This window comes from Maribacter algicola, from assembly GCF_003933245.1.
GTDB lineage: Bacteria > Bacteroidota > Bacteroidia > Flavobacteriales > Flavobacteriaceae > Maribacter > Maribacter algicola.
The window spans coordinates 1,268,774-1,323,127 of record NZ_QUSX01000002.1; the positions used below are offsets into that span (position 1 = coordinate 1,268,774).

Consider the following 54,354-nt stretch of genomic DNA (forward strand, 5'->3'; position numbering starts at 1 on the left):
ACCAGTATTTTCCGGTCTATTATTCCCGACAAAAAATTGATTCCGTGGCGGTGGAAAGAATGAATTTATTACCCAAAGGGTAATAATATATCATAAATGGTAAACATACACTATATAGCAGTAATGAGCCCTAGTGGATCTTTAAGGAAGTCATGGAAAGTGACCCTCCTAAAGGCGCATCATTAAAAAAGGAGACATCTTCGTTTTTCTCTTTAAGCGCGATTGCATAAAGTAAAGGAAGGTAGTGTTCAGGTGTAGGTATGGCCAAATCGAATGCCTTTCCTTGTGACCTGAAGTCTATTAAAGATGAATGGTTATTTTCCAAAATAAAGGCTTTCATCTTTTCATTGGCTTCAATGGCCCAATCGTAACCATATGGTTCTCCATTTACTTTGTCCCAAGCCACCATTCTCAAGTTGTGGACCATATTACCGCTGCCCACTATTAAAATCCCTTTGTTTCTTAAAGCAGCCAATTCCAGCGCAAGTTCATAATGGTACAAAGGAGGTTTGGTATAGTCTAAACTCATTTGAATAATAGGGACATCGGCAATGGGATAAAGATGTTTTACGACGCTCCATGAACCATGGTCCAAGCCCCATTGATAATCCAAACCCACTTCCGTTTTGGTAATTAGGTCCTTGGTAGTTTTTGCCAATTCCGGACTTCCGGGAGCAGGATATTGTACATCGTACAGCGCCTGGGGAAAACCCCCAAAGTCGTGAATAGTTTGTGGATGATCCATAGCGGTAACATAAGTTCCTTTGGTCTCCCAATGTGCTGAAACGCAAAGAATGGCATGGGGTCTTTCCAACTCTTCTCCTAGATTCCTGAAACCTTTGACAAATTCATTGTCCTCAATGGCGTTCATTGGACTGCCATGGCCTAAGAACAACACGGGCATTTTACCTGTATTGCCTAAATGGGTGGTCATTTTGTGGAAATCTCTTAAATTCATACTTACACGTTATCGGATGGGAATAAACCTAACTACTTCTTCTACCATATATGCCAATTCCCTTGGCTCCAAACAAATAAAACCATCGGCGCGGGACAAACTTGTTAAATCGCCGGAGCCATTCTCAACAACAGGGGTTACATGCAAGCAACCCTCTTTAGAATGGGTGCTTACTTGAATAAATCTGGTCAAGGGTGGTGTAATGTCCTGTTCAACGGTCAATTTGGCAAATTGAGTTTCCATTTTGATTCCCCAAGACCTAAACAACCATGGCAAAAAATACAGATGATAGTTGGCAAAGGTCGAAACCGGATTTCCAGGAAAGGAAAAAATAACGGTTTTCGATTCCTTATGAACCCCAAACCAAAAGGGCTTTCCAGGGCGTTGTGCCACCCTATGAAATATTTTCTCAACGCCCAAAGAATCCATAATTTCGGGAATAAAGTCGAACTTACCTTTAGAAACGCCGCCGCTCAATAGTAATACATCGTTTTCGCGTAAGGCCGATGAAAGTCCTTCCTCAATACTTTTTTTATCGTCCAAAAGATGTAATGAACTTCCCTTAATCCCCAAATGGGACAAGGCCGATAACATAGTCAAACTATTTGATTTTCTTATCTGATGGGGTTCTGGAGTCACATCAACATCCACCAATTCATTGCCTGTAGCTATACAGCAAACTTTGGGAACTTTCTTGACCAGTATCATTGGCTTTCCCACGGAGGCCATGACACCTATTTCCGCGGGGGTTATTCTGGTTCCTACCGACAAAATTTGGGCTCCCTTGCTTTCGTCGCTTCCTTTGTAATGGATATTCTGACCTTTGGTTACCGATTCATTAATGGTTACTAAGCCATCTTCAATGGTCAGATGCTCATACATAATAACCGTATCCGTATTTTTTGGCAACACGGCACCCGTCATTACCTCGATACAGCAGGCATTATCCTCTAAGCTAAGTTGGGCCATCCCGGCGCTGGCAACATCCTCAATCCGAATCTTTTGCACTTTTCCTATGACGGCATCGAACTGTATGGCAATACCATCTTTGGTCACGCGGTGAAACGGAGGAAAATCCCTATCGGCATACATAGGTTCGTCCAAATACCGCCCCATGCTATCCAAAAGCGGTACCTGTTCATTACCCAAATCCAACGGATGTTCTAAAACCTTTTGTAATGCTTCCTTAAATGTAATCACAGTATTATCGTTGTTGGTTGTTGGTTGTTGGTTGTTGGTTGTTGGTTGTTGGTTGTTGGTTGTTGGTTGTTGGTTGTTGGTTGTTGGTTGTTGGTTAAAGAAAAAACTTTTCATTTATAACTTTTAATTTTTAGTCCTAAACTCTCAATAGACCCCCAATCCATTCACCAACAAAACCCTTACGCCCACGATGAGCACCAAAAGTGCCGTAACCCGTTTAATTCCATTGGCAGAAAGTCGTTTTAAACTAATACGGATTCCTAACTGACCTCCCATTAGCACTGCAATACCCAGACATAGAGTCTCCAACCATGGAAGGGACAAGGAATCACTTGTTACCAATCCCAAGAGCCCCGATACAGAATTGACCAAAATAAAGAAACTAGCTAAGGCCGCTATCTTTATAGCCTTGTCCCATCGTAGATGATTTAATATTGGAGCCAAAAAAATTCCACCACCAATACCTACCAAACCGGATAAGAAACCAATTCCCGCTCCTAAAAAATAACTTAAATAATTCGGATATTTTTTGGTCTCCGGTATCGACGTTGCCAAGTTGAAGGTTTGCATTGCCAAAAATATAGCCGATAAAATCAGGGAAATACCTAGGATAACAAAAAATATTTCCTCCTTTAATCGGAAAGAGGCCCCCAGAAAAGCCAGCGGTATACTGGAAATTATAAAAGGGAGAAAATCCTTCAATTTCGCATGTCCATTCTTAAAATAGAGATAGGTACTTCCCGAAACAACGACCAAGTTACAAATAAGGGCTATGGAGCGAATGGCGAGAAAACTACCTAAAAAAAGGGTCAACAAGGCTAGATAACTGGAACCTCCCCCAAAACCCACGGAAGAATACAACGTAGCTACTATAAAAAAACCCAAACATAGGAGAATAAGCTGCTCAATAGGAATTTGCATAGGAGTTCAATTGGTTCATACCGCCAGCAACGTTGATAAATTTTCTGTCTGGTAAAAGTTCTTGCAGCATCAAAACCGCTTTTTTACTTCGGATACCTGATTGGCAAATAACGTACATTGGATTTTCCCGTGATAGTTCCCCCACTCTATTTTCCAGCGCGTCCAAAGGAATATTTTTGGCACCTTTAATGTGGTTTCTTTGGAATTCTTGCTTGGACCGCACATCTAAAAGCAACACTTTTTTATCCCTTAACAAGTTTTGAATTCCGATGGCCTCAATGGATTCCATTACTACCTCGCAATCAAAATCATAGGAATCCTGAATCCCATTTATTTTCAGATTTTCAGGATTCGGTTTAAATTTCATACGTTGCATACGCTGCGACAGCGCATCATATAGTAACAATACACCTGATAGCACACCGTCCAATCCGCAGACGACCTTTACAACTTCCAAGGCTTGTAGGTTTCCCATGATACCGGGCAGAATACCCAATACCCCATGTTCGTTGCAATTGGGAACCTCATCGGCTTTGGGCATATTAGGAAACAAACAACGATATGTGGGTCCGTCTTTATAGTTAAATACGCTCACCTGCCCCTCAAACCCATGCAAAGCACCGTATACAAAAGGTTTTCTTTGAAGGACACAGACATCGTTAATGAGATATCGCGTAGGAAAATTGTCGGTAGCATCTACTACTATATCATACTTTTGTATAATTCCTAAAGCATTTCCAGGGTTCAGATAGGTCTTATAGGTGTGAATTGTCGTATTGGGATTCTGTGCCAACAATTGAGCCTTGGCCACCTCCACTTTTGCTTGGCCAACCATGGCCTGGGTATAAAGCACCTGTCTGTGCAAATTGGATATCGAAACAACATCGGCATCCACAATGCCCAAAGTACCTATACCCATTGCGTTTAGATACGTCAGTACGGGAACCCCCAGTCCACCGGCCCCTACCACCAGGACTTTCGCCTTGCCCAAGGCGCTTTGACCCTTTTGACCAAAACCGGGCAAAATAGTCTGCCTATGGTACCTATCTTCCATCAGGCTTCCAGTTTTTGCAGGGCTTCCTTATATTCCTCTTGGGAATTGGCATTCAATAAAACTTGCGGGGTTTTAGGAAATACCAGGGAAACGTCATTATTAATAAGGAACTTACGGGGACAGGTACCATTACCCGCCTCAAGGTATGCGATTGAAGTTTTTAAGGCCTCGGGCTCCCATATGGCACATAAAGGCTCAGGAAGCGGATTGTCTCTGTTTGCAAAGGCAGTAGCCAATTTTTGGGTATCGCGCTGTGAGATCAATTCTTTCAAGGAGGCCTCGTCTATTAAGGGAAGGTCACAGGCCAATACTAGCCAGGCAACATCTGGATATTCCCTATGTGCCGATAATAACCCATTGTAAGGACCTCGAAATTCATTCCTGTCCAAAATGGTTTTGAAGTTAGATGCTATTTCTTCATCTTGGTCTTGGCGAACACTCAAAAAGGTTTTATCGCACAGGGTATCCAAAAGATGGTATAAATGTTCCCTTTGTGGAACACCATGATATGAAATCAGACCCTTATCTTGACCCATTCGTGTGCTTTTGCCTCCTGAAAGCACCAATCCATACAATCTATCTTTGGTAGTCATTTTTTCCTCCAGATTTTCTTTCCAACTGTACCGTGGAAATCACAATGTCCTGGGAAAGCGCCTTGCACATATCGTAAATGGTGAGTGCCGCTACGGAAACGCCGGTAAGCGCCTCCATCTCCACACCAGTCATTCCGTTACATTTTACCGTACAGGTGATATGAAATTGGTTTTCACCGGGAACGATGTCCACATCTATTTTTGTCAGGTTGATTTGATGGCACAACGGAATCAGTTCCGATGTTCTTTTCACACCTTGTATCCCTGCAATTATCGCCGTTTGCACGATACTTCCCTTTTTACCTAGGAAATCCTTATCGGACAATGCTTGAAACACATCCGAAGGAAATAGTACCCGCCCGGACGCAACGGCAATTCTGGAAGTCTCCTTTTTTTCAGAAACATCCACCATGACCGCATTGCCAGATTCATTGATATGTGATAATTTTTTCTCCATTTTTTTATCCTCCTATAGATGTCATGGAATTTGAAAAAACGTTGGCATATTTTTCTTGTGCCTCGAAGCCGGTTTTGGCCCTGCTCCCAACTGCCTTTAAAACTTCTTCCTTAACTTTATTTTTTGAATCTGCCCCTCGCATAATATTCCTTAAGTTTGCACTGGGTTTTCCATACAAACAGGTAATTACGTCGCCCGTGGCCGATACCCTTAACCTATTACAGGTTCCGCAAAAAGTTCTGCTAAAGGAGGGTATGACTCCAAAGGTTCCCAGGTGACCCGGAATTTTATAATTTATGGAGGTAGATGTCTTTGGTGACTCCAGTTTGTAATAATCAGGATGTTCAGACTTGATATGGTCGAGAATGCGCTTGTAGTCCCATGCAATTTTTTGAAACGTTTTCGATCCACCATTAAAAGGCATTTCCTCTAAAAACCGAACGGATACCGGATAATGCTTGGCCAATTCCAAAATGGGTAGAATGTCCTGCGTGTTCTGTCCGTCCAAAGCAATAAAATTGATACGTACGTTGAACCCCTCACTGATTAATCGAATCAGGTTGTTATGCACAGTATCGTATTGGTTCCTTCGGGTTATTCGTTCAAAAGTTTCCCTATGTATCGCATCCAGACTTACGTTAATATTCTTTATTCCCATTGATTTTAGCTCATCAATGTAAGGTCCAATCAAGGTGGCGTTGGTGGTTACTGATATATCCTTCAAACCATCAAGTTTTGCCAAGTGCCTTAGAAGTTCCATCAAATCCTTCCTAACGAAGGGCTCTCCACCGGTAATCCTTATTTTATCGATTCCCTGCCCTACCAATATTTCGCTCAACGTTTTAAGCTCCTCCATGGTGAGCAATTTATCGTTTTTGGCAAAGTTGATACCTTCGGCGGGCATACAGTAATTACATCGAAGATTACATCGATCCGTAACAGCAAGTCTTAGGTAATTAATTTTTCTATTATGATTGTCTATCAACATATTCCTTCAATATAATCTTTAGTGTTGGCAACTCAAAACGTCATCTAAATCCATCTACTTCCCCAAAAACTCTTTTTAAGGATGTGCCGAAACCCAGACCGATTTATTTTTGAACATCTCCTTTTTCCAAATAGGTACTGTTTCCTTTAAGGTATCTATTAAAAACCGACATGCTTCGAAGGATTCTGACCTATGGGCCGAAGAGGCCCCCACAATTACCACGGCATCCTGTACCTCTTTCCTACCAACGGCATGTTTTATCACCACTTTGTTCAATTTCCATTTCTCCAAAGCTGCATCCGCTAATTTATCCATCTCCTTTAGAGCCATGGATTCATAGGTCTCAAATTCCAGGGCCACTACCTGTTCATTATTGGTAAACTCCCGCACAGAACCAACAAAAACACAAATGCCACCGCTGTTGGGGTGGGATAATTCCTGATACACACTATGGGTATCCAGCTCCTGTACTATTTCTATGATCTTATTCATTAGCCTCCACTTACTGGCGGAATTATCGCCACCTCATCATTTGATTTAAGCTGAACATCATCATCCGCATATTCACTGTTTACGGCAATTGCCAAAGAGGACAGCTTGGAAAATTCGGGATATCTTTTTTTTAAGGCTTGTTTTAGGTCCGCCACTGAATTAGGGGAATCTTCCCCAAAATCCATGATCATTTGGGATTTCCCAACAATATCCTTTGCAATACCAAAAAAAAGTAGGTCCATTTTACTCCAATTTACCCTAAGCGCTAGCCCAAAATACCTGAACCCCTAAATTACTTATTATTCTGGAAGTAACGCATTAGTTACCTCGCTATTTAACCTTTCATTAGGTTTGAATTATACATGTGATCAGGTTTGGCTCCTACCTTCGACAAAACTAGCTCCTTCGGGCTTTTCGTAAAATTGCTTGTGTTTGGATTCTTTACTAAGTTCCACATTTTCAAATTTGACGGTATTGTTTCTATCCCCTATGACCCTACCTTCATAATTATACCAAGAAATGGATTTTGGCAATAACAGGCCTTCCACTTTTTGCCAATCGTCATATCGAATCCATTTTATATTATCTGAATCCTCCCCGGTGCGGTAGGTTACCGTATATCCCAGCCAGGCCATTTGAAATGTCTCCGGGTCGTAGTGAATGTAGTATTCATCCTTTGGTGATGTTCCCACTCCAGCATTGTAGGTTATGCTAATTCCCGGATAGGATTTTCCATCAAACTCCAGGCTTTCCGTATCGCCATATTGTATGCCTGAATCTCCAAGGACAAAAGGCATTGCATAAAAATAAAACATCAAATTATGATAGAATACCGGGTCTCCTTGGTAGGATTTTGATGTATCCTGAATCCAAACTTGGTTCCCGTCAAAGCCCATTTCGATCCCGTCCATGGTAATCCTGTCCCGTCTTTTGTACAAATCGATAACATGCACTTCCTTGGAATTCCCTTTATCAATATCATAGGATAACGTAGTGTACTTTTTCCAGTTTTCATGTCCTCCATGGGCATCAAAAACCAGCTTCAAACTAGCAGGATATTTGTTTTCTGTAGTACTTGTTTCGGGTGTATCCGTTTTGGTTTCGTTTACTTGCTCGTCTTTTGGCGATTCCTTACAACCAAAGGCAAAAAGTAGTAGTAAAAAGGTAATTAGTTGCTTTGTCATGGTATTTGGTTTTATTTTTTAATAGGTCGAAACATTTATCAATAGTTAACATATTCCGTTAAATTTGCTCTAAATGAGTGAAATTAAGCATATCAGCAGTCTACAAAACCCCTTGATAAAAAAAGTGCTTTTGCTCAAGGAAAAATCCAGGGAACGAAAGAAAACCGGGCTTTTTGTTTTGGAGGGAAGAAAGGAAATCGAACTGGCGATATCTAGCGATTATTTGCTGGACACGCTCTTATTTTGTCCGGAACTTATCTCAAAAGAAATTTTGGAGACTTCCTTTGAGTTAAGGAAGACTTCTTTGATATCGGTAAGCCCGGAGATTTATGGAAAATTGGCGCATAGAAACACGACGGAAGGTGTTATCGCCATAGCCGAAACCAAAAGCCACAACTTGAAAGGCTTTTCCTTTCAAACCAAAAACCCCTTGGTCCTTGTGGCCGAAGCCCCGGAAAAACCAGGAAATATCGGAGCTCTCTTAAGAACGGCAGACGCCGCAAACCTGGATGCCGTATTCATAGCAAACCCTAAAACCGATCTATATAACCCAAACATTGTTCGGTCAAGTGTAGGATGTGTTTTTTCGAGAAAGGTCATTCTGGCCGATACGGCTACCATCATTTCATTTTTAAAGGAAAATGGCATTGCCATATATTGTGCAGCACTATCCGCTTCCAAACCCTACACCAATGTTGATTTTAAGGGGCCTACCGCTATTGTGGTAGGTACGGAGCATAGTGGTCTTAGTGATGACTGGCTTTCAAATTCCAACCAAAATATCCTAATTCCCATGGAGGGGGCTATCGATTCCATGAATGTTTCCGTATCCGCGGCAATACTTATCTTTGAGGCGAAACGGCAGCGGTTAGGATAACAAAAACAACAATCGTTCGTTAATCTCAAAAGCCTATATGGATCACACCCTTGTTTTTTATTGTATTTTAATCATTCTTCTAGGGGATTTTGTACTTACCACAATATTAAACCATCTCAACGCGAAGAAATATAAGGATGCCATCCCTCCGGATATACGCGACGTCTACAATACTGAGGAATATAAAAAATCACAGGAATACAAATTGGTCAACTATAGGTTTGGTATCGTGACTTCCGTTTTTTCATTGACCCTTATTGTCGGGTTTTTGATTTTTGGCGGTTTTGGCTTTGTAGATACCGTAGTTCGAGGCATTACAGACAACCAAATCCTTCAGGCGCTGTTATTTTTTGGAATCATTTTGATCGGAAGCGATTTTCTGGGTACGCCCTTTTCCTATTATCAGACCTTTGTCATCGAAGAGAAATTCGGTTTCAACAAAACCACAAAAAAAACATTCCTATTGGACAAGGTAAAAAGTTGGCTGATGACCATCGTAGTCGGCGGAATACTATTGTCCTTGGTTATCTGGTTTTTTCAGTTTGCCGGGAAAAGCTTTTGGCTGTACACGTGGGCGTTAATTGCTCTATTCACCTTGTTCATGAATTTGTTTTACAGTAAATTAATTGTTCCACTGTTCAACAAACAGGAACCGCTTGAGGCAGGTACATTGAAGCAAAAAATAGAGGCTTACGCGAGCAAGGTAGGCTTTGAATTAAACAATATTTTCGTCATCAACGGATCCAAAAGATCCACTAAGGCGAATGCCTATTTTTCGGGATTTGGAAAGGAAAAAAGGGTTACCCTCTATGACACATTGATCAATGATTTGGAAGAGGATGAGATCGTTGCCGTTCTGGCCCATGAAATTGGTCATTACAAGAAAAACCATATCATCTTCAATTTGGTTACTTCGGTATTGCTAATGGGCTTTATGTTGTTCATCCTTTCCTTGTTCATAAACAATCCCAGTATTTCCTTGGCCGTTGGTGTTGACCAACCTAGTTTCCATGCAGCATTGATAGGTTTTGGAATTCTATATAGCCCCATTTCTGAACTTACGGGTCTTTTAATGAATTACTTTTCAAGAAAATTCGAATATCAAGCAGATGATTTTGCAAAAAACACCTTCGCCGCACCTCCCTTGATATCATCCCTAAAGAAACTTTCAAAAAATAGCCTGAGCAACCTGACACCCCACCCTACCTACGTTTTTGTCCATTATTCACATCCACCTTTGGTGGAAAGAATTAGAAACTTAAAGGCATAATTTTTGTTGTCTAACAGCTAGGATTGTGCTAATTTTAATCAAGTATGACACAGGCTGCAATAGAACAAGAGAACAAACTGATTGCCCAAGAGTATAAGGAGCTTTTACGCATTAGTTACCAAACTTTATCGGACGATGATAAAAAACTAATACGAAGTGCCTTTGAGGTTGCCGTGGACGCCCATAAAGACCAACGCAGAAAATCTGGGGAGGCATATGTATTCCACCCAATTGCCGTGGCTAAAATTGTAGCCTCGGAAATTGGCTTGGATGCGGTAAGTATTGCTTCCGCCCTTTTACATGATGTTGTGGAGGATACGGTATACACTTTGGACGATATCGATCGTATGTTTGGCGAAACCGTGGCCCGTATCGTAGATGGCCTTACTAAAATATCCCATTTAAAAAAGGATATGAACATCTCGCAACAGGCGGAGAACTTTAGGAAGATGCTTTTGACCCTGAACGATGATGTAAGGGTCATTATAATCAAGATCGCCGATCGTTACCACAATATGCTTACCATGGATTCCATGCCGGAGCACAAGCAAGTGAAGATTGCCTCTGAAACTTTGTATATCTATGCTCCGCTGGCCCATAGAATTGGACTATATAATATAAAAACGGAACTTGAGGATTTAAGCTTAAAATATACCGAACCGGAAGTCTACAATGACATCAAAAGTAAGATCGAGGAGAGCAAGGAAGAACAGCAAGCCTACATAGATGCCTTTTCCAATACAATAGATAACTCGCTGAAACAGGAGGGCTTAAATTATTATATCAAAGGCCGGATGAAGTCCATTTTCTCCATGCGGCGAAAAATGAAGGCCCAAAATGTGGGCTTTGATGAAATCTATGATAAGTTCGCTATCCGGATAATCTATAAATCCGATGCCAAGAACGAAAAGTTTCTGGCCTGGAAAATATACTCCATTGTAACCGATCACTTTACCCCCAACCCTGTACGCCTTAGGGACTGGATATCCTCACCAAAATCGACCGGATACGAAGCCCTGCACATCACGGTGATGGGACCCAAAGGAAAATGGGTAGAAGTACAGATCAGAAGCGAACGGATGCACGAAATTGCCGAAAAGGGTTATGCGGCACATTTCAAATACAAGCACGGTGAGCAAAAGGAACAGGGCATTGAGGTGTGGCTGAACAAGCTTCAAGAGGCCTTAGAAAATTCGAATGCGAATGCAGTCGATTTCGTGGAGGAGTTCAAATTGAACCTTTACTCAAAAGAAATCTTTGTATTCACACCAAAAGGGGAATTAAAATCACTTCCAAAAGGAGCCACACCGCTCGACTTTTCCTTCAACATCCACACAGAAGTGGGAATGCGTACCCGTGGCGCCAAGGTGAATGGCAAACTGGTACCCCTGAATACGACCCTGCACAGTGGAGACCAGGTGGAAATCATAACATCTGAACAGGCAAAGCCCAACCAAAACTGGTTGGACTATGCCACAACGGCAAGGGCCAGGGCCAAAATTAAGTCGGTTTTAAGGGAAGAAAAAAAATCAGTTGCAGAGGAAGGCAAGGAAATTCTCAGAAGGAAATTAAAATCCCAAAAAATTACCTTGAACGAAGATTCTATCAATAAAATGGTGACCTTTTTCAAGCTAAAGACCAGTTTGGACCTTTTCTTTAGGGTAGGTATTGGGTCTATAGACAACCAGATGATTCGGGATTTTGCCTCTTCCTATAGCAATGCCTTTATAAGCTTTTTTAAGAACAGGATAAGAAGGAGCCCAGCTCCAGAGGATATTGACCGGGAAGAAATTACCTCTAAATACGATCTCTTGGTCTTTGGCAAGGAGGAAGAAAAATTGGATTATAAACTTTCGCAATGCTGTAACCCCATTCCAGGCGATGAAGTGTTTGGCTTTGTGAGCGTATCCGAAGGAATCAAGGTCCATAAAAAGAATTGTCCCAACGCCATTTCGCTCCAGTCGAATTACGCATACCGAATTATCAGCGCGAAATGGGTGGATTCCTCACAGGAAGAATTCAAGGCGGATATCCAGCTTACGGGTATAGACAACCTAGGCCTTGTAAGTGAGATTACCGAAGTAATCTCCGATAATATGCACGTGAACATGCGCAATCTTAACTTTAGTACGGATGGCGGCACCTTTACGGGAAAAATTACCGTTGTGGTCAAGAACAAGGGAATCTTGAACAAACTTACGGAGAACCTGCAGCAAATAAACGGTATTGACAAAGTGACCCGTCTGTAGTCCATGATTTAGGATTTGTGTTCCACCGGCTCAATGGCCATTTATTAAAAATCATGGGACAAAATTTTTGAGCATCATGGCGCATCGGTTTAAAATGATTAGGAGATAAGGGACTTTGGAAAACTATTGACAAATTCTTGAACGGGCCCTTGGAAAGGAATAAAAATTTAACTGTACCTTTGTACATTAACATAAATTGTATGGCTTCCGAGAAGAATCAGGAAATAGTTAAAAATGTCTTTACCACCTTTTTGGAGGAAAACGGACATAGAAAAACACCTGAGCGCTACGCAATACTTCAAGAAATTTATGATAGCGAAGATCACTTCGATATTGAGTCGCTCTACATAAAAATGAAGAATAAAAACTACCGTGTAAGTAGGGCCACCCTATACAATACCATTGAACTGTTGTTGGACTGTAAGTTGGTACGCAAACACCAATTCGGAAAAAACCAGGCGCAATATGAGAAGTCTTACTTTGACCGTCAGCACGATCATGTAATTCTTACGGATACGGGAGAGGTTATGGAGTTTTGCGATCCTAGGATCCAGTCCATCAAAAAAACGATAGAGGAAGTGTTCGACATTAAAATCAATACACATTCCCTTTATTTTTACGGAGTAAAAAACAATTCAGATAATACGAATAACTAACCAAGCAAGCTTTTTTTAAATGGCAGTAGATTTATTGTTGGGCCTACAATGGGGGGACGAAGGAAAAGGAAAAATCGTTGATGTACTCACAAAAAATTATGACATAATAGCACGTTTTCAAGGGGGGCCCAATGCAGGGCATACCTTGGAATTCGATGGCATAAAACATGTCCTACATACCATTCCCTCAGGTATTTTCCATAAAAATGCCATTAATGTTGTGGGGAACGGTGTGGTCATAGACCCGGTTATCTTTAAAAAGGAAATAGACAACCTAAAAAAGTTTAACCTGGATATTAAGTCCATCCTTTTGATTTCAAGAAAAGCCCATTTAATCCTACCTACCCATCGCTTGTTGGACGCAGCTTCGGAAGCTGCAAAAGGTAAGGCCAAAATTGGATCTACGTTAAAAGGAATAGGTCCTACCTATATGGATAAAACGGGTAGGAACGGTATGCGCGTTGGGGATTTGGAACTGGACGATTGGAAAGAAAAGTATCGAAGTCTGGCCAATAAGCACGAGGCTATGATCAATTTCTACGATGTGGACATACAATATGATTTGGCAGAGCTGGAAGCGGATTTCTTTATGGCGGTAAAGGAACTCAAGGAATTGACCTTTATTGATAGTGAGGAATATTTGTACCAGGCCCAAAAGGCTGGCAAAAAAATATTAGCGGAAGGTGCCCAAGGATCCTTATTGGACATTGACTTTGGAACCTATCCTTTTGTGACATCCTCCAATACGACGGCCGCAGGTGCCTGTACGGGATTAGGAATAGCCCCCAACCAGATTGGGGGGGTCAAAGGTATTTTTAAAGCCTATACCACTAGGGTGGGCAGTGGACCCTTTCCCACGGAACTTTTCGACGAGATTGGGGAGACCATGGGACGCGTAGGTAATGAATTTGGGGCAACTACGGGAAGGCCAAGAAGATGCGGCTGGTTGGATTTGGTAGCGCTAAAATATGCCGTTAGGATCAACGGTGTTACTGAGTTGATGATGATGAAAGGCGACGTACTCAGCGGATTTAAAAAACTAAAGATTTGTACTGCCTATAATTATAAAGGAAAAAAAATTGAACACCTACCTTTCAATATTGAGGCCGAAAACGTGACGCCCATATATACAGAAATGGACGGTTGGGCAGAGGACTTGACCAAAATGGAGACGGAAGCGCAGTTCCCAAAGGCTTTGAAAGAGTATATAGCCTTTTTGGAAAAGGAATTGGAAGTACCTATAAAGATTGTTTCCGTGGGACCGGATAGAACCCAAACAATTCATAGGTAGCACATAGAATTCATAAATTTTAGGATAGCGGTATTGACAAAAGTCGGTATCGCTATCCTTTTTTTATTAAATTACCATTCAAATCCAAGAAATAACGAAACCCAAAAATGAAAAAACTAAAGTTTCTCCCTATTCTTTTCATAATAGTACTGTCCTGCAAATCCGAAAAAAAAGAGGACCATCCAACCGAAACTAGCGAAAAAGAAGCCCCTGAGGAATGGATTATGTTGTTCGATGGTAAAAGTACCGAAGGATGGCGTGCGTACAATGGTGATGAACTTCCTCCCGGATGGATTGCCAAGGATGGCGCCCTCACCTTTGATACGGAATTGGGATTGGAACAGGATTATACCGGTGGCAAGGACATTATCTACGGTGCCGAAGAATTTGAAAACTTTGAACTCTATTTGGAATGGAAATTACCGGAAGGTGGCAACAGTGGTATTTTTTACCATTTAAAGGAAGGCTATGGCGGTCCGCCCGAAGTGGCTCCGGAATATCAACTAATAGACGATGAAAACTATGCCAAGATCCATGATCTTACCGCGTACAATAAAAGTTTGGGCTACACGGAGAAGCCGGAAGAACTAAAACCGCTACAGCAAACCGCTTCCGATTATGCTATGCACCCTGCCGACCAAAGTAAAAAAATATTGAATCCGGTCGGGGAATGGAATTCAACTAGAATTGTTTTTACACCGGAAAAAGTAGAACATTGGTTGAACGGCCAAATGGTACTATCCTTTGTTCCTTGGTCCGAAGATTGGTATGAACGAAAGAATTCAGATAAATGGAAAAATAGCGAGGACTATGGTAAGTTCAAAACAGGCTACATCGGACTCCAAGACCATTCCAGTCCCATCTGGTTCAGAAATATCAAAATCAAAAAACTATAAAACATACCCCAAAAGGGAAAGTACATTTTCAATAATTTTCAGGAGTACCTTTATAGGATAACTCCTGGCCCATAACTAAAACTAACAACCAACTCATGAAAAAAAGGGAATTTTTAAAAAAATCGGCCATACTTGCCTCCTCAACGGCCATTATGCCTTCGATATTTTTAGCTTGCAAAGAAGCGGAAAGAGAAGTAGTAAAAGCACCGTTGACCCGATTAAGAACGGCACATATTGGCGTTGGGAATATGGGAGGGGCAGATTTGACGGATATCTCGTCGCATGCAAAAGTGGATGTTACGGCGTTATGCGATGTGGATGCCAACAACCTTGCCGCCGCAAAAAAATTACATCCCAATGCAAAAACCTATACCGATTATAGGGTAATGCTGGAAGAACTAGGAGATGAAATCGATGCGGTAATTGTGAGTACCCCTGATCACACCCATGCACCGGCTTCCATGATGGCCATGAACATGAACAAACCTGTGTACTGCCAAAAACCCCTGACCCATTATGTTTCGGAAGCTAGGGCGATGAAAAAGCTGGCGGAAGAAAAAGGCCTGGTTACCCAAATGGGGATTCAAGTGCATTCCTTTTATGACTATAAATTGGCCACATTGTTGATACAATCCGGCATCATTGGTAAAGTACATACGGTACATGCGTGGTCGCCCAAAAATTGGGGCTATGATGGTCCAGAACCTGAAGGAGCAGATCCTGTTCCAGAAAGCTTGGATTGGAATCTTTGGTTGGGAACTTCGGCCAAGAGACCTTACAAAGAAGGGGTGTATCACCCTGGAAATTGGAGGAAATTGGTGGATTACGGCTGTGGGACTTTAGGGGACATGGGAGTTCATATTTTCGACACCCCATATAACGCCTTGGAACTGGACGTGCCCAGAACCATTAAGAATGAATGTAGGGAACCAAATGGATTCGGTTTCCCGGAAAAAAATATAGTGACCTACGATTTCCCTGGTACCAAACATACCGCAGAATCCTTAAAATGGATATGGTACGATGGGCCAGGCGCTCCGGAAATGCACGAGGACCTAAAATTACCAAATAGTGCTGCCACCAAGGAAGCAGGTTCCAATTCAGATAGCAAGGAATCCATGGAAGATAAAATATCCTTGGACGCGGGCATTGCTGAAGCAGGGCAGCTTCCTGAGCAAGGTGCTATGTTCGTTGGGGATAAGGGAAGGCTTTTGTTACCACATTTTATGCAATTACCACAAAAAATTGTGGATGGTGAATATGTGGACATTTCAGAAGAGATCGCACAGGTAGAGCAAGCCAATAATATGGGAAAACCCATAAGGGATTACGCTTCGGAGGGACCTAAACATTATCATCAATTTGTGGACGCCTGTTTAGGGGAAGCTGAAACAAGTGCTCCTTTTTCATATGCTTCCAGACTGACCGAAACTATTTTACTGGGTGTGATAGCAGGAAGGTTTCCCAACCAAACGCTTCATTGGGACGCCCAAAATGCAAAATTTGCCGAAGAGGAGGCCAATCAATATTTGGAAGGGGATTATAGGGATTTCTAAGCAAGGAATCAGATCAAAACTAAAAAAGGCCACTTACCAGTGGCTTTTTTATATTTATATTTAATGGCACTTATATTCAACCAATGAAATTCAAAGGCATCAACGGGTACGTTCTAACATTAGTTTTACTATTGACCTTACATAATTCATGTGAAAAAAGAAAAGCCCCACTTATTGAAATCAATCCTAAAAACAGCATTGTCCTAATTGGCAACAATCTAGGGTCGAGAATGCTGAACTTTGGATTTTTTGAAACCGAAATGCACTTGAGATTTCCAAATGATTCTTTATTGATACGTAATATGTGTGATGGTGGGAATACCCCGGGATTTAGACCACATTCGTCCAGAAACTCCCCTTGGGCATTTCCAGGAGCGGAAAGGTTTCAAACGGAACTTGCCCAAAACTCGGGAAGTGAAGGATTTTTTCCTACTCCGGATGAATGGTTGACCCAATTAAAAGCGGATATAATCATCGGGTTTTTTGGTTACAATGAATCTTTCGAAGGTCTGGAGGGTCTGGAAAATTTTAAGGGAGAGTTGGAGGCTTTTATTCAACATACTAAAAATCAGAGATATAATCTAAAAAGTAGCCCAATATTAGTACTGGTATCCCCTATAGCCTTTGAAGACCTTTCCAATAAAATGGACCTACCCAATGGCAAAAAGGAGAATGAAAATTTAAAACTGTACACCCAGGCGATAAGGGAAATCAGTTTTAACAACCAAGTACCCTTTATAGATGTTTTTACTCCTACCCAGGAGTGGTTTGAGGATGATGAAGACCATACCTTAGATGGTTCCCAATTGAATAAAAAAGGATATGAAAAATTCGCAGCATATTTGGCAGAAAAAATAACTGGAATCCCAAATATAGATGGTGGATCCAAACGTATGGCCATTAACAAAATGGTAAACGAAAAAAATTTCTACTGGCACAACGATTATAAAATCCCCAATGGGGTGCATGCCTACGGGAGACGTTACGATCCCTTTGGACCGGACAATTATCCCTATGAAAAAATAAAGGTGAGGGAAATGACAGCGATCAGGGATACCGCCATTTGGTCTCGGTTACAAAATGAAGACTATGACATTGCGAAAGCGGATGCCAATACCACAGTGCTCCCCGAAGTTGAGACCAACTATAATCTTGCTGACGAAGGCGAAATTATTACGTATAAATACGGTGAAGATGCTTTGGAAACCCTAACGGTACCCAATGGTTATAAAGTAGAAATGTTTGCTTCGGAAAAAGAATTTCCGGATCTGGCAAATCCCGCGCAGATATCCTTTGATAACAAAGGAAGGCTTTGGGTAGCCACACTCCCCTCCTATCCCCACTATCGTGTTGGGGATTCCAAACCGAATGATAAATTAATCATTTTGGAAGACACGGACAATGATGGCAAAGCAGATAAGCAAACCGTTTTTGCAGACAGCCTAAACCTTCCCATAGGATTCGAGTTTGCCCCAGAAGGTGTATATCTCAGTCAGGGCACGAACCTAAAACTTTTAACCGATACCGATGGCGATGACAAGGCCGATAAAATCGAAATCCTGCTCAGTGGTTTTGATGACCATGACACCCATCACGCCATTTCCGCTTTTTGTGCGGACCCTTCCGGAGCTTTCTACATGGCAGAAGGCGTGTTCCTGCATACCAACGTGGAGACTTCCTATGGCACAGTGCGAGGCACCAACGGAGGCTTTTATCGGTACAACCCTCAACGGAAAAAATTGAATCGCGCCGTTCAAGTAAGTATACCTAACCCATGGGGAATCGCTTTTGATGATTGGGGACAGGATTTTTTCCTTCATACTTCCGGTCCTACGGCTAATTGGATGATGCCAAGCACCTTAAAATCGATTTATGGCGTAGCATCTCCGTTGACAGAGGACCTTATCGAGGAGGCGCACCGAGTTAGACCAACCTCGGGGTTGGAATTCATCTCCAGCAGACATTTTCCGGATGAAGTCCAGGGTGATATGCTCCTGGCCAATTCCATCGGATTTTTGGGAATGAAGCAGCATCAGGTCATGGAAGATGGTACGGGATATAAAACAAAACATCGGCTGGACCTCATCAGCAGTACGGACAAAAACTTTAGGCCCGTAGAAATGGAATTCGCCCCAGATGGTTCCCTGTATGTTGTAGACTGGCACAATGTACTCATAGGCCATATGCAACACAATGCACGGGACCCTTTGAGGGACCATGTCCACGGAAGGATTTACCGAATCACCTATCCCTCCAGACCCTTGGTGGAACCTGCCAAAATCGATGGCGCATCCATAGAGACCTTATTGGAAAACCTAAAACTACCAGAATATAGGACCCGATACAGAACCCGACGGGAACTTAGGGCCAGAAATACGGATGAAGTTTTGGAGAAACTACAAACGTGGGTTTCCAAATTGGATAAAAGTGATGAAAATTATGAACATCACAGATTGGAAGCGCTATGGGTTACATGGGGTTTAAACAAGGTGAACAAGAAACTTTTGGAGGAACTTCTCCTATCCCAAGACCATCGGGTTCGGGCCGCTTCTGTGAGAGTGTTGAGGTATATGGGGCATCAACTGGAAAATTCCCAAGAACTTTTAAAAATTGCCGCTGCCGATTCTCACGGGAGAGTCCGCCTAGAGGCCATTACAGCGGCTTCGTGGCTACCGGAAAAAGAGGGAATGGAAATTTTGGAGGTTGCCCGCCAACATCCTTTGGATAGGTGGATGGAAGATTCCTATAAATTCGCCGAAACAAGGCTTACAGGAAACTTTTTGAACAGAGACGAAGAAGAAAACCTCATCACTACCCTTGAGGGAGATGCTTTAAAAGTATTCGCCAAAGGAAAGAAAATTTACGAGACCGAAGGATACTGTATAACCTGTCACCAAGAAAGTGGGACAGGTCTTCAACAGGCCGGTTATCCCACTTTGGTAAACCAACAATGGGTCACAGGGGATGAGGAGAGGCTCATAAAATTGGTTTTACATGGACTGTACGGACCCATGGACGTGATGGGCAATCATTATGAAGGACAAGTTCCCATGATGCCTTTTAAGGGGCTATTGAACGATGAAGAGGTGGCCGCGGTATTGACCTATGTACGAAATGCCTTTGGCAACAAAGCCTCCGTTATAGAACCCGAGTCAGTAAAAAAAATCAGGGACGCCACTAAGGACCGAAAAGGATTTTATACCCCGGAGGAATTATTGAAGGAACACCCAATGAAATAATATATAAAAAAGACTGGTATGATCAAAATATTCAAGTTGAAACACGTTTTGCTATCCACATTTCTTATACTTCTTTTTTCCTGCAAAGAAGAAAAAAAGCAACCCGAAACCAAAGAAGCAAAAACTGAAAATCCCCTCCATATCGTTTTTGTTACTGGGGATGAGGAATATCGTTCCGAGGAGTCCATGCCCATGCTCGCCTCTATTGCCAAAAGGGAGTTGAACGCCAAGGTAACCGTTTGCTATGCCTTGGATTCCACAGGTACGATAGACCCCAATAGAACGGACCATATTTCCAACTTGAATGCGCTTGAGGATGCTGACTTAATGGTCATTTTCACTCGGTTTCGCCAATTGCCGGAGGATGAACGGAATTACATCTCCAATTACGTGGAATCTGGAAAACCAATTGTAGGGTTTAGAACGGCCACACATGCCTTCAATTATGAAGACCCTGCCTTGGAATATTGGAACAACGAGTGGCCCACCAAAGTATTCGGCCAACAATGGATTACCCACCATGGTCATTTCGATGATGGAAAATTCCCAGTAACCGAAATTACGGCCTTGGACTCCACCAATCAAATCCTAAACGGGTTCAAACCTTTTCAAGCATATTCTTGGCTCTATCATGTGGATGGGGGGGATTGGAGCCTCTATGGGGATTCACAGCCTATTCTCCAAGGACATTCCTTAAAATCCCAACATGAAATCGATGGTAACTTGGATAAGTTCCCGCTGACAAACCCAGTAGCCTGGACCAAAAGCTATACCGGAAATAGCGGTAAAAAGGCAAGGGTATTTTTTACTACACTGGGGCACCCCTATGATTTTAAAATGCCGGAGGTACGGAAAATTGCCATGAACGGAATTTTCTGGGCTTTGGGCAAGGAAAATCAAATTCCTGAAAATGGGGTGAACGTGACCTTATCAACACCGTTTGAACCCAACAACTCCGGGTTCGGTAAAAAATACAAATTGAACCGAAAGCCACAACCGATTCAATAATAGCGTAGTGTAAGTATATAATATTAGCGGCCTTGTGGGATGGAGGTCTACCTTGATTCTTATCTCACTGATAACCTAAATTGTAAGTAGGGATTCCTAAAAGTATGCTAAGGTGGTGTGGACCTATACTAAAAATCCTATTTTTGAAAAAAAATTCGTGTTGCGTTATATCCTATTGGGAACCTTGTCCCTGCTCTTAACCTTTTCCGGTTTCTCTCAAGAAACCGCTGAAGAGCCTAAACAAATCAATATTGTTTATGGGGCCAATTTCACAAAAAACGAAACTGAATATCCCGGAGCTTCTATTTTCAGTAAAGATGAAAGACAGGTCCAGTTTGAACACCAAGGTGCCGACCTTTGGTGTGACGTGGCCATCTATTTTCAAAGAGAAAACCGTCTCGAGGCCATTGGCAATGTGCTTTTAAAACAAGGGGATTCCATAGAGATGACCGCGAAAAAAATAAACTACCAGGGTGACGAAAAACTAGCAAAGGCGTGGGGGGATGTAGTTCTAAAGAACGCACAAATGACCCTACGAACAGACACCTTACGCTTGGACAGAATCAAACAAGAGGCCTACTATCAGGACAATGGTACCGTAATAGATTCCGCCAATACCTTGACCAGCAAAATAGGTAGGTATTTTATGGAGTTAAAGAAATATCAGTTTTTGGACAGTGTCCATATCGATAATCCGGAGTACATATTGGATTCGGAGCAACTGGATTATTATACAACCTCCAAAAATGCCTACATGTACGGTCCTTCGACCATAGTTGGGGAAACCTATAAAATCTATTGCGAAAGAGGGTTTTACGACACCAAGGTGGAGAGTGGCTACGGCATAAAAAATACGAAAATCAATTATAACAATCGCATCGTAGAGGGGGATAGCGTTTATTTTAACAAGGCCAGGGAATTTGCATCGGCAACCAATAATATCACCGTTACGGACACCATAAACAATGGAGTAATAAGAGCCCATTATGCCGAAGTCCATAAAGCAAAAGATTCGGTTTTCGCCACGAAAAGGGCCGTATCCATACTTGTGCAAGAACTCGATTCGCTTTATGTACATGGCGATACCCTGATGGTCACTGGAAAACCGGAAGAACGGATTACAAGGGCCTTTAGAAATGCCAAGTTCTTTAAAAAAGACCTTAGCGGCAAGTGTGATTCCATCCATTCCGAGGAAAAAACAGGTATCACGCAACTCATAAAAAACCCCATTTTATGGAACGGGGCCAACCAAATGACAGGCGACAGTATACACTTAATTTCAAACTTGGAAACGGAAAAACTCGATTCACTCAAAGTTCTTGAAAACGCCTTTATCATCTCCTTGGATAGTATCAGTAAAAAAGGATATAACCAAGCCAAGGGTATTAATTTGTACGGTCAATTTATAGAAAACGAGTTAAAGATCATTGACCTTGTCCAAAATACTGAAGTTATCTATTACATGTATAACGATGACGATGAACTCATTGGAATAGATAAAACAGTCTGTAGTGCCATTAGAATAACCATGGCCAATAACGATGTGGAAGACCTTACTTTTTTTACCAATCCAGACGGGACTATTTACACGGAAGCAGAACTTCCGGAAAATAGTAGGATCCTTAAGGGTTTTATTTGGCGTGGGGATGAACGTATCCTTACCAAGGATGATATTTTTGATGAAGATGACAACAACATTGAATTGGTGACCATTAGGGGTATCGATAATCCCATAGATATTGATGCGGAGGAAGAGGAACGGAGTCAAAATAACAGTGATCCGGTCAACAATATTACCAATTCCAAAGCAACGAACCCAAGGAAAAAGAATTCCACAAAAAAATAAGCAAATAGCGTTGGGATGAAAGAGGACTTCCTCAAATATCAGGCACAGACTTCCCTATATCCATTGGCAATGGAAATCTCACATGCCAAGGGCAGCTATATTTATGATGTTCAAGGAAATACCCATTTGGATTTTGTTGCAGGAGTATCGGCCTGCAGCTTAGGACATTGTCATCCAAAAGTAGTTGAGGCCATTAAAAAACAGGCCGATGAATATATGCATGTGATGGTGTATGGCGAATATGCACAATCCCCTGCCATCGAATATGCAAAACTGTTGCAACAAAACCTCCCCCCCAATCTTGAAGTTACCTATTTGGTCAATTCGGGAACGGAGGCCATGGAAGGGGCCCTAAAACTGGCTCGACGATATACGGGCAGATCGCAAATTATTGCAGCCCATAACGCCTATCACGGTAACACGATGGGCAGTTTGAGCCTCATGGACTATGAGGAAAGAAAAGCGCCATTTAGACCCTTAATCCCGGATGTACACCACATACGATTTAATCAAGATGAGGATATCAATTTGATTACCGAAAAAACCGCCTGTGTAGTGCTTGAAACCATACAGGGTGGCGCCGGATTTATAGTGCCCGAAAACGACTATTTAAAAAAAATAAGTAAAAAGTGCAAAGAGGTAGGTGCCCTATTGATTTTGGATGAAATACAACCTGGTTTTGGAAGAACGGGAAAACTATTTGCCTTTGAACATTTTAACTGTGCCCCGGATATACTGGTAATTGGCAAAGGAATGGCCTCAGGAATGCCCGTAGGTGCCTTTATTGCGGGTCGCACCATTATGGACACTTTAAGCGATGGCCCAAAAATGGGGCATATCACCACGTTTGGGGGCAACCCCGTCATTGCCGCCGCTAGCCTTGCAACACTTCAAGTACTCCTGGATACACCCTTGATTGCGGAAACCCTTGAAAAGGAAAAATTGTTCAGGGAAACCCTGACCCATCCCAAAATCAAGGAAATTAGGGGAAAAGGGCTAATGCTGGCCTTAATCATGGAAACTCCGGAAATAGCGGATAGATTGGTTTTGACAGCCAAGGAAAACAACCTCATTCTATTTTGGCTACTTTTTGAAAAAAGGGCCGTTCGCATTTCCCCGCCTTTAACCATTTCTAAGGAAGAAATTTTAGTAGGATGTAAGGTTATTCTTGATATTCTTGACGGAATCTGACAATAACATGTTAACTAATTTGTTAATAATATAGATGGAATAGATTGAGCTTCGCACCTAAAAAGTTTAATTTTAAATCCATAGTTAAACCAAAACGTTCCTATGGCGTTAGAATCTAACGAAAGACCTGACAAGCCCATTACCAAGTTTGAATCGATGCTCAAGACCGATGATGTCTATTTTTTTGACGCTGAGGACTTTGAGGACATAATACATTACTATCTCAACAATGGTAAGATTTCTTTGGCTAAAAAGGGGATTAAAATAGGTTTACAACAACACCCGGGTTCCATAGAACTTAAACTTTTACAGGTGGAGGTGTTGGTATTTGAAAACCATTTGGAGAATGCGGAGAAGTTATTGGATGAATTGGAGTTGTTAGATATGAACAACGAAGAAATTTACATCCAAAGGGCCAATATATTTTCCAAAAAGGACAATCACGAAGCGGCAGTTTCCCTACTTCAAAAGGCACTGGAGTTTACTTCGGATTCTTTTGACATCTATTCCTTGCTGGGCATGGAATATTTGTTCATGGACGACTTTAAATTGGCCAAGGAAAGTTTTATGAAATGTGTGGAGTTCGATAATGAGGATTACTCTTCGCTTTATAACGTCATCTACTGTTTTGAATTTTTGGAGGACTATGACGGGGCCATATATTACCTGAACGAATACTTGGACAAAAACCCCTATTGCCAAGTAGCTTGGCACCAATTGGGTAAACAGTACTATGAGAAACATATGTATCAAGAAGCCCTCACCTCATTTGACTTTGCCATTATTTCAGATGATTCCTTCATTGGCGCCTATTTTGAAAAAGGCAAAGTGTTGGAGAAACTCGGGAATTATGCGGAGGCCATTGAAAATTATGAGACCACCATCACTATAGAGGACCCTACTTCACATGCCTTTCTTCGCATAGGGAAATGCTACGAAAAGTTGAAAAACAAGGAAATGGCAAAGTACTATTTTTACCAAACCGTTCATGAAGATCCCTTGCTGGACAAAGGTTGGTTGGCCATTACGAACTTTTACTACAACAACAAAAACTACGAAAAGGCACTTTATTATATAAACAAGGCATTGAACATTGATGGGGAAAACCCACTGTATTGGAAAAAATGTGCCAACATCAATTTTGCCTTAGAGAATTATGACCAAGCCGATTTCGCCTACAAACAAGTGGTGGATTTAGGAAACTATGAATTGGAAACATGGTTAAAGTGGGCCGATGTTGCCCATTTTAATGGCGACACCTTGTCCGCCTTACAAATTCTCTCACAAGGGCGGGAATTTTATCCAAAAAATCTTAAGATAATCTATAAATCTGTTGGGTTCAATTTGATTCAAAAGGATTTCATCAACGCCAGAATCTGCCTTTTGGATGCCTTAAAACTGGATAAAAAACGCAAACAACTTCATCTTTTTAACAAACAATTTCCCCAATACAGCAATTCCGAATGGATTAATACTATTTTAGCAAACTACAAAAAAGCTTCTTGAAGTTTCACTCCAAAGATGTATGGGAAATAGAAATTTTTTAGAGTATGTATTTATCACACTCAAAGGAATGGCCATGGGTGCCGCTGATGTTGTGCCCGGCGTTTCAGGAGGTACGATCGCGTTTATATCAGGAATTTACGAAGAACTGATCACAGCTATCAACAACATCAATCTTGGACTATTGAAAACCTGGAGAACCAATGGTTTTAAATCTGTTTGGAAGATTGTCAATGGAAATTTTCTACTCGCACTTTTTACCGGTATTTTTATAAGCCTCTTTTCTTTGGCCACTTTGGTAAGTTGGTTGTTGGATAACCAGCCGGTGTTGCTTTGGTCCTTCTTTTTTGGGTTGGTGTTGGCCAGTGTCTTTTTTGTAGGCAAGGAAATCAAACAATGGAATTTGGGAATCGTCTTTTCTTTGATTATGGGAGCCTTGGTGGCCTTTTACATTACCACTCTTCCACCCAGCGACAATATTGAAAGCCTTCCGTATCTCTTTATTTCTGGGGCATTGGCCGTTTGCGCCATGATATTGCCCGGAATCTCCGGGGCCTTTATTCTGGTGCTTTTAGGATCGTACAAAACCATATTGGATGCGGTCCACAGCAGGGATTTTGCGGTAATTATAACGGTTGCTCTAGGCGCTGTTTTTGGACTTTTAAGTTTCGCCCGATTGTTAAAATGGATGTTCACCCACTATAAGAACATTACGTTGGCCATACTTACCGGTTTTATTCTGGGATCGCTCAATAAAATATGGCCTTGGAAACGCATCTTGGAAACCAAGGTATTTGGAAATAAAACGGTTGTAATAGATACGAATACATCTCCCTTGAATTATGATGGAGACCCTCAAATATTATATGCCATCATTGCAGCCCTCATAGGTTTTTCCCTTATTTTTATCTTGGAAAGAACAGCTTCCAAAAAGTAAGTGAGGTCCCAAATGAACGATACTAGAACTTTACTGGATAAACTATTTTTAGTGGTCAAAGGGCTATGTATGGGCGCTGCCAACAAGGTACCTGGAGTTTCAGGTGGCATTGTGGCCTTTGTAGCCGGTTTTTACGAAGAATTCATATACTCACTTCAAAAAGTAAACATAAAGGCCTTTAAACTATTGATAAGTGGCCGTTTCAAAAGCTTTTATAGATATATCAACGGCCCATTTCTCACTTTATTGATTTTTGGGATGTTGGTAAGCTACTTCAGCGTTTCCAAGGTACTCGATTATTTTCTGGTGAAAAAGGAACTTTATGTTTGGGCCGCTTTCTTTGGGATGATCGTAGGCTCTATTTATTATATAGGCAAGGACTTTGGCCATTGGACGAAAAAGACGGTTTCCGCTGCTCTTTTTGGACTGGTTGTAGGGGTCGCCATTAGCTTTTTAAGTCCGGCAAAGGAAAATGACAACCTATTTTTTATTTTCTTTTGTGGAATGATCAGTGTTTCCGGCATGACGCTTCCCGGATTATCTGGCTCGTTCATTCTTATTTTGCTCGGGAATTATGTACTGCTCTTGGTAGATTCCGTGAACGCGCTCTATGATACTTTTTCCGAAATATTTGTGGGGGATTTTAGTTTCGTCTCCAATGCGGAACGCCTGAGGACACTAAAAATCCTGGCCGTGTTCACCTTAGGTTCCGCTACAGGTTTGGTGACACTGTCCCATATTCTCAGCTATGTGCTCAAACATTATAAACACATTTCTACGGCGGTCATCCTAGGGTTCATAACTGGGTCCTTGGGCGTTGTATGGCCTTGGAAAAAAACAATTTTTAAGGAGGATGCAGAGGGAAACATCCTTTTGGACTCCAATGGAAAGGAGATAATAATAAACTATGAACGCTATCTTCCAGATGTTGGATTGTCCGAAACTTGGTGGGCCTTCTTCTTTATAATTCTGGGTATTAGTATTTTATTACTTTTGGATTGGTATGGAAAAAACAGGAAACGGTTTGCGTAGGTTCGGTTTGATTGGTAGAAATATCTCCTACTCCTTCTCAAGAGGCTATTTTGCCAAGAAATTTAAAGCGCTTGGTCTGGAAAACCATCGGTATGAAAACTTTGATATCCAATCCATTGATGAATTTACGTCGGTTATTTCCAATATCGAAAACCTCATCGGCTTAAACGTTACCATTCCCTACAAACAGGAGGTAATCCCATTTTTAGATGAACTTGATGCTTCAGCGGCTCAAATCGGTGCAGTTAACACCATAAAAATAGAAGAGGGTCATTTAAAGGGCTACAATACCGATGCTTATGGTTTTCAAAAATCCTTGGAGCCCTTTTTAAAAACCTATCATACGAAAGCCCTAATCTTGGGAACTGGTGGCGCATCCAAAGCCATTGCCTTTGTCCTCGAAAAATTGAGCATTGATTTTTCATTCGTTTCCAGAACCTCTAAATCTGGTGGGCTTACCTACGAAAAACTATCGGAAGCAATTGTAAATGACCATTTGTTGATCATAAACTGTACTCCATTGGGTACATTCCCCAATGTAGAGGATAAACCCGCCATACCCTATGAATTTTTAGGCCCCCAACACCTTTTGTTCGATTTGATATACAATCCGGTAAAAACAGAATTTTTAAACTTGGGAGAGGCCAAGGGCGCCAGTATTTTGAACGGTTTAAGTATGTTGGAGCTACAGGCGGAAAGGGCCTGGGAAATCTGGAACGAATAGTATCCTGGTGCTGTATCAGAAATTTCTATAGCCCAACTCCTATTGGGACTTTTACCGTTTTTTAAAGAAATGAGCGTCCTCTAGACCAACAAAAAGAAATCTCATAAACTTTGCAGTTATATAGGTTGTCACTATCTTGTGGACACCTAATTTTCCATGATGTCTGAAGAAAACGAGAAAAAAGCAACCGAAGAAAACGTAGCCGAGGAAAAAACCGAAATCACAAACCCGGAGGAATCCGTTCAGGATGAGTCCGTTGTTGGGGAAGTAAAAGAAAGTGCTGAAAAAGAAAGTACGGAACCGGTAAAAGTAAGCATGGAACCGGTAAAGGAAGTCGATGTCCTAGATGAAATCGATGAAAGTAATGCAGAGGATGCCGAGGATACGGAAAACCAAAAGAGACATGAAATTCCATTATTGGATTACCACTCCATGTCCATGGAAAATCTCGTTGGCGAGCTTCAAAAACTGGTACGGAATGAAAAGGTCCAGGCCATTAGAAAGCACGTGGATTCCATTAAGGATGAGTTCAATCTAAAGTTTCAGGATTTTATCGAGCAAAAAAAGGAAGATTTCGTGGCCAATGGAGGTAATGAAATCGACTTTAAATACAATTCCGTCACCAAGCGACAGTTCAATGAGGTCTATACGGATTACAAGGAAAAAAGAAATCAGTATTATAAGAACCTCGAGAAAAACCATAATGAGAATTTGGCGTATCGATTGGAGCTTATAGAAAACCTGAAAGGGCTTGTGAACGTGGACGAAGATATGAACACTACCTACAAGACCTTTAAGGAGATTCAGGAAAAATGGCGTAATGCAGGTCCCGTTCCTAGGGCGGAATACAACAATGTCTGGCGTACCTATCACCACCATATTGAAATATTTTATGATTTTCTACACCTAAATCGGGAGCTTAGAGATCTAGACTTTAAACACAATCTGGAAGAAAAATTGAAGATTGTGGAGCGCGCCGAGGCACTAGCCGTTGAGCCCGACTTGAACAAGGCCTTTAGGGAGCTTCAAGTGCTTCATAAAATCTGGAAAGAGGATATTGGTCCTGTTGGAAAAGAACACAGGGAAGACGTATGGGACCGATTCAGTGGCGCTACCAAGGTCATACATGAAAGAAGACAGGAATACTTCAAAGAGCTGGACAAACTCAGTGAAAAGAACCTTGAAAGGAAAAATGAAATTATACAGGAAATACTAAAACTTTCCGAAAACGTATCCAATAACCATGGGGGCATCCAAAAGCAGATCAAGCATTTGGAGGAATTAAGGGATCTTTTTTTTAAGGCAGGAAAAGTGCCTCAAAAAGACAATGAAAAGACGTGGAGCACCTTTAAGAACGCCGTACGATCCTTTAACAGAAACAAAAACGCCTTTTATAAAAACCTTAAGAAGGACCAACAAGACAATCTAGATAAGAAGAGGGCCTTATTGGATATAGCGGTTTCCTTAAAGGATAGCGAGGATTTTGAGACGGCCACAAATGAAATGAAGCGTATTCAAGGCGAATGGAAAAAAATTGGGCATGTGCCCAGAAAATATTCGGATAAACTTTGGAAAGATTTCAAGAACGCCTGTAACCATTATTTTGATAGATTACATGCTTCCAAGAATGACTCCTATAAGGAAGAATTGGAGAACCTTGACAAAAAAGAAGCCATTCTCAAGAATCTTAAAGAATTTAAGCTAAGCGGTAAAAAGGAAAATGATATTAAGGAAATCCAAAAAATGCTGGATGCATGGAAGGTAATTGGCCATGTCCCCTTTAAACAAAAAATTATCAATCAAAAGTTCAATAAAATAATCGATGCGCTATTCACCAAATTGAATGTAAGCCCCCAAGAATCGGAATTGCTAAAGTACGGTAACAAAATCCAAAAGCTCAAGGAGGACGACAATCAAGAACTGGCCATTCAGAAGGAACGAAGCTTCATCAAGAAAAAAATCGAGGATAGTAAAAATGAAATAAGACAGCTAGAAAATAATCTCCAATTTTTCTCTGATGATTCTGAAAACAATCCTTTGGTTCAAGATGTAATAAACAGGGTAGAAAAACACAAAGAAGCCCTGGATTCCTGGAAAACAAAGCTTAAAAAATTGAATATTTTGAGGAACAACCTAGAAAAGGATGCGGAAGAAGAAAGTGATTTTCCTAAGGAGGAGTAAATAAAAACCTCCTTTTAATTTAACTTTTTCCCTAACTTCCACTCACTATTCCCCAAAAAAACAGGAGTATGAAATGTACTTTAATTTACCCTTTAATGGTACTATTTGCCCTTGGAATGATAGGCTGTAATTCTGGAAAGGAAAGAACGGAGGGACCATTGTCCAAAATAGATTGGAGCAACAAAGAGGTAAATCTGGACCAAAGGGATTCATTGATTACTGGCAAAAGCTATCTATCCGTTTATTCCCAAATATATAGTTACACGGAACACACCTCCATCGATTTGACCGCTACGGTTAGCATGCGAAATATAAATGCAGCCAGGAAACTATATCTACTAAAGGCGGATTATTTTGATACGAAAGGAAACAGAATACACTCCTATATTGAAAAGCCAATAGAAATTTCCGAATTGGAAACCTTGGAAATAGTGATTGCGGAATTTGACAGACAAGGAGGTACGGGAGCAAATTTTATTTTCGAATGGGCTATTGAACCTCAAAGCGCACCCCCTATTTTTGAGGCAGTAATGATTTCCACCTATGGCCAACAGGGATTATCGTTTACCACGCAAGGACATCAAATAAAATAAATTGAAAGAAATAGTTACTACCATTCTTTTTCTTATCGCCGTAATCGACCCAGTTGGTTCGGTTCCTGTATATTTGGAAGCCACCAAACATTTTGATAGGTTCCACAAAAGAAAGATTGCCATAAGAGCATCTTTTGTGGCGTTCATCATTTTATTGTTTTTTATTGTGATTGGCCAACTTATTCTAGAGGGAATGGAGATTTCTTTGGACGCTTTTCAAGTTTCTGGCGGAGTAATTCTATTCCTTTTCGCATTGACCATGATTTTTGGAGATGGAAAACCAGAATCGGAAAAACATTTAATCTCGGATTACAAACATGTTACCATCTTCCCAGTTGCGATTCCCAGCATCGCTTCCCCAGGTGCAATAATGGCCGTCGTTTTGATGACCGACAATCATAAATACAGTCTTGAACAACAGGTAATTACTACCATTTTGGTCTTGGTAGTCATATTACTGACCTGTTTGTTGTTGCTTGCGGCCAACATGGTGCAAAAAAGAATTGGCGAATATGGCATCACGGTGATCAGTAAGATTATGGGGCTTATTTTAGCATCGTATGCCGTTCAGAGTATTTTGGATGGACTTAAGGATTTTTTCCATTTTTAGAATTATACCTAATGGTCAAAAGCAAGGTTTTTATTCTTCCATTGTTAATTTGGGTTCTCTTTTTCTACAACGACCGAATACATTTTAGTTTTGATGCTCTAAACAGACCCTCGCAATTACTCAAGTCGGTTGAACCGCAGGATTCCATTCAAAATAAGGCCTTTGCCGTTTTGGATTCTAAATGCAATTTCTGCCATATCACAAGGAAAAGGCTTGATCATTTTACAATGGACAATATGAACGGTCTAATACCCAAAATTAATGAGCAGGTCTTCGTAAAAAACAAGATGCCCAAAGGAAAAAATAACGTCCTCACAATAGGAGAAAAAAATTTACTATTGCTATGGATCAATAAGGAATCTCAAAATTAAAAAGGGGGCTCTTAAAAGCCCCCTTAACATATTTATTTCGCAACGTTTACAGCTCTGGTTTCCCTAATTACCGTAACCTTTACCTGTCCTGGATAGGTCATGTCCGTTTGTATTTTTTGGGATATCTCAAAGGATAGTTGCGCGGCCTTCTCATCGCTGACCTTTTCGCTTTCCACGATCACCCTTAACTCCCTACCGGCCTGGATGGCGTATGCCTTTTGAACACCTCCAAAACCAAAGGCTATCTCTTCCAGGTCCTTCAGACGTTGAATATAAGAATCCAATACCTGCCTTCTTGCACCGGGACGTGCACCGCTAATGGCATCACAAACTTGTACAATAGGTGAAATTAGGGTCTTCATTTCAATTTCATCATGGTGGGCTCCAATGGCGTTACAAACTTCTGGTTTTTCACCATATTTCTCCGCCCATTGCATGCCCAATATTGCGTGTGGGGTTTCCATCTCCGCCTCTGTGTTGGGAACCTTTCCAATATCGTGCAGTAAACCCGCTCTTTTGGCAATTTTGGCATTAAGGCCCAATTCCGAAGCCATAACACCACACAGTTTGGCGACCTCACGTGAATGCTGCAACAAGTTTTGACCGTAAGAAGACCTATATTTCATTCTACCTACCGCTTTGATCAATTCTGGGTGTAGTCCGTGGATGCCCAGATCTATAACGGTTCGTTTACCTATTTCAATGATTTCGGCCTCTATTTGCTTTTCTGTCTTTTTAACGACCTCCTCGATCCTCGCAGGATGTATTCTTCCATCGGTCACCAACTTATGTAAGGACAATCTGGCAACCTCTCTCCTTACCGAATCAAAACAAGATAAAATAATGGCCTCTGGCGTGTCATCTACAATAATTTCAACACCTGTAGCGGATTCCAACGCTCTAATGTTTCTTCCTTCCCTACCTATTATACGACCTTTAACATCATCAGACTCTATATTGAAAACAGACACGCAGTTCTCCACAGCTTCCTCGGTACCGATTCTTTGGATGGTATTGATAACAATTTTTCTCGCCTCCTGTTGTGCCGTAAGCTTGGCTTCTTCCAAAGTGGTCTGTATATAACCCATGGCATCAGACTTGGCCGTATCCCTTAGGCTTGCTATCAATTGGCTTTTTGCCTCATCTGCAGAAAGGCCGGAAATGACCTCCAATTGCTGGACCTGGCTTTTGTGTAGCTTATCTACCTCTGCCTGCTTCTTTTCAAAGAACTCCTTGGTATGCTCCACTTCCTTGATCTTATTTTCCAATTGGGAATTCAACTGTTTATTCTTGGCAAGCTCGCTACTAACTTGTGACTCCTTGTCTCGCGTCCTTTTCTCGGCCTCGCCTATTTTCTTGTCCTTGCCGATAATCACCTTCTCATGTTCCGCTTTAAGCTCAAGGAATTTCTCCTTTGCCTGGAGTATTTTGTCCTTTTTAATGTTTTCACCCTCTATCTTTGCCTCCTTTAAAATTTGGGCCGCATCCTTCCTGGCGTTTGCTATGGTCTTGGAAGCCTTGCCCTTTTCCATAAACTTGGCAACGGCAAAACCAATGGCCAAACCAACAATACCAGCTATTATAATCATTGTACTATCCATAGTTTTATATTTAAAAAAAAGCCCACATTGGAGAAGTTTTGTACAAACTCCGATAAACAGGTTTAGGGCTAACAGGCTGATCAAGGATCCTTATACTAGTAAGGCTTGCTTTTACAACCTAAACTCACCCTTTTTAACTTAATTAATGTTGAGTTCGTCAAAAGGTATTACCAATGTGGGCAGTAACTTAATGTATTTAAAAGAACGTCTTTATTTTGATGCAAGCTGTAGGTTCACCAATTCCGCAAGCGCCTTTAAGCGCTCCTCCGCTTCCTCGGTTCCCTTTGTCTGTTCTATTCCCTTCTGCTCAATTTTTGAGGCAAACTGCAAGGCACACATGGCCAATACATCCTGCTTATCGCGCACGGCATAGTTCTGCTCAAACTTTTTGGCCAATTGTTCAATATTTTTGGCCGCCCTTCTCAAACCCTCTTCCTGACTAGGGTCTATGGTCAATGGGTAGACCCTATCCGCAATGGAGAGTTTTATTTTGAGCTTTTCAGACATACTATATTACATTATTCCGACAGTTGGGCTATACAATAATCCAACTCCCTTATCAATGTATTTATTTTAAGCTTAGCTTCTGTTTTGTTTGTATTACTGCCAAGCATTGAATTTGCTAGTTTGAGCGAATTATATTTCTCCTCCCATTCAGACACTGTTTTCTGTGCGTTCTCCTGATTGGATCTTATATGTTTTAATTCATTCTCCAACGTCTTATTAGCCTTGTCCAAAACCTCCATTCTATGGAGCAACTTGCTAATTTTATTCTCTAAGGAATCAACGATTTGAATTAATTCGCCCATACAAAAATTCGATGCGATTTACACAAAGTTAACATTCGTTTATAGACTTAGCAATACTTTTTAAAAATAATCTTTTAGGTACATCACCAACATCCCTAAACAGTAGTGATACCACGACTTGTATATTTTTGGCCCCTACAACTTTCCTCAATTGAAGCCTATTATTTATTTTCGTAACAACTTAGCGTTCCTATGAAAAGATTTACCCTTGGACTCATCCTATTATTTTCATTATTTGGTTATTGTCAGGAGAACTATCCCCAGGATGCCTTTAGGTCTCCACTAGATGTTCCACTCATACTGGCAGGCACGTTTGGCGAACTTCGCTCCAATCATTTTCATGGAGGTATCGACATTAAGACCCAGCAACGCGAAGGACTTCCCGTTTACGGAATCGCAGAAGGCACAATTACTAGGATTAAGGTTTCATTATGGGGCTATGGCAAAGTACTGTACATTGCCCATCCCAATGGATATACATCCGTTTACGGTCACTTACAGAAGTTTTCCCCAAAAATTGAGGAATATGTAAAAAAGCTTCAATATGAAAAGAAATCCTATGAAGTGGAGACCTTTCCGGATTATGGAGAACTAAAGATCGAGAAAGGAGAGCTAATAGCCTATAGCGGAAATACCGGGGGCTCCGCAGGCCCGCACCTGCATTTTGAAATACGCAGCAGCATTTCAGAAAAACCAACCAATCCCATGCTATATGGTATAGATATCCCGGATGCTACAAATCCTACCTTGGAAAAGCTTTTTGTTTACCCACTTTCCGGAAACTCCCAAGTGAACCAAAGTAGGGAAAGGGTACAGGTCAATTTTAGTCGGCAACCGGATGGCACATATCTAGCGAGCACAGTAAATGCCTTGGGAAAAATAGGTATCGGTTTTGTAGGTTTTGATCGTCTGGACATGGCCGCAAACAAGAATGGGGTCTACGCTGTGTCACTTTCGGTAAACGGAAAAACATATTGCTCCTATGATTTTGAATCGTTTTCTTTTGGGGAGACCCGGTATATCAATACGCTTATCGACTATGATTATCTTGGAAGATATAGGGAGCGCATCCAGAAATTGTTCAAATCCCCAGGAAATTACCTGAGTATATACGAGGAAGTTTACAACAACGGCATCATTGATGTAAGCGAAGGACTAAGCTACAACCTGCAATTAAAGGTGTCAGATTTTAAAGGTAACAAGGTTATCCTGAATATCCCTGTGGAGGGAAAAAAGGAAGAAATCAAAATTGACAAAGAGGATGATAGGACAGATTACTATGTAATCGCAAAAAAGCCCAATAACTTTGATTTGGGCGGGGCAAAGGTTTTCTTTCCTGAAAATACTTTTTATGAGGACTTTTATATCGATTTAAAAAAAGGTCGGGATACCGTTACCATCCATAGAAATACGGTACCAGCCCATCGTAATTTTACCATCACATTTGATGTGGAGCGCTATTCAGAAGAAGAAAGGAAGCAGACGTTCATTGCCAGGTTGGACGATAGATTAAACCCTAGGTATTTAAATACCTATAAACGAGGAAATACATTTACGGCCAGGACAAGAGACCTTGGCACCTATACCTTGGCAAAGGATACCGTTCCACCTACCATACGAACAAAAAACTTCAAGGAAAAACAATGGCTGAACAATTACAGATATCTTAGTGTCCATATTTCAGACGACCTCAGCGGGGTGGACAGCTATTCCGCCACACTGAACGGCGAATGGATTTTGATGGAATATGAACCAAAAACAAATACGCTTACCTATAATTTCGACGATAAGATTTTGGATAAAAAGCAATGTGTCCTTGAAGTTAACGTTACTGATAATGTGGGCAATAAAAGTACCTTGTCCACACCTTTTTATAGAAACTAAAGTCTTTGAAGCTTAGGAACATCATTTTCGTCCCAATACTGCTTTTATGCCTTATTGGGACTGCCCAAACTGCCTCTATAACGGGAATTGTGCTGGATGAGGAAAACAATCCCCTTCCCAACACTGAAATTAGTTCTGGCACAACAAGGATATTTTCAGATGAAACGGGCTTTTATCTTATGGAACTGGTTTCCGATGTTGAAATGACCATCACCTTTGCGCATATTGGCCATCAAAAGGTCATTCTGGAAAATTTACTGTTGAACACCAACGAAACTTATGAATTTCACCCGGTTTTAAAAACCGATGCACTTCAAGTAGATGAAGTTACCGTTACGGCCAATGGAAATAGGGAACCTAATGAAATACTTTCCATTTCTCCCGAAAAAATCCGAAAGATACCGGGAGCAAATGCCGGTGTTGAAAACGTTCTAAAGCTATTACCTGGCGTAACCTCCAACAACGAATTGAGCACCCAATATTCCGTGCGCGGTGGAAATTATGACGAGAATTTGGTCTATATCAATGAAATTGAGGTATATAGGCCTTTTATGGTCCGTTCCGCGCAACAGGAGGGGCTTAGTTTTGTCAATAGTGACCTTGTTCAGGATGTCATGTTTTCACCGGGGGGGTTTCAAGCAAAATATGGTGACAAACTATCCTCGGTATTGGATATCAAATACAAAATACCAACAAGTTTTAACATTATGGGGGATTTTAGTTTTTTGGGTGCCAGTGTGGCTATGGATACGCGCTCCAAGAAAAAACGGTTGAGCTCAACATCGGGCTTTCGCTATCGCAATAATGCCCTATTGCTGAACAGTCTACAGACACAGGGCAGTCTACAGCCCACCTTTACAGATTTTCAAAGTTTTGTAACCTATCAGGTTTCCAACAAATTCAACCTAAACTTCTTGGGAAATCTATCGGTCAACAATTATAAAAATGAACCGAGACAAAGACAGACGAACTTTGGGACCATAACGGACCCTAAGGCATTGACCGTTTTTTACGAGGGAAGGGAAAACAATCGTTTTGCGACCGCCTTGGGAGCCATCAAGGGAAATTACTATTTGAACGATAATACCGCCTTAAAGATCATCGCATCCATGTATCATACCACAGAGGAAGAATATTCTGATATAATAGCGAGCTACAGGCTAGGAGAAGTTGATAGTAACCTGGGAAGCGATGAATTTGGACAACCAACCAATAGCCGCGGAGTGGGTTCACAGTTCAATAGGGCCCGGAACGATTTGGACGCACTCATATTTAATTTTTCCCATAGAGGCATCTACCAAAAAAACAAAGTGAGGATGGAATGGGGCTTAAAGTATACACATGAGGATATCAGGGACCAACTTCGGGAATCTGAATTTATAGATTCTTTGGGATTTTCGGTTAGGCCGCCAGGCACGCCTTTTGCAAACAACCAACCCGAAGAACCCTTTATAGCTCCCTTAGAGGCCTATCAAAGTATAAATGCCCTGAATTTCGTTAAGACCAATAGATTTTCTGGATTTCTTCAAATGGGAGCCCAAACGGATTGGAAGTCGAACGTTCTGTACTACAATCTAGGAATTAGGGCCCACTACTGGACGGTCAGTGGAAGGAATGTGGAAAAAGTATCGCATATGACACTGAGTCCCAGGATTCAAATTGCCTTAAAGCCCAACTGGAAGCGCGACATGTTGTTCAGAATTGCAGCAGGCATCTACCAGCAACCCCCTTTTTACAGGGAACTAAGGGATAGTACAGGTACTATAAACCCTAATGTGGAGGCCCAAAAATCCCTTCACATCGTAGCAGGTAACGAGTATAGTTTCCTACTTTGGAATCGCCCATTTTCCTTAACAAGTGAAGGGTATTATAAAAAACTGACACAGGTAAATCCCTATACACTAGAGGATGTACGAATAAGATACAGTGCCAATAACAATGCCGAGGCTTACGTATACGGGGCTGAACTTCGACTTAACGGGGCCTTTGTCCCAGGAACAGAATCTTGGGTAAGCTTGGGCTATATGGAAACAAAGGAAAATAGAAATAACCGTGGCTATATTTCCAGGCCGACCGATCAAAGGTTGAAAATGGGTATTTTATTCCAAGACTACATTCCCAATATGCCAGAGTTGAAAATGTATTTGAATCTGGTGTACGCTACTGGAGTACCGGGAGGGTCCCCTAGTTACGCCGATCCTTATATTTTTCAGAATAGATTAAGAGATTATAAACGTGCCGATTTAGGAATTTCCTATATTTTTGCCGATAAGAGTAAGAACTATCCCGAAAGTAATTGGTTACATGCTTTCAAGAATTTAAGTGTCGGTTTTGAAATATTCAATATGTTCAACAATCAAAACTCGATAACCAATACGTGGGTGAGGGACGTGGATAGCAAAACTGAGTTTGCAATACCCAACTATCTTACATCCAGAGTTTTAAATCTGAGAGTACAAATGCGATTGTGATATAGAAAAATGCAGAAAATCATATTTTATTTTTTCCTTTTTTGTGCCATTACCATACATGCCCAAAAAAACATCTATGAAAACCCTCGCTTCGATGAAATGAGCGACGACCACAAAGTATTGGCCATACTACCTTTTCTCACCAATTTGGATTTGAAGGACAACGCATCGGAAGAAGATATCAAGACCTTGGAAGAAAAAGAAGGCTATGCCGTTCAGGATGCTTTTGAAACCTATTTCTCCAAACGGAAGAAAAAAAAGAAGTTTCCCGTCGACTTCCAAAACATCAAGGATACCAAGGCAATTCTTGCACAAAACAAAATCGACTATAGCAATATCGATGTTTTTACTACAAAACAACTGAGCGAGATTTTGGGCGTAGACGCTATCATTAGCGGGACCCTGGATTTAAACGTGCTCTTGTCCAAAGGAGTTTCTACGGATTTTAGCATTACCGATTATTTCTCAGGAGATGCCAATTATGGCAGAATAGGGATGAAGATCAGCGACGGTGATACCGGCAAACTCCTGTGGAAGTATGAAAAAGAAATAAACAAGAAGACAGGTAAAAACACAGATGATCTTATAGATAGAATGATGAAGCTTGCCATTCGAAAATTCCCTTATGAAAGGGAACGCAAAAAAGACAGAAAGGATTAGTGGTTTCTGGAGCTATTTCTGGGTAAATTCCTTTAGGACCTCTACGGTATAATCAATTTCCTCTTTTGTGTTATATTTTGAAAAAGAAAACCGCAACGATGGTCTTTTAAGGTCCTCCCCACTTAGAATTTCATTCAATACATGGGAACCGGAATCGCTCCCCGATTGGCAGGCACTCCCTTTGGAACACGCAATTCCCTTAATATCCAAATGAAAAAGGAGCATCAAACCCTTTTCAGGAGTTATTGGCAAACAAACATTGGCAAGGGTATAGGTACTTTTTTCCAGATTGCCGGAAAGGCCATTGAATTTTGCCTGGGGAATCTCCTTTTTTACCTTTTCAATGAAGTACGACTTCAAATCCTTCACATATTTCTGTTCTTTTTCAAGATGGTCATAGGCCAAAACAAACGCTTCTTCAAGGCCCACTATGTTATGAAAGGATTCCGTCCCCGCCCTAAAACCCCGTTCCTGGGAACCTCCGGATATCAAACACTTTAGACCGGAATTCTTACGGATAAACGCAAAGCCAATACCTTTGGGACCATGGAACTTGTGCGCCGCGGCCGCCAAAAAATCGACCGGAACTTCCTTTACATCCCAAGCGTAGTGTCCAATGGACTGCACGGAATCCGAATGGAACAAGGCCCCGTGTTCCTTACACATTTTGGCGACCTGTTTAATATCCAACAAGTTTCCAATTTCGTTGTTTACATGCATGAGGCTCACCAGTTTTTTGCTCGAGTCCTTTTGCAATAGTTCCTGTAGATGTTCCAAATCTGGATTTCCAACCTGGTCCAAACGAACGTACAAAACATCAACTAGGCCAGACTGTTCCATTTCCTCCACGGTATGCAGGACGGCATGGTGTTCAATTTTTGAGGTGATAATGGTCTTTACCCCGCAGTCTTTCACGGCACTTCGTATGATCATGTTGTCCGCCTCCGTGCCCCCGGACGTAAATATAATTTCAGAAGGTAGCGCATTCATATATTTGGCAATGGTTTTACGGGCACTTTCAATAGCCGTTTTAGCCGTTCTACCGTAACTGTGCGTAGAGGATGGATTACCATAATTATTGGCCAGGGCATCCTGCATTTTAGATATTACTTCGTCCCGAACCCTCGTAGTAGCGGCATTGTCAAGATATACGTGTTTCATTACTTCCTGAATCAAATTTCTATAGAGCCGTAAAAATAATTTAAATAAAGGAAAATGCCTTGATTCGAGTGGCAGATATGGCAAAACTATAAATCATAACTAATCTATTTCAATAAAAGCTTCCAAACGTTGCCCACTGTTAATTTAAACTTAATTGGTGTTGGGCCGATTAAGCCATATCCAATAATTCAACTAAATTTGAGGGATGAAAAAGTATATTGTCTTAACGCTGATTGCGCTTTTCCTTTCGTGTGACGATGGGGATTTGGAAATAGAAACCTTGGATTTCGATAGTATTAATTCCGTGCAAAGTTGCGGTGGGGTCTCTGTAACTTCTGCCAATGTGCTGTTCAAGATCAATGGGGATGAAGCCCTGATTCTTGAATTGCCCAATGGGGCGATAAAAAACGAGGCTACTACGGAGGATATTACCGTGAACATTACGGAATCGGGTTCCGTGGTCTACCGAATTTTCTCGGGCACGGTGTCCTCCAACTATTTCTGTGACGATGTGCCACCTGTAGAACCTGTGGTCACCAAGGAAATCGTTGCTCAGGATGGGGTCGTTTTCATAACTACATCCGCTATTGACTCCGAAACCTTTGAACATACCATTCGTTTGAGCGGTATTTCTTTGGTAACCGAAGATGAAAGTAGGATTACAGACCTCCGCATCAATGATTTTGGTACCGTTACCACCAAGCTTTAATTTTTAATAGTTCTGATAAATGTAAATCTCTGTAGCTCCCAATCCATATTTTTGGTAATCTGCATCGTAATATTTTACATTTTCATATTTCCTGAAAAGGGAGTATAATTCTTCCTTCAAAACTCCTTCGCCAACCCCGTGGATAAACACTACTTTTTGAATGCGTTTTCCAATGGCAAAGTCCAATTGCCGTTTGGCAGTATCCAATTGTAAGTTCAGCATTTCAAAATTGCTTAAGGATTTTGGGTTTTTTACCAATTGATTGATATGAAGGTCCACTTCCATAGTGGGTTGATTTCTTTCCTTAGGCTTGATTGTTTTTTTATTTCTTTTTTTAGGAAGCTCCTTTTCCTTTTTTACTTGGGCCACTTCGTAATTGCTTACTCGAATATCATTGGCAATTAGCACCAGTTCAGTATCCTGAAATTGAATGGGAAAACCATCTTTGGTCATGAGTGTTACCATGCTGCCATGGATTTGGGTCACGGTTCCCGATATAACATCATCGATTGCCTCTACCCTATCCCCTATTTCAAATTGAGCCATTTTTTATTTTGTTTACCCAAAAATAGTGGTAATTTTCAGCTTGTGAATAAAGAGTACCATGCAACTATCCACACTACTATATGTTCTTAACATTGAGAAGTTTATGCTTCCCTGTTTTACGAAGCAATTTTTAGGTATGGACTGTCCCGGATGTGGTTTACAAAGATCCCTGTTATTTTTGTTTAGAGGAGAATTTGTAGCGGCCTTTAAAATGTACCCTGCCATATACCCCATGATAGCACTATTCACTTTTCTTATTTTTAAAAATCGGTTTCAATTAAAACATGAGTCGAATATTACTTTTTCACTTATGTTTGTAACGAGTGCAGCCGTTTTAATCAACTATATTCTAAAATTTATCTAACCAACACGTATTATGGAACAACAAAAATTACCTAATGAAACCGCGATTATAGTTTTATCCATTTTTGGAATTATTTGCTGTTGGTGCCTGGGCATTGGCATCATTCCAGCGATCATTGCTTTGGTTTTGGCCCTAAAATCCCAGAAATTATATAAACAAAATCCTGAACTGTACTCAAACTACAAGACCATTAATATTGGAAAGATCTTGGCCATAATTGGAATCATATTAAGTGTATACTATCTAGGCAGCATGATTTATCAAATAAGCACTGTTGGTTGGGATGCCATGATGGAGCAATCCAGGGAAATGATGGAACAATGGGGGATTGAAGAGTAAGTGATTATGAATACGCAACCACTACCAGGAGCCAGTAATGCCTTAACCTTCGGCATTTTGTCCATTGTTTTAACGATTTTTTGTTGTGGCCCTTTTGGTGCTATTTTTAGCATCATTGGATTAAGCAACGCGAAGAAAGCGGAAAACATCTACAGATCTGAAGTTGACAATAGTTATTTTAGCGGATACGAAAATGCGAAAACAGGCAGAATCCTTTCCTATATTGGGTTGGGCTTGGCATTGATCTACTTGATATTTACGATTATCTATTTTGGAGCGATTGTAGCCATTATTATGTCTTCTGGAAATTTCTAAAACCAGAAGTAAGTAACTAAACAAAAATCCCCGAGACAACTCGGGGATTTTTTTATTTTTTGAATTGAGATAGGGTTCGTATAATAATATCCACACAATCTAGTAGCTGGTCCTTGGTCATCACCAAGGGCGGCGCGAATCGGATGATGTTCCCATGCGTTGGTTTTGCCAACAGACCATTTTGCTTCAATGCCATGCAGATGTCCCAAGCTGTGGAACTATCTTCCGTATCATTGATCAAAATAGCGTTCAGCAGCCCCTTTCCCCGAACCGAGGATACCAAATCGCAATGGGGTATGAATTCATTCAGTTTTCCACGGAACAATTCACCAAGTTCCTGGGCATTTTCAGCCAGTCGCTCCTCTTTAATGACCTCCAGAGCAGCCATGGCCACGGTAGCGGCCACTGGGTTGCCCCCAAAAGTACTTCCATGATTACCAGGCCTAATGACCTCCATAATATCGTTATTAGCCAATACAGCAGAAACGGGATAGGCCCCACCGGACAATGCCTTCCCCAAAATTAAAATATCGGGTTTTACCTCTGGTGTGCCACTACAATGCTTATCGGCACAGGAACAATTACCACACGTGGCCAAAAGTCTGCCCGTACGGGCAATGCCCGTCTGTACTTCATCCGCAATGAACAGCACATTATACTTTTTGCATAGTTCCTTCGCTTTTTTCAAATAGTCTTCCGAAGGAACATACACCCCAGCCTCACCCTGTATGGGTTCCACTAAAAAGCCGGCTACATTGCCATTGTTCTTTAAGGCTTCCTCCAAGGCATGGAGGTTGTCGTATTCGATTTTTATAAACCCCTTCGTATACGGCCCGAAGTTTTTTCGTGCCACTGGATCGTTGGAAAAAGAGATTATCGTTGTAGTCCTGCCATGAAAATTATTTTCACAGACAATGATTTCCGCATCGTCTTCTGGGATATTTTTCTTCTCATACGCCCACTTTCGGCAAATTTTAATAGCCGTCTCAACGGCTTCGGCCCCAGTGTTCATGGGTAAAAGTTTATCAAAACCGAAAGTTCGGGTAGCATATTTTTCGAACGCACCCAACTTGTCGTTATAAAATGCCCTGGAAGTGAGCGTCAAGGTTTGGGCTTGCTCCATCATGGCCCCTACAATCTTGGGGTGACAATGCCCTTGATTTACAGCTGAATAGGCCGAAAGAAAATCATAGTATTTTCTTCCTTCCACATCCCAAACGTACACACCCTCTCCCCTGCTCAAAACTACAGGTAATGGGTGGTAATTGTGGGCTCCGTACTTATCCTCCAATGCGATTGCATCCTCAGATGTGATGTTTTCTAAAACTGACATGATAAAATTACTTTAAATAAGACTTTAGCAATTCCTTCTGTACCTTTATCCTTTCGAACTTCAGATGGGCATCGGATCGAAAATTCAGCGTGGGAGAGAAATCATCCCTGTAGAGCTTCAAAAGTACAAATATTCCCATTCATTTTAAAGCTTTTTTGAACACGTACCACCTACTTGTTAATACTATCCATATCCTAACCTTCAATCCAAAGAAACCTATTATTTTTGCCACATGCGAAAGAACAGAGGTAGACACATTTTTGAAAATGTAGAGGTCGTAGACGCCGGTGCGAAAGGAAAAACCGTGGGAAAGGCGCCTGACGGAAGAATCATATTTTTGGATAACGCCGTACCGGGCGATGTAGTGGATGTGCAAACGCATAAGAAGCGAAAAAGCTATTTTGAGGGTACTGCCGTTGCGTTCCACTCACACTCGGAAAAGAGGGTCGAGCCTGAATGCGAACATTTTGGCGTTTGTGGCGGATGCAAATGGCAAAATATGGGCTACGAGCATCAACTTTACTACAAACAAAAAGAGGTTGAGAACAATCTAAAGCGAATTGGCCATTTGGACCTTCCTGAAATTCAACCCATTTTAGGCTCTAAGGACATCTATTTCTATAGGAACAAAATGGAGTTTTCATTTTCGGACAGTAGGTGGCTTACCATGGATGAAATCCGATCCAACAAGGACATCGATAACAAAAACGCCCTGGGTTTCCATATACCGGGCATGTGGGACAAAATCCTGGATATAAAAAAATGCCATCTACAGCAGGACCCATCCAATGCCATTCGGTTGGAAACCAAAAAATTTGCACAGGAAAACGGACTTACTTTTTTCAATCCAAGAAATCAACATGGATTACTGCGTACCTTGATGGTACGCACTGCTTCGACGGGGGAATTAATGGTGTTGATTCAGTTTTTTGAGGAAGACAAGGCCAAAAGAGAGCTACTCTTGAATCACTTAAAGGAAAAATTTCCTGAGATTACTTCCCTACTTTACGTAATCAACGAAAAGCAAAACGACACCCTTTATGATCAGGAGGTGTGTTGTTTTACAGGGAGGGACCATATTTTTGAAGAAATGGAAGGCCTTTCCTTTAAGATTACGGCAAAATCCTTTTACCAGACTAATTCTGAACAGGCCTACGAATTATACAAAGTGACTCGTGATTTCGCCAAACTTCAAGGAAATGAACTGGTGTACGACCTGTATACGGGTACTGGGACCATTGCGCAATTTGTTTCCAAAAAAGCAAAAAAAGTCATTGGGATAGAATCTGTACCGGATGCTATTCTGGATGCCAAATCGAATGCGGAGCGAAATAAAATCAATAATGTGGATTTTTTTGTAGGCGATATGAAAAACGTATTCAATGATAGTTTTATCGCCAAAAATGGAACGCCCGATGTCATCATTACCGATCCCCCTAGGGATGGTATGCACAAAGACGTGGTGCAGCAAATCCTGAACATTTCGCCCTCACGTATCGTCTATGTTAGCTGTAACAGCGCTACCCAGGCTAGGGACCTTGAACTTATGAAAGACACTTATACTGTAACAAAGGTTCAGCCCGTGGATATGTTTCCACAGACACACCACGTTGAAAATGTCGTACTTTTGGAAAAGAAAAATTAGCATGCAGAAGTTAAGTTGGGTGTTGTTCGCGGTATTGTGTATCGTCTTTGTGGCTTCCTGTGAAAAGGATGACATTTGTGTTGAGGGAAATACACCGCTTCTTGTTCTGGAGTTTTTTGATGCGGCCAACCCCACGGCGAATAAGAATGTCACAGCGTTACGAATAGTGGGCGAAGGCCAAAATAGTACGGTAAATACATTTACAGATCGGTCCAATGTGAACAACGTCCAAATTCCCCTAAGAACGGAAATGGATGCAACCACATTTCTGATTATTTCCAACTCTGCTTCCAACGATGGTGGCCAAGAAACCGGAAACATTGACACCCTGACCTTCAATTATGAGCGCCTAGAGGACTTTGCATCCCGCGCCTGCGGATTTGTGGTCAATTATGATAGTCTTTCAACAGACTTACAAACCGGTTCCGGCAATTGGATCTTGGATATAGAAATCGTTAGGGCCAGTATTACAAACTCAGATTCCACCCATGTCAAGATATTTCATTAGTATTTGCTTATTTTTTGGACTGATGTTTGGTTTTGCCCAAAGCAAACCTATAGATACACAGCCCAAGGATACCGTGGAATATAAACAGGCTTACGGACTGCGTGCGGGAATCGACCTTAGTAGGCCCTTGATTAGCACTTTGGACGAGAACTATACCGGGTTTGAAATTGTGGCCGATTATAGACTCACGGAAAAACTGTACCTAGCCGCTGAACTGGGTACTGAAGATAAAACCAAACAGGAAGACCTATACAATTTTACTACGACCGGAAGTTATCTCAAATTAGGATTCGACAACAATACCTATGAAAACTGGTACGGTGAGCAAAATTTACTCTATTATGGGGGCCGATTGGCTTTTAGTAGTTTCAGTCAGACCTTGAACAATTATCAATATTTCAGTTCCAATAGATATTGGAATCCCGATGATTTTGCGGAGGGCTCCAACATTGCGGAGGAGTTTTCAGGCAGGTCGGCCGTATGGGTAGAAGCACTCTTTGGCACCAAGGTAGAATTGTTCGCAAATATATTTTTGGGGGCAAGTGTTCGATTGGGAATTTTGGTTTCCAATTCTGACGGTGGAGACGACCGCTTTCCCAATCTTTGGATTCCAGGTTTCAACAAGGTCACGGACGGTACCCGGTTTGGAGTTGGGTACAATTATTCCATATCCTACTTCCTACCCCTCTATAAAAAGAAAAAACAGCCCAAAGAATTGGAGACGGAGCAGTAATTACAATTCCTTAAAACCCTTAAAAAAAATCCATTTCATCATCAATTTTTCGGAACCATCAACGCGGGCTACCGCAAATTTAGGGGCCAAGATCATCGCAAGCACCGCCGAAACTAATGAAACGTACAAAGGATTAATTGCCAGTACATATGGGAGGCCAAATCGCAGTAGAAGAAAAACCGCTGCAAATGCAAAAAAATTATACAATAGTGCTTTTTGTTTAAATCCCATATCTTAGTTTTCCGTGGTTCTCTGGTATTTGGCCTTTTTACTTCCCTCATACATTTCATAATGTACCAAACGGGACTCCAAATGACTGTTGAATACCTTTATTTTGCGAGAGGGTCTTAGCCCAACAAATTTCAGGGCATCCAGATTTGAAGTAATCATCCATGAGTTGGTGCCGGGATATCCCTGTTTTAAGGTATCACCAATGGAGGCATAAAAGTTTTGCATGTCGATGTCCAAACGTTCGCCGTACGGCGGATTGAAACACATGTGCAAGGGTCCTTCCGTCTCCTTTTCCGTCTTAAAAAAATTGTCCCTTTTTACCTCTATATAATCCGATAGATTTGCATTTTCAATATTGTCGATGGCCTTTCTTACTGCTGAGGGAGCTTTATCCATTCCGATGATTTTATGATGGAATTCCCTGGTCTTTTTGAGACTTGCCTCGATAATTTTTTCATAAAGCTGAGAATCGAAATCGGGCCATTTTTCAAAAGCAAAACCATTTCTATTGATATTCGCCGGGATATTACAGGCAATCATGGCAGCCTCCGTTAGCATTGTACCGCTACCACACATGGGATCCATAAAATCGCATTGGCCATCCCATCCGCTCAGCAATAGAAGACCGGCAGCCAAAACCTCGTTAATGGGAGCAATGTTGGTCGCCGTCCTATATCCCCTATGGTGTAAGGAGGCACCTGAGCTATCCAAGGAAACGTTGCATTGGTCTTGATGGATGTGGATGTTGATTCTTAAATCGGGATTCTTGACATCCACATTGGGACGTTTGCCATCAGTTTCACGGAATTTATCGGCAATGGCGTCTTTGGTCTTTTGGGAAACGTACAGCGAATGGGTGAAATTATCTGAAAAGACCGTCGCATCAATGGCAAACGTATCGTCTACCGATAAATATTCGGCCCAATCCATCCGAAAAACTTTCTTATATAGATCATCTTCACCGGATACGTGAAAGGAGCTTATAGGCTTAATTATTTTAATGGCGGTGCGCAAGCAAAGATTGGCCTTGTACATAAATCCTGTATCGCCGTCAAAGGCAACACTCCGCACACCAACTTCCACATTCCCTGCACCTAGGTTTCTAAGTTCCTTGGCAAGTATTTCCTCAAACCCAAAAAGAGTTTTGGCAATCATCCTAAAATTATTCCCCATACCCATTGTTTAGCATACAACAAAAATACGTTAATTTTGATGTAGCAAAGATTTGCAACGCCCAATTAGGCCACAAACCCTGCTTTACATGATTTATATTCTGCCAATGCTTGGCGTACTGCTAAGTTTTGTTTTTGTTTTCTTGACAAAACCCAAAAAAAAGGAACATTTTAGACTGTTACTGGCCTTTAGCGGGGCATTTTTATTGGCACTGACCTTTTTTGAATTATTACCCGAGGTGTACGAACATTCCAATACCAAAAGCATTGGAATTTATATCATGTTGGGGATATTACTTCAGATTTTTTTGGAATTCTTTTCCAAGGGGGCGGAACATGGTCATGTACACTTGTCCAAAACGGACACCAACTTTCCATGGCTATTGTTCGGGAGTTTGTCCATTCATTCTTTATTGGAAGGTGTACCCATTTCTGAAAGCAACAGTATTATCTATGGCATCCTGATCCATAAAATTGCCATTGCCGTTATTTTGAGCCTTTTTTTGTTGAGCACCAAAATGAAGACAATTACGGCAGCGTTATTTATCGTCCTATTCTCGATAATGACTCCCTTAGGGACCTATCTTTCCCGTTCCTTTGGTTTTATTTTGGACCACCTTGTATTCATAAATGCCATAGTTATTGGGGTATTGCTCCATATTTCAACAGTAATCCTCTTTGAAAGTTCAGAAGGACACAAATTCAACCTAAGGAAACTAGTGGTCATTGTACTTGGAATAACCATAGCTTATTTTATTTAATGTTCAGCAAGGAGGAATCACGTAAACTCAGGGAAGAATTCTGGATTTCCTTTGGTAAATCCTATCCAAAAAAATGGGTACTCTATAAAACCAAAATAAAGGGACTGTCCTTCAAATTCACTTTTGACTTAAAGAAGGCCATGGTATCGATTGACGTTGAGGGTGACCTCGAACAAAGGATCTTGGTATGGGAAAAGCTAATCTCATTAAAATCCATTTTATTGGAGGATTACTGGCCAGAAGCCATTTTTGAGGAATATCATTTATTGGAAAACCAAAAAGAGATTTCCAGAATCTATACGGAGCTGAACGAAGTATCCATTCATAACAAAAATACTTGGTTGCAGACCATGGTGTTTTTAAGTCAGAATATGGACAAAATCGAGGTCTTTTATGAAGATTTCAAGGATATTTTAAAACCTTGAAAAATCAATGGAAAAACGACATTCTGGAATTTCCATTTCAACTTCCTATAACTAGGCTTTAGAGAAAAGAATTCCTACTAGGGAGTTACCGGAATAATATCGATCCTACCTGTTCATAGTTTCCAGTTGACCATTATATCGAATAGCCTCCAATTACCCAATATCCCTCATCTGAATCCCAAAAAAGGCTCGAACCAACTAAATGTTCTTTTTAGAAATATTATTATACTCCTGAAAAAGAATTAAAGCCACCATCCACATCATAACACACACCGGTTACAAAACTTGAAGCATCACTCAATAAATAATGTACCATACCATTCAATTCTGAGGCATCTCCAAACCTGGCCATGGGCGTATTACCGATTATTTTATTTCCGCGCTCCGTGAAGGAACCGTCTTCATTGATCAAAAGACTTCTATTTTGGTTTCCTATAAAAAATCCTGGGGCGATTGCGTTAACACGTATTTTGTTCGTGAATTTGGAAGCCATTTCATTTGCCATCCATTGGGTAAATGTATCCACGCCCGCTTTGGCCATGGAATAACCTAAGACTCTTGAAATAGCCTGTTTTGAGGCCATGGATGAAATATTTATAATGGAACCGTGTCCCTGTCTAGCCATAAGTCCACTCAACACAATGGTTGGTATTACCGTACCAAAAAGATTAATATCAAGTACTTTTTGAGTATCTGAAATAGCGATATCATAAATACTTTGGTTGGCGCTAAGAGTCGCCCCTGGAATATTGCCGCCCGCTAGGTTGACCAAACCATCCAACCTCTCGAAGTCCTGAGCTATTTCCTCCCTAACTTCATTTAGGGCGTCCTCATTTAAAACATCTACCTCATAAGTAAAGGTTGCCCCAGAAGAAATAACATCCAGTTCATTTTTCTTGTCCTTCAATTTTTTTGTAGACCTGCCCAACAAAATAACTTTGGCATCTTGCTCTATCAAATATTTTGCGATTGAACCACCTAATGTTCCGGTTCCACCTGAAAGCGCAATTATTTTATCCTGAAGAGAAAATAAATTGGTCATATGATAACATTGACTCTAGACGTTAACACCGAATTACTTTTCCGGTAACGAAAGAAATTAAACGAGTTAAAAATAAGATATTGGATACTCTTATCCCACCAAATTGAAGACTAAGTAGAAATTTAATTAATTACATTAGTAACCAATAGGAGCAAATACTAGTAATAATTAATACATTTTAAAAATGAGACCTTTAGTTTATACCCTTGTGCTACTTTTATTGGTTTTAAAAGCCTACTCACAAGATTTAAAACCCTTTGAACTGAACCAAGAATGGACTAATTCAATTGTTTCCCAATTGCCCAATGATTATCCAAAATTGAAAGTAAAAAGAAAGGTATTGATTTTTAGCCTTTTTACCGGGTTTGACCACTGGACGTTACCACATACAAAGACTGTAGTTGAAGGGATAGCTCTAAAAAGTGAGAACTTCGAAATAATTACTTCGAATGATGTGGAAATGTTCAATAAAGAAAATATCCATCAATTTGATGCCATAGTGCTTAATAACAATTGCTCAGAAAGGGATCATAGAAATCTTTTTTTTGATGTTTTTAGAAAAGAACGAAATCCAGATGAAGCTTGGGCTAAAGCTGAAAGCTATGAAAATAACCTCCTGGAGTATATTGAGCAAGGAAACGGGTTGATGGTACTTCATGGGGGTATCACCATGCTAAATAAATCAAGTAAATTCAGTGAATTGGTGGGAGGTAGTTTCGACTATCATCCAAAACAGCAAATGGTCGAAGTAAAACTGACGGATAGCTCACATCCACTTCTTAAAGGTTTTAAAGGCGAAGGTTTTAAGCATATTGATGAACCCTATTTCTTTAACAATGCCTATTTTGACTATGATTTCAGACCCTTACTCTATATGGAAGCGGACTACATCGAAGGAAAAAACAAAGACGTTGATGAAGACCGAAGTTACTTGGCATGGATCAAAAAATATGGAAAGGGAAGGGTCTTTTATTCCGCACCGTCCCACAATCCCCAGAGTTATGAAAACCCAGCCATGCTGTCATTTCTGCTTCATGGTTTGCTTTATGCTACAGGAGATTTAGATTGTGATGATACGCCGTTAAAATCGTAATCTTAGCTTTTCAAAGGATAGTTCAAAGAGCTCTTCCATAGTAAATTCATTCCCGCCTTTGTGTTTTACTTTTTTTAATTTTCCAGCCCTATTATTGGATATCCATTCTGGATGCAAGGCAGTGGTAATTCCTAATTACCCAATTACATCCGTAATGTCATATTCTGATAAACTTTCATTTGAACCCAGTCCAGGCAAAACCCAGATAAATTCAAATAACTCGCAATCCAAAAGCTTCCTTCGGTATCCAAGTCCATGAAAACCGGTGCAACCAAAAAAGGTGTGGATACAATAAATTTTGTTTTAAGGCTTTTCAAAATTGATAATCCTCCAATAAAATTTTGGTTTGAGCATAGCCCATTATTGAAAAAGAAAAAAGTAATACCATTAAATGGAATCATGCCCTAAAAAATCATCTATAGATTTTTCTATGATATTTTTGGCTTGTACTAAATAACATCCAGATAAATAAAAAACCAATGGCAGACTGCACCGCCCAATACGAATAAGTGCCATATAAAATGATTAAAGGGGATTTTTTCGATAGCATAGAAAATAATACCCAAGGTGTAAAACAAACCTCCTAAAAACAAAAGAATTAATCCAAGTTCGGTGGTCGTTTGCAACAAATTGTTAAAGTCAAAAACAATTAACCAACCCATGGCAAGATAGAGAAATAAGGAAATGAACTCAAAACGACCTGTAAAAAATAATTTTAGGACCGTGCCAAGGGTTGCTATAATCCAAACCACATAAAATATGGACCACCCATTTCCTGGAACAAGGCCGATTAAGGCAACAGGCGTATAGGTACCGGCAATTAAATAGTAAATATTGATATGGTCCAGAATCCGAAATCTTTTTTTCCAAACAGGATGATTCACCGCATGGTATAATGTGGAACTGGTAAAAAGCAGAATAAGACTTATGCCATAAACTAGAATGCTAAATTCTGAATAAATCGATTTATGACTATTGAACTGCCATAGCACATAAAGACCAATAAAAGCTCCTATTACTCCAATAAAGTGAGACCATGAATTTAAATGTTCCTCTACATTTTGATTCCCTGTCCTGACTAGACTACGCCAATTCATTTATACTGCTTACCCTTTTTCAATACGATATCTACATCTTGTAAAATGTTTATATGACGTAGAACGTCACCTTTGACCGCAATAATATCGGCATATTTACCCGGGGTTACCGTACCCACTTTGTCAGCTACTCCGGTCCATAGAGCAGGCCAATAGGTAGCTGCCCTAATCGCATACATCGGGTCGATACCGAACTCATTGACCCAAACATCAAACTCATGCCAAGTTGATTGACTATGAAATTTCATGGGGATACCACTATCCGTGCCTATCAGCAGTACCACTCCGGCGTCCAATAGTTGCTTAACTTTGGTTTCCAAGGTAGGTTTCCTTGAAGGAGTCAATTGAAAATAAGGTAGTCTGTCTGGATGGGCGAAACTATTCTTTATATCAGTAATTACGCTATCCGGTAACCCGCGGTGCCATGAGTCATTATCCAATTCTTCTTGGTTGTCTCTTAGATACTCATAATTGTACAGTCCTTCAACCGTAGGGCACCAGAATAATGGTCCCTGACTCATGTCCGCAGTACGCTCCTTTATCATTTGCATAATATCGTCAGGATAACTTGGGGCAGATGATAATCCGGTATGCTCAAAACAATCGGCACCTGCCATCAGTGCCCTTCTTATTTCTTCGGGCCTATGCGCATGTGCTACGACCTTTAGATTATGCTTATGGGCTTCATCCACTATGGCCTTGACCTCTTCCATGGTCATTTTATCTTGATCGATAAGTTTTATGACATCCACACCGGCTTCCGCCAACTTTTTTATTTTTTTTCGACCATCATCAGCACCGTTCACTCCCCATCGAAAATCTTCCGTACCAGGATAAGGACTATGTTGAATAAAAGGTCCAGAAACATAAAGCGTTGCCCCAGGAATGGAACCTTGGTTAATGGCATCCCTAACAGCTATACTTTCTTCCAATGGACCCCCTAAATCCCTAGCACTTGTAACCCCAGCTAATAATAATTGCTCCGCTGATGCTGGCATTATCACATCCTTAAGCAAGGGAGGATAAGTCTTATCCCAGTAAGTATAATCCGCATGTCCGTTTATCATAGTATGCACGTGCATGTCCCAAAGCCCGGGCAAAACACTCATCCCTTCCGTTGAAATGATAGTATAGTCATTAGGCACCTCCAAAGTAGCCAAACTACCTACCTCTTTAATATATTCACCTTCAATAAGTATTACACTGTTTTTAATGGGTAATCCCCCGTATCCATCGATAAGTGTGCCCCCAACCAAAGCTTTCTTATGGTTTTGGGCTATACCTTCCATACATACGATAAATAAAACCAAAAATGTAGTTATCAAATTCTTCATGACTTTTAATTTTGAAGAAAGATACTAAATAGAGGGTATAAAAAGATACGTTCTTGCTTTTTGGATACTTTTTTTAAGTAGGGCTGGCTTGCCAATTGGATTAAAGCATTTTCACAAAAATATGGACATAAAAAAAGCCCCCTTACATTACTGTAAGGGGGCTTTCGAGGAAGGCGGCTACCTACTCTCCCACTTGGTATAGCAGTACCATCGGCGCAAACGGTCTTAACTTCCCTGTTCGGAA

Annotated in this window: 55 protein-coding genes, 1 rRNA gene and 1 other RNA gene (1 of these 57 running past the window's edge); 34 read left to right on the forward strand and 23 right to left on the reverse strand. The window is 41.0% G+C overall.

The annotated features are described in order from the left end of the window. Positions 1-83: the end of a penicillin acylase family protein gene (locus DZC72_RS14650; protein WP_125223647.1), read on the forward strand. The gene continues 2,314 nt to the left of window position 1, outside the view; only the last 83 of its 2,397 coding nucleotides appear in the window; the start codon falls outside the window, past its left edge; the stop codon is at positions 81-83. A gap of 47 nt (positions 84-130) precedes the next feature. Here the strand turns inward: DZC72_RS14650 and ygiD are convergent, their stop codons facing one another. The 10 genes from ygiD to DZC72_RS14705 form a co-directional block, all read right to left on the reverse strand. Next, entirely contained in the window at positions 131-958 is an 828-nt protein-coding gene (gene ygiD / locus DZC72_RS14655) for a 4,5-DOPA-extradiol-dioxygenase (RefSeq protein WP_125223648.1), read from the reverse strand. 9 nt (positions 959-967) lie between these two features. Then, on the reverse strand, positions 968-2,272 hold the full coding sequence (locus DZC72_RS14660; protein WP_243641753.1) for a molybdopterin molybdotransferase MoeA: 1,305 nt from the start codon (positions 2,270-2,272) through the stop codon (positions 968-970). Between the two features lie 30 nt (positions 2,273-2,302). Then, a complete protein-coding gene (locus tag DZC72_RS14670) occupies positions 2,303-3,079 on the reverse strand; it encodes a sulfite exporter TauE/SafE family protein (protein WP_125223651.1) in 777 nt (258 codons plus the stop codon). After that, a complete protein-coding gene (locus DZC72_RS14675; protein ID WP_317127163.1) occupies positions 3,063-4,133 on the reverse strand; it encodes a HesA/MoeB/ThiF family protein in 1,071 nt (356 codons plus the stop codon). Before DZC72_RS14675 ends, DZC72_RS14670 begins: the two co-directional genes overlap by 17 nt. Continuing rightward, complete coding sequence (locus DZC72_RS14680; protein WP_125223653.1) at positions 4,133-4,726, reverse strand: NTP transferase domain-containing protein; 594 nt, start codon at positions 4,724-4,726, stop codon at positions 4,133-4,135. Before DZC72_RS14680 ends, DZC72_RS14675 begins: the two co-directional genes overlap by 1 nt. After that, positions 4,710-5,183, reverse strand: a complete 474-nt coding sequence (gene moaC, locus DZC72_RS14685; RefSeq protein WP_125223654.1) for a cyclic pyranopterin monophosphate synthase MoaC — start codon at positions 5,181-5,183, stop codon at positions 4,710-4,712. Before moaC ends, DZC72_RS14680 begins: the two co-directional genes overlap by 17 nt. Positions 5,184-5,187: 4 nt before the next feature. Then, on the reverse strand, positions 5,188-6,171 hold the full coding sequence (gene moaA, locus DZC72_RS14690; protein WP_125223655.1) for a GTP 3',8-cyclase MoaA: 984 nt from the start codon (positions 6,169-6,171) through the stop codon (positions 5,188-5,190). Positions 6,172-6,246: 75 nt separating this feature from the next. Then, positions 6,247-6,663: a molybdenum cofactor biosynthesis protein MoaE gene (locus DZC72_RS14695; RefSeq protein WP_125223656.1), complete on the reverse strand. Its 417-nt coding sequence runs from the start codon at positions 6,661-6,663 to the stop codon at positions 6,247-6,249. Beyond that, entirely contained in the window at positions 6,663-6,905 is a 243-nt protein-coding gene (locus tag DZC72_RS14700; protein ID WP_125223657.1) for a MoaD/ThiS family protein, read from the reverse strand. Before DZC72_RS14700 ends, DZC72_RS14695 begins: the two co-directional genes overlap by 1 nt. 126 nt (positions 6,906-7,031) lie before the next feature. After that, positions 7,032-7,847, reverse strand: a complete 816-nt coding sequence (locus DZC72_RS14705) for a DUF6503 family protein (RefSeq protein WP_125223658.1) — start codon at positions 7,845-7,847, stop codon at positions 7,032-7,034. A gap of 73 nt (positions 7,848-7,920) precedes the next feature. Between DZC72_RS14705 and DZC72_RS14710 the strand changes: the two genes are divergently transcribed. The 19 genes from DZC72_RS14710 (at position 7,921) to DZC72_RS17835 (ending at position 31,877) form a co-directional block, all read left to right on the forward strand. Further along, positions 7,921-8,724, forward strand: a complete 804-nt coding sequence (locus tag DZC72_RS14710; protein ID WP_125223659.1) for a TrmH family RNA methyltransferase — start codon at positions 7,921-7,923, stop codon at positions 8,722-8,724. Between the two features lie 37 nt (positions 8,725-8,761). Next, positions 8,762-9,994, forward strand: coding sequence for a M48 family metallopeptidase (locus DZC72_RS14715; RefSeq protein WP_125223660.1), 1,233 nt, complete (start codon positions 8,762-8,764; stop codon positions 9,992-9,994). A gap of 44 nt (positions 9,995-10,038) precedes the next feature. After that, positions 10,039-12,243, forward strand: a complete 2,205-nt coding sequence (locus tag DZC72_RS14720; protein ID WP_125223661.1) for a RelA/SpoT family protein — start codon at positions 10,039-10,041, stop codon at positions 12,241-12,243. A gap of 200 nt (positions 12,244-12,443) precedes the next feature. Further along, positions 12,444-12,899 (forward strand): Fur family transcriptional regulator, encoded by a 456-nt coding sequence (locus tag DZC72_RS14725; protein ID WP_125223662.1) that lies wholly within the window; start codon positions 12,444-12,446, stop codon positions 12,897-12,899. Positions 12,900-12,918: 19 nt separating this feature from the next. After that, a complete protein-coding gene (locus DZC72_RS14730; RefSeq protein WP_125223663.1) occupies positions 12,919-14,190 on the forward strand; it encodes an adenylosuccinate synthase in 1,272 nt (423 codons plus the stop codon). Between the two features lie 107 nt (positions 14,191-14,297). Next, positions 14,298-15,086 carry a 3-keto-disaccharide hydrolase gene (locus DZC72_RS14735; protein WP_125223664.1) on the forward strand — a complete coding sequence of 263 codons (789 nt, stop codon included), beginning with the start codon at positions 14,298-14,300 and terminating at the stop codon, positions 15,084-15,086. Positions 15,087-15,181: 95 nt separating this feature from the next. Then, complete coding sequence (locus tag DZC72_RS14740) at positions 15,182-16,642, forward strand: Gfo/Idh/MocA family protein (RefSeq protein ID WP_125223665.1); 1,461 nt, start codon at positions 15,182-15,184, stop codon at positions 16,640-16,642. 83 nt (positions 16,643-16,725) lie between these two features. Further along, positions 16,726-19,881, forward strand: a complete 3,156-nt coding sequence (locus tag DZC72_RS14745; RefSeq protein WP_125223666.1) for a PVC-type heme-binding CxxCH protein — start codon at positions 16,726-16,728, stop codon at positions 19,879-19,881. An 18-nt stretch (positions 19,882-19,899) separates the two neighbouring features. Further along, complete coding sequence (locus DZC72_RS14750; protein ID WP_125223667.1) at positions 19,900-20,889, forward strand: ThuA domain-containing protein; 990 nt, start codon at positions 19,900-19,902, stop codon at positions 20,887-20,889. Positions 20,890-21,046: 157 nt separating this feature from the next. Further along, entirely contained in the window at positions 21,047-22,735 is a 1,689-nt protein-coding gene (locus DZC72_RS14755) for an OstA-like protein (protein WP_125223668.1), read from the forward strand. Positions 22,736-22,750: 15 nt separating this feature from the next. Further along, positions 22,751-23,926 (forward strand): aspartate aminotransferase family protein, encoded by a 1,176-nt coding sequence (locus tag DZC72_RS14760; protein WP_125223669.1) that lies wholly within the window; start codon positions 22,751-22,753, stop codon positions 23,924-23,926. A gap of 102 nt (positions 23,927-24,028) precedes the next feature. After that, a complete protein-coding gene (locus tag DZC72_RS14765; RefSeq protein ID WP_125223670.1) occupies positions 24,029-25,432 on the forward strand; it encodes a tetratricopeptide repeat protein in 1,404 nt (467 codons plus the stop codon). Positions 25,433-25,451: 19 nt separating this feature from the next. Beyond that, positions 25,452-26,366: a DUF368 domain-containing protein gene (locus DZC72_RS14770; protein ID WP_125223671.1), complete on the forward strand. Its 915-nt coding sequence runs from the start codon at positions 25,452-25,454 to the stop codon at positions 26,364-26,366. A 12-nt stretch (positions 26,367-26,378) separates the two neighbouring features. Next, positions 26,379-27,398: a DUF368 domain-containing protein gene (locus DZC72_RS14775; RefSeq protein WP_125223672.1), complete on the forward strand. Its 1,020-nt coding sequence runs from the start codon at positions 26,379-26,381 to the stop codon at positions 27,396-27,398. Then, positions 27,370-28,122 carry a shikimate dehydrogenase family protein gene (locus tag DZC72_RS14780; protein WP_125223673.1) on the forward strand — a complete coding sequence of 251 codons (753 nt, stop codon included), beginning with the start codon at positions 27,370-27,372 and terminating at the stop codon, positions 28,120-28,122. Before DZC72_RS14775 ends, DZC72_RS14780 begins: the two co-directional genes overlap by 29 nt. 159 nt (positions 28,123-28,281) lie before the next feature. Continuing rightward, positions 28,282-30,303, forward strand: a complete 2,022-nt coding sequence (locus DZC72_RS14785; RefSeq protein ID WP_125223741.1) for a DUF349 domain-containing protein — start codon at positions 28,282-28,284, stop codon at positions 30,301-30,303. 68 nt (positions 30,304-30,371) lie between these two features. Next, positions 30,372-30,896, forward strand: a complete 525-nt coding sequence (locus DZC72_RS14790; RefSeq protein WP_125223674.1) for a DUF3124 domain-containing protein — start codon at positions 30,372-30,374, stop codon at positions 30,894-30,896. A gap of 1 nt (position 30,897) precedes the next feature. After that, a complete protein-coding gene (locus DZC72_RS14795; RefSeq protein ID WP_125223675.1) occupies positions 30,898-31,506 on the forward strand; it encodes a MarC family protein in 609 nt (202 codons plus the stop codon). A gap of 11 nt (positions 31,507-31,517) precedes the next feature. Then, on the forward strand, positions 31,518-31,877 hold the full coding sequence (locus tag DZC72_RS17835) for a hypothetical protein (protein ID WP_165869333.1): 360 nt from the start codon (positions 31,518-31,520) through the stop codon (positions 31,875-31,877). 32 nt (positions 31,878-31,909) lie between these two features. Here DZC72_RS17835 and rny read toward each other — a convergent pair whose 3' ends face one another. The 4 genes from rny to DZC72_RS18120 all read right to left on the reverse strand — a co-directional run bounded on the left by rny (position 31,910) and on the right by DZC72_RS18120 (position 34,287). Then, complete coding sequence (rny, locus tag DZC72_RS14800) at positions 31,910-33,478, reverse strand: ribonuclease Y (protein ID WP_125223676.1); 1,569 nt, start codon at positions 33,476-33,478, stop codon at positions 31,910-31,912. Positions 33,479-33,522: 44 nt separating this feature from the next. Then, positions 33,523-33,632, reverse strand: a non-coding RNA gene (gene ssrS, locus DZC72_RS14805) — 6S RNA. A 56-nt stretch (positions 33,633-33,688) separates the two neighbouring features. Then, complete coding sequence (locus DZC72_RS14810) at positions 33,689-33,985, reverse strand: cell division protein ZapA (RefSeq protein ID WP_099543441.1); 297 nt, start codon at positions 33,983-33,985, stop codon at positions 33,689-33,691. A gap of 11 nt (positions 33,986-33,996) precedes the next feature. Further along, entirely contained in the window at positions 33,997-34,287 is a 291-nt protein-coding gene (locus DZC72_RS18120) for a hypothetical protein (RefSeq protein WP_099543444.1), read from the reverse strand. Between the two features lie 192 nt (positions 34,288-34,479). On the opposite strand from DZC72_RS18120, the gene DZC72_RS14820 reads away from it, so the two are divergent. The 3 genes from DZC72_RS14820 to DZC72_RS14830 are packed head-to-tail and all read left to right on the forward strand — an operon-like array spanning position 34,480 to position 39,302. Continuing rightward, the gene (locus DZC72_RS14820) at positions 34,480-36,171 is read left to right on the forward strand and encodes a M23 family metallopeptidase (protein WP_125223677.1); all 1,692 of its coding nucleotides are present in this window, start codon (positions 34,480-34,482) and stop codon (positions 36,169-36,171) included. 5 nt (positions 36,172-36,176) lie between these two features. Beyond that, entirely contained in the window at positions 36,177-38,642 is a 2,466-nt protein-coding gene (locus DZC72_RS14825) for a TonB-dependent receptor (protein WP_165869334.1), read from the forward strand. 9 nt (positions 38,643-38,651) lie between these two features. Continuing rightward, positions 38,652-39,302, forward strand: coding sequence for a hypothetical protein (locus tag DZC72_RS14830; RefSeq protein ID WP_125223678.1), 651 nt, complete (start codon positions 38,652-38,654; stop codon positions 39,300-39,302). 12 nt (positions 39,303-39,314) lie between these two features. On the opposite strand, the gene DZC72_RS14835 is transcribed toward DZC72_RS14830, so the two are convergent. After that, entirely contained in the window at positions 39,315-40,463 is a 1,149-nt protein-coding gene (locus DZC72_RS14835; RefSeq protein ID WP_125223679.1) for a cysteine desulfurase family protein, read from the reverse strand. 205 nt (positions 40,464-40,668) lie between these two features. Between DZC72_RS14835 and DZC72_RS14840 the strand changes: the two genes are divergently transcribed. After that, positions 40,669-41,172, forward strand: a complete 504-nt coding sequence (locus DZC72_RS14840) for a hypothetical protein (RefSeq protein WP_125223680.1) — start codon at positions 40,669-40,671, stop codon at positions 41,170-41,172. A 3-nt stretch (positions 41,173-41,175) separates the two neighbouring features. Here the strand turns inward: DZC72_RS14840 and DZC72_RS14845 are convergent, their stop codons facing one another. Further along, the gene (locus tag DZC72_RS14845; RefSeq protein ID WP_125223681.1) at positions 41,176-41,718 is read right to left on the reverse strand and encodes a Smr/MutS family protein; all 543 of its coding nucleotides are present in this window, start codon (positions 41,716-41,718) and stop codon (positions 41,176-41,178) included. Between the two features lie 136 nt (positions 41,719-41,854). Between DZC72_RS14845 and DZC72_RS14850 the strand changes: the two genes are divergently transcribed. From DZC72_RS14850 to DZC72_RS14860, 3 genes are read left to right on the forward strand one after another with little or no spacing between them, the layout of a single operon-like run. Further along, a complete protein-coding gene (locus DZC72_RS14850) occupies positions 41,855-42,082 on the forward strand; it encodes a DUF2752 domain-containing protein (RefSeq protein ID WP_243641758.1) in 228 nt (75 codons plus the stop codon). Positions 42,083-42,094: 12 nt separating this feature from the next. Beyond that, a complete protein-coding gene (locus DZC72_RS14855) occupies positions 42,095-42,421 on the forward strand; it encodes a CCC motif membrane protein (protein WP_125223683.1) in 327 nt (108 codons plus the stop codon). A gap of 6 nt (positions 42,422-42,427) precedes the next feature. Then, on the forward strand, positions 42,428-42,736 hold the full coding sequence (locus tag DZC72_RS14860; protein WP_099543456.1) for a CCC motif membrane protein: 309 nt from the start codon (positions 42,428-42,430) through the stop codon (positions 42,734-42,736). Positions 42,737-42,788: 52 nt separating this feature from the next. On the opposite strand, the gene rocD is transcribed toward DZC72_RS14860, so the two are convergent. Both rocD and DZC72_RS18040 read right to left on the reverse strand, forming a co-directional pair. Beyond that, a complete protein-coding gene (rocD, locus tag DZC72_RS14865) occupies positions 42,789-44,069 on the reverse strand; it encodes an ornithine--oxo-acid transaminase (RefSeq protein ID WP_125223684.1) in 1,281 nt (426 codons plus the stop codon). A gap of 7 nt (positions 44,070-44,076) precedes the next feature. Further along, the gene (locus DZC72_RS18040; protein ID WP_262707266.1) at positions 44,077-44,208 is read right to left on the reverse strand and encodes a hypothetical protein; all 132 of its coding nucleotides are present in this window, start codon (positions 44,206-44,208) and stop codon (positions 44,077-44,079) included. Positions 44,209-44,301: 93 nt separating this feature from the next. Here DZC72_RS18040 and rlmD point away from each other — a divergent pair, with 93 nt between their 5' ends. Genes rlmD through DZC72_RS14880 form a run of 3 tightly spaced genes read left to right on the forward strand, consistent with a single transcriptional unit; the run spans position 44,302 to position 46,955 of the window. Further along, positions 44,302-45,714, forward strand: coding sequence for a 23S rRNA (uracil(1939)-C(5))-methyltransferase RlmD (gene rlmD / locus DZC72_RS14870; RefSeq protein WP_125223685.1), 1,413 nt, complete (start codon positions 44,302-44,304; stop codon positions 45,712-45,714). A gap of 1 nt (position 45,715) precedes the next feature. After that, complete coding sequence (locus tag DZC72_RS14875) at positions 45,716-46,222, forward strand: DUF6452 family protein (protein WP_125223686.1); 507 nt, start codon at positions 45,716-45,718, stop codon at positions 46,220-46,222. 22 nt (positions 46,223-46,244) lie between these two features. Then, on the forward strand, positions 46,245-46,955 hold the full coding sequence (locus DZC72_RS14880) for a DUF6048 family protein (protein ID WP_243641754.1): 711 nt from the start codon (positions 46,245-46,247) through the stop codon (positions 46,953-46,955). A gap of 234 nt (positions 46,956-47,189) precedes the next feature. Here the strand turns inward: DZC72_RS14880 and DZC72_RS14890 are convergent, their stop codons facing one another. After that, positions 47,190-48,359, reverse strand: a complete 1,170-nt coding sequence (locus DZC72_RS14890; protein ID WP_243641755.1) for a THUMP domain-containing class I SAM-dependent RNA methyltransferase — start codon at positions 48,357-48,359, stop codon at positions 47,190-47,192. An 88-nt stretch (positions 48,360-48,447) separates the two neighbouring features. Between DZC72_RS14890 and DZC72_RS14895 the strand changes: the two genes are divergently transcribed. Both DZC72_RS14895 and DZC72_RS14900 read left to right on the forward strand, forming a co-directional pair. Further along, complete coding sequence (locus DZC72_RS14895) at positions 48,448-49,119, forward strand: ZIP family metal transporter (RefSeq protein WP_125223689.1); 672 nt, start codon at positions 48,448-48,450, stop codon at positions 49,117-49,119. Next, positions 49,119-49,544, forward strand: coding sequence for a DUF4268 domain-containing protein (locus DZC72_RS14900; protein WP_125223690.1), 426 nt, complete (start codon positions 49,119-49,121; stop codon positions 49,542-49,544). Before DZC72_RS14895 ends, DZC72_RS14900 begins: the two co-directional genes overlap by 1 nt. A 223-nt stretch (positions 49,545-49,767) precedes the next feature. On the opposite strand, the gene DZC72_RS14905 is transcribed toward DZC72_RS14900, so the two are convergent. Continuing rightward, entirely contained in the window at positions 49,768-50,586 is an 819-nt protein-coding gene (locus DZC72_RS14905) for an SDR family oxidoreductase (RefSeq protein ID WP_125223691.1), read from the reverse strand. Positions 50,587-50,770: 184 nt separating this feature from the next. Here DZC72_RS14905 and DZC72_RS14910 point away from each other — a divergent pair, with 184 nt between their 5' ends. After that, a complete protein-coding gene (locus DZC72_RS14910; protein WP_125223692.1) occupies positions 50,771-51,679 on the forward strand; it encodes a ThuA domain-containing protein in 909 nt (302 codons plus the stop codon). Positions 51,680-51,934: 255 nt separating this feature from the next. Further along, positions 51,935-52,087, forward strand: a complete 153-nt coding sequence (locus DZC72_RS17840; RefSeq protein ID WP_165869335.1) for a hypothetical protein — start codon at positions 51,935-51,937, stop codon at positions 52,085-52,087. Positions 52,088-52,128: 41 nt separating this feature from the next. On the opposite strand, the gene trhA is transcribed toward DZC72_RS17840, so the two are convergent. The 3 genes from trhA to rrf form a co-directional block, all read right to left on the reverse strand. Next, entirely contained in the window at positions 52,129-52,776 is a 648-nt protein-coding gene (gene trhA / locus DZC72_RS14915; protein ID WP_125223693.1) for a PAQR family membrane homeostasis protein TrhA, read from the reverse strand. Further along, on the reverse strand, positions 52,773-54,110 hold the full coding sequence (locus DZC72_RS14920; protein ID WP_125223694.1) for an amidohydrolase family protein: 1,338 nt from the start codon (positions 54,108-54,110) through the stop codon (positions 52,773-52,775). The genes trhA and DZC72_RS14920 overlap by 4 nt, the downstream gene beginning before the upstream one ends. Before the next feature lie 168 nt (positions 54,111-54,278). Further along, positions 54,279-54,354 (reverse strand): 5S ribosomal RNA (gene rrf, locus DZC72_RS18125); the annotation flags it as partial.

Bases quoted from the DNA above. Each gene is read 5' to 3' on its own strand.
- DZC72_RS14905 (WP_125223691.1), bottom strand. From the start codon at position 50,586: ATGACCAATTTATTTTCTCTTCAGGATAAAATAATTGCGCTTTCAGGT.
- DZC72_RS14845 (WP_125223681.1), bottom strand. From the start codon at position 41,718: ATGGCTCAATTTGAAATAGGGGATAGGGTAGAGGCAATCGATGATGTT.
- DZC72_RS14730 (WP_125223663.1), top strand. From the start codon at position 12,919: ATGGCAGTAGATTTATTGTTGGGCCTACAATGGGGGGACGAAGGAAAA.
- rocD (WP_125223684.1), bottom strand. From the start codon at position 44,069: ATGTCAGTTTTAGAAAACATCACATCTGAGGATGCAATCGCATTGGAG.
- DZC72_RS14900 (WP_125223690.1), top strand. From the start codon at position 49,119: ATGTTCAGCAAGGAGGAATCACGTAAACTCAGGGAAGAATTCTGGATT.
- DZC72_RS14780 (WP_125223673.1), top strand. From the start codon at position 27,370: ATGGAAAAAACAGGAAACGGTTTGCGTAGGTTCGGTTTGATTGGTAGA.
- ygiD (WP_125223648.1), bottom strand. From the start codon at position 958: ATGAATTTAAGAGATTTCCACAAAATGACCACCCATTTAGGCAATACA.
- DZC72_RS14880 (WP_243641754.1), top strand. From the start codon at position 46,245: ATGTTTGGTTTTGCCCAAAGCAAACCTATAGATACACAGCCCAAGGAT.
- DZC72_RS14835 (WP_125223679.1), bottom strand. From the start codon at position 40,463: ATGAAACACGTATATCTTGACAATGCCGCTACTACGAGGGTTCGGGAC.
- DZC72_RS14710 (WP_125223659.1), top strand. From the start codon at position 7,921: ATGAGTGAAATTAAGCATATCAGCAGTCTACAAAACCCCTTGATAAAA.
- DZC72_RS14735 (WP_125223664.1), top strand. From the start codon at position 14,298: ATGAAAAAACTAAAGTTTCTCCCTATTCTTTTCATAATAGTACTGTCC.
- moaA (WP_125223655.1), bottom strand. From the start codon at position 6,171: ATGTTGATAGACAATCATAATAGAAAAATTAATTACCTAAGACTTGCT.
- trhA (WP_125223693.1), bottom strand. From the start codon at position 52,776: ATGAATTGGCGTAGTCTAGTCAGGACAGGGAATCAAAATGTAGAGGAA.
- DZC72_RS14700 (WP_125223657.1), bottom strand. From the start codon at position 6,905: ATGGACCTACTTTTTTTTGGTATTGCAAAGGATATTGTTGGGAAATCC.
- DZC72_RS18120 (WP_099543444.1), bottom strand. From the start codon at position 34,287: ATGGGCGAATTAATTCAAATCGTTGATTCCTTAGAGAATAAAATTAGC.
- DZC72_RS14790 (WP_125223674.1), top strand. From the start codon at position 30,372: ATGAAATGTACTTTAATTTACCCTTTAATGGTACTATTTGCCCTTGGA.
- DZC72_RS18040 (WP_262707266.1), bottom strand. From the start codon at position 44,208: ATGGGAATATTTGTACTTTTGAAGCTCTACAGGGATGATTTCTCTCCC.
- rlmD (WP_125223685.1), top strand. From the start codon at position 44,302: ATGCGAAAGAACAGAGGTAGACACATTTTTGAAAATGTAGAGGTCGTA.
- DZC72_RS14775 (WP_125223672.1), top strand. From the start codon at position 26,379: ATGAACGATACTAGAACTTTACTGGATAAACTATTTTTAGTGGTCAAA.
- DZC72_RS14820 (WP_125223677.1), top strand. From the start codon at position 34,480: ATGAAAAGATTTACCCTTGGACTCATCCTATTATTTTCATTATTTGGT.
- DZC72_RS14760 (WP_125223669.1), top strand. From the start codon at position 22,751: ATGAAAGAGGACTTCCTCAAATATCAGGCACAGACTTCCCTATATCCA.
- DZC72_RS14750 (WP_125223667.1), top strand. From the start codon at position 19,900: ATGATCAAAATATTCAAGTTGAAACACGTTTTGCTATCCACATTTCTT.
- DZC72_RS14705 (WP_125223658.1), bottom strand. From the start codon at position 7,847: ATGACAAAGCAACTAATTACCTTTTTACTACTACTTTTTGCCTTTGGT.
- DZC72_RS14660 (WP_243641753.1), bottom strand. From the start codon at position 2,272: ATGAAAAGTTTTTTCTTTAACCAACAACCAACAACCAACAACCAACAA.
- moaC (WP_125223654.1), bottom strand. From the start codon at position 5,183: ATGGAGAAAAAATTATCACATATCAATGAATCTGGCAATGCGGTCATG.
- DZC72_RS14855 (WP_125223683.1), top strand. From the start codon at position 42,095: ATGGAACAACAAAAATTACCTAATGAAACCGCGATTATAGTTTTATCC.
- DZC72_RS14725 (WP_125223662.1), top strand. From the start codon at position 12,444: ATGGCTTCCGAGAAGAATCAGGAAATAGTTAAAAATGTCTTTACCACC.
- DZC72_RS14770 (WP_125223671.1), top strand. From the start codon at position 25,452: ATGGGAAATAGAAATTTTTTAGAGTATGTATTTATCACACTCAAAGGA.
- DZC72_RS17840 (WP_165869335.1), top strand. From the start codon at position 51,935: ATGAAAACCGGTGCAACCAAAAAAGGTGTGGATACAATAAATTTTGTT.
- DZC72_RS14715 (WP_125223660.1), top strand. From the start codon at position 8,762: ATGGATCACACCCTTGTTTTTTATTGTATTTTAATCATTCTTCTAGGG.
- DZC72_RS14675 (WP_317127163.1), bottom strand. From the start codon at position 4,133: ATGGAAGATAGGTACCATAGGCAGACTATTTTGCCCGGTTTTGGTCAA.
- DZC72_RS14875 (WP_125223686.1), top strand. From the start codon at position 45,716: ATGCAGAAGTTAAGTTGGGTGTTGTTCGCGGTATTGTGTATCGTCTTT.
- DZC72_RS14720 (WP_125223661.1), top strand. From the start codon at position 10,039: ATGACACAGGCTGCAATAGAACAAGAGAACAAACTGATTGCCCAAGAG.
- DZC72_RS14810 (WP_099543441.1), bottom strand. From the start codon at position 33,985: ATGTCTGAAAAGCTCAAAATAAAACTCTCCATTGCGGATAGGGTCTAC.
- DZC72_RS14890 (WP_243641755.1), bottom strand. From the start codon at position 48,359: ATGGGGAATAATTTTAGGATGATTGCCAAAACTCTTTTTGGGTTTGAG.
- DZC72_RS14860 (WP_099543456.1), top strand. From the start codon at position 42,428: ATGAATACGCAACCACTACCAGGAGCCAGTAATGCCTTAACCTTCGGC.
- DZC72_RS14680 (WP_125223653.1), bottom strand. From the start codon at position 4,726: ATGACTACCAAAGATAGATTGTATGGATTGGTGCTTTCAGGAGGCAAA.
- rny (WP_125223676.1), bottom strand. From the start codon at position 33,478: ATGGATAGTACAATGATTATAATAGCTGGTATTGTTGGTTTGGCCATT.
- DZC72_RS14840 (WP_125223680.1), top strand. From the start codon at position 40,669: ATGAAAAAGTATATTGTCTTAACGCTGATTGCGCTTTTCCTTTCGTGT.
- DZC72_RS14830 (WP_125223678.1), top strand. From the start codon at position 38,652: ATGCAGAAAATCATATTTTATTTTTTCCTTTTTTGTGCCATTACCATA.
- DZC72_RS14695 (WP_125223656.1), bottom strand. From the start codon at position 6,663: ATGAATAAGATCATAGAAATAGTACAGGAGCTGGATACCCATAGTGTG.
- DZC72_RS14895 (WP_125223689.1), top strand. From the start codon at position 48,448: ATGATTTATATTCTGCCAATGCTTGGCGTACTGCTAAGTTTTGTTTTT.
- DZC72_RS14920 (WP_125223694.1), bottom strand. From the start codon at position 54,110: ATGAAGAATTTGATAACTACATTTTTGGTTTTATTTATCGTATGTATG.
- DZC72_RS14910 (WP_125223692.1), top strand. From the start codon at position 50,771: ATGAGACCTTTAGTTTATACCCTTGTGCTACTTTTATTGGTTTTAAAA.
- DZC72_RS14740 (WP_125223665.1), top strand. From the start codon at position 15,182: ATGAAAAAAAGGGAATTTTTAAAAAAATCGGCCATACTTGCCTCCTCA.
- DZC72_RS14850 (WP_243641758.1), top strand. From the start codon at position 41,855: ATGGACTGTCCCGGATGTGGTTTACAAAGATCCCTGTTATTTTTGTTT.
- DZC72_RS17835 (WP_165869333.1), top strand. From the start codon at position 31,518: ATGGTCAAAAGCAAGGTTTTTATTCTTCCATTGTTAATTTGGGTTCTC.
- DZC72_RS14785 (WP_125223741.1), top strand. From the start codon at position 28,282: ATGTCTGAAGAAAACGAGAAAAAAGCAACCGAAGAAAACGTAGCCGAG.
- DZC72_RS14670 (WP_125223651.1), bottom strand. From the start codon at position 3,079: ATGCAAATTCCTATTGAGCAGCTTATTCTCCTATGTTTGGGTTTTTTT.
- DZC72_RS14765 (WP_125223670.1), top strand. From the start codon at position 24,029: ATGGCGTTAGAATCTAACGAAAGACCTGACAAGCCCATTACCAAGTTT.
- DZC72_RS14745 (WP_125223666.1), top strand. From the start codon at position 16,726: ATGAAATTCAAAGGCATCAACGGGTACGTTCTAACATTAGTTTTACTA.